The organism is Bartonella sp. AC62GZZY (genome assembly GCF_042196525.1).
GTDB lineage: Bacteria > Pseudomonadota > Alphaproteobacteria > Rhizobiales > Rhizobiaceae > Bartonella.
The window spans coordinates 230,686-283,040 of sequence record NZ_JBHIQN010000002.1; the positions used below are offsets into that span (position 1 = coordinate 230,686).

The 52,355-nt window shown below is 38.4% G+C and carries 37 protein-coding genes and 4 pseudogenes (1 of these 41 running past the window's edge); 21 read left to right on the forward strand and 20 right to left on the reverse strand.

Annotated features, from left to right (window positions below; genetic code table 11):
- Together ACFIML_RS02460 and pncB are read left to right on the forward strand one after the other, a co-directional pair.
- A pseudogene (locus ACFIML_RS02460) lies at positions 1-4,413 on the forward strand (GH36-type glycosyl hydrolase domain-containing protein) (it extends 4,157 nt beyond the left edge of the window).
- A 132-nt stretch (positions 4,414-4,545) separates the two neighbouring features.
- Positions 4,546-5,850 (forward strand): nicotinate phosphoribosyltransferase, encoded by a 1,305-nt coding sequence (gene pncB, locus ACFIML_RS02465; protein WP_375614910.1) that lies wholly within the window; start codon positions 4,546-4,548, stop codon positions 5,848-5,850.
- Positions 5,851-7,333: 1,483 nt separating this feature from the next.
- On the opposite strand, the gene ACFIML_RS02470 is transcribed toward pncB, so the two are convergent.
- The 10 genes from ACFIML_RS02470 to nth form a co-directional block, all read right to left on the reverse strand.
- A complete protein-coding gene (locus tag ACFIML_RS02470) occupies positions 7,334-7,720 on the reverse strand; it encodes a YbaN family protein (RefSeq protein ID WP_375606163.1) in 387 nt (128 codons plus the stop codon).
- 403 nt (positions 7,721-8,123) lie between these two features.
- A complete protein-coding gene (locus ACFIML_RS02475) occupies positions 8,124-9,029 on the reverse strand; it encodes a metal ABC transporter permease (RefSeq protein ID WP_375610018.1) in 906 nt (301 codons plus the stop codon).
- Entirely contained in the window at positions 9,026-9,892 is an 867-nt protein-coding gene (locus ACFIML_RS02480; protein WP_375606165.1) for a metal ABC transporter permease, read from the reverse strand. Before ACFIML_RS02480 ends, ACFIML_RS02475 begins: the two co-directional genes overlap by 4 nt.
- Positions 9,889-10,719, reverse strand: a complete 831-nt coding sequence (locus tag ACFIML_RS02485; RefSeq protein ID WP_375607867.1) for a manganese/iron ABC transporter ATP-binding protein — start codon at positions 10,717-10,719, stop codon at positions 9,889-9,891. Before ACFIML_RS02485 ends, ACFIML_RS02480 begins: the two co-directional genes overlap by 4 nt.
- Positions 10,716-11,624 carry a metal ABC transporter substrate-binding protein gene (locus ACFIML_RS02490; RefSeq protein ID WP_375687295.1) on the reverse strand — a complete coding sequence of 303 codons (909 nt, stop codon included), beginning with the start codon at positions 11,622-11,624 and terminating at the stop codon, positions 10,716-10,718. Before ACFIML_RS02490 ends, ACFIML_RS02485 begins: the two co-directional genes overlap by 4 nt.
- A 289-nt stretch (positions 11,625-11,913) precedes the next feature.
- Positions 11,914-14,328, reverse strand: a complete 2,415-nt coding sequence (pheT, locus tag ACFIML_RS02495) for a phenylalanine--tRNA ligase subunit beta (RefSeq protein WP_375687297.1) — start codon at positions 14,326-14,328, stop codon at positions 11,914-11,916.
- A gap of 32 nt (positions 14,329-14,360) precedes the next feature.
- Positions 14,361-15,443: a phenylalanine--tRNA ligase subunit alpha gene (gene pheS, locus ACFIML_RS02500; RefSeq protein ID WP_375606169.1), complete on the reverse strand. Its 1,083-nt coding sequence runs from the start codon at positions 15,441-15,443 to the stop codon at positions 14,361-14,363.
- Positions 15,444-15,537: 94 nt separating this feature from the next.
- Positions 15,538-15,939: a 50S ribosomal protein L20 gene (gene rplT, locus ACFIML_RS02505; RefSeq protein WP_012754515.1), complete on the reverse strand. Its 402-nt coding sequence runs from the start codon at positions 15,937-15,939 to the stop codon at positions 15,538-15,540.
- A 33-nt stretch (positions 15,940-15,972) separates the two neighbouring features.
- Entirely contained in the window at positions 15,973-16,176 is a 204-nt protein-coding gene (gene rpmI / locus ACFIML_RS02510; RefSeq protein WP_183193590.1) for a 50S ribosomal protein L35, read from the reverse strand.
- A 154-nt stretch (positions 16,177-16,330) separates the two neighbouring features.
- Complete coding sequence (gene nth / locus ACFIML_RS02515) at positions 16,331-17,071, reverse strand: endonuclease III (protein WP_375606170.1); 741 nt, start codon at positions 17,069-17,071, stop codon at positions 16,331-16,333.
- Positions 17,072-17,193: 122 nt separating this feature from the next.
- Between nth and ACFIML_RS02520 the strand changes: the two genes are divergently transcribed.
- The 3 genes from ACFIML_RS02520 (at position 17,194) to ilvD (ending at position 20,709) form a co-directional block, all read left to right on the forward strand.
- Complete coding sequence (locus ACFIML_RS02520; RefSeq protein WP_375606171.1) at positions 17,194-17,625, forward strand: Hsp20 family protein; 432 nt, start codon at positions 17,194-17,196, stop codon at positions 17,623-17,625.
- Between the two features lie 26 nt (positions 17,626-17,651).
- Positions 17,652-17,903 carry a DUF1150 family protein gene (locus ACFIML_RS02525; RefSeq protein ID WP_375687300.1) on the forward strand — a complete coding sequence of 84 codons (252 nt, stop codon included), beginning with the start codon at positions 17,652-17,654 and terminating at the stop codon, positions 17,901-17,903.
- A 967-nt stretch (positions 17,904-18,870) separates the two neighbouring features.
- Positions 18,871-20,709: a dihydroxy-acid dehydratase gene (gene ilvD / locus ACFIML_RS02530; RefSeq protein ID WP_375607865.1), complete on the forward strand. Its 1,839-nt coding sequence runs from the start codon at positions 18,871-18,873 to the stop codon at positions 20,707-20,709.
- 21 nt (positions 20,710-20,730) lie between these two features.
- Here ilvD and ACFIML_RS02535 read toward each other — a convergent pair.
- A pseudogene (locus ACFIML_RS02535) lies at positions 20,731-20,853 on the reverse strand (integrase); the annotation flags it as partial.
- A gap of 1,256 nt (positions 20,854-22,109) precedes the next feature.
- Complete coding sequence (gene mutS, locus ACFIML_RS02540; RefSeq protein ID WP_375608955.1) at positions 22,110-24,854, reverse strand: DNA mismatch repair protein MutS; 2,745 nt, start codon at positions 24,852-24,854, stop codon at positions 22,110-22,112.
- Positions 24,855-25,049: 195 nt separating this feature from the next.
- Between mutS and ACFIML_RS02545 the strand changes: the two genes are divergently transcribed.
- A complete protein-coding gene (locus tag ACFIML_RS02545) occupies positions 25,050-27,350 on the forward strand; it encodes an NADP-dependent malic enzyme (protein WP_375608954.1) in 2,301 nt (766 codons plus the stop codon).
- A 69-nt stretch (positions 27,351-27,419) separates the two neighbouring features.
- On the opposite strand, the gene secB is transcribed toward ACFIML_RS02545, so the two are convergent.
- The gene (secB, locus tag ACFIML_RS02550; RefSeq protein WP_375606176.1) at positions 27,420-27,896 is read right to left on the reverse strand and encodes a protein-export chaperone SecB; all 477 of its coding nucleotides are present in this window, start codon (positions 27,894-27,896) and stop codon (positions 27,420-27,422) included.
- A gap of 142 nt (positions 27,897-28,038) precedes the next feature.
- On the reverse strand, positions 28,039-28,533 hold the full coding sequence (locus ACFIML_RS02555; protein WP_375608953.1) for an FxsA family protein: 495 nt from the start codon (positions 28,531-28,533) through the stop codon (positions 28,039-28,041).
- A gap of 174 nt (positions 28,534-28,707) precedes the next feature.
- Here ACFIML_RS02555 and ACFIML_RS02560 point away from each other — a divergent pair, with 174 nt between their 5' ends.
- Positions 28,708-29,400, forward strand: a complete 693-nt coding sequence (locus ACFIML_RS02560; protein WP_375606178.1) for a Tim44/TimA family putative adaptor protein — start codon at positions 28,708-28,710, stop codon at positions 29,398-29,400.
- A 52-nt stretch (positions 29,401-29,452) separates the two neighbouring features.
- Positions 29,453-30,043 carry a Smr/MutS family protein gene (locus ACFIML_RS02565; RefSeq protein WP_375687303.1) on the forward strand — a complete coding sequence of 197 codons (591 nt, stop codon included), beginning with the start codon at positions 29,453-29,455 and terminating at the stop codon, positions 30,041-30,043.
- A gap of 1,001 nt (positions 30,044-31,044) precedes the next feature.
- Here the strand turns inward: ACFIML_RS02565 and ACFIML_RS02570 are convergent.
- Positions 31,045-31,581 (reverse strand): GcrA family cell cycle regulator, encoded by a 537-nt coding sequence (locus ACFIML_RS02570; protein WP_375606180.1) that lies wholly within the window; start codon positions 31,579-31,581, stop codon positions 31,045-31,047.
- A 484-nt stretch (positions 31,582-32,065) separates the two neighbouring features.
- Here ACFIML_RS02570 and ACFIML_RS02575 point away from each other — a divergent pair, with 484 nt between their 5' ends.
- From ACFIML_RS02575 to ACFIML_RS02585, 3 genes are read left to right on the forward strand one after another with little or no spacing between them, the layout of a single operon-like run.
- Positions 32,066-33,280 (forward strand): aspartate aminotransferase family protein, encoded by a 1,215-nt coding sequence (locus ACFIML_RS02575; protein ID WP_375606227.1) that lies wholly within the window; start codon positions 32,066-32,068, stop codon positions 33,278-33,280.
- Positions 33,277-34,212 (forward strand): ornithine carbamoyltransferase, encoded by a 936-nt coding sequence (gene argF, locus ACFIML_RS02580; RefSeq protein ID WP_375606181.1) that lies wholly within the window; start codon positions 33,277-33,279, stop codon positions 34,210-34,212. Before ACFIML_RS02575 ends, argF begins: the two co-directional genes overlap by 4 nt.
- 36 nt (positions 34,213-34,248) lie before the next feature.
- On the forward strand, positions 34,249-35,250 hold the full coding sequence (locus ACFIML_RS02585) for an Hsp33 family molecular chaperone (RefSeq protein WP_375687305.1): 1,002 nt from the start codon (positions 34,249-34,251) through the stop codon (positions 35,248-35,250).
- Positions 35,251-36,162: 912 nt separating this feature from the next.
- On the opposite strand, the gene ACFIML_RS02590 is transcribed toward ACFIML_RS02585, so the two are convergent.
- From ACFIML_RS02590 to ccmA, 5 genes and pseudogenes are all read right to left on the reverse strand, one after another.
- Positions 36,163-36,756 carry a DsbE family thiol:disulfide interchange protein gene (locus ACFIML_RS02590; protein WP_375606183.1) on the reverse strand — a complete coding sequence of 198 codons (594 nt, stop codon included), beginning with the start codon at positions 36,754-36,756 and terminating at the stop codon, positions 36,163-36,165.
- Positions 36,731-36,983 (reverse strand): annotated as a pseudogene (locus ACFIML_RS02595) (hypothetical protein). The gene ACFIML_RS02590 and the pseudogene ACFIML_RS02595 overlap by 26 nt, the downstream one beginning before the upstream one ends.
- Positions 36,971-37,749, reverse strand: a pseudogene (locus ACFIML_RS02600) (heme ABC transporter permease). Before ACFIML_RS02600 ends, ACFIML_RS02595 begins: the two co-directional pseudogenes overlap by 13 nt.
- Positions 37,750-37,795: 46 nt before the next feature.
- On the reverse strand, positions 37,796-38,461 hold the full coding sequence (gene ccmB, locus ACFIML_RS02605; RefSeq protein WP_375606184.1) for a heme exporter protein CcmB: 666 nt from the start codon (positions 38,459-38,461) through the stop codon (positions 37,796-37,798).
- Positions 38,462-38,481: 20 nt separating this feature from the next.
- Positions 38,482-39,093 (reverse strand): heme ABC exporter ATP-binding protein CcmA, encoded by a 612-nt coding sequence (gene ccmA / locus ACFIML_RS02610; protein WP_375606185.1) that lies wholly within the window; start codon positions 39,091-39,093, stop codon positions 38,482-38,484.
- 297 nt (positions 39,094-39,390) lie between these two features.
- On the opposite strand from ccmA, the gene acnA reads away from it, so the two are divergent.
- From acnA to cyoD, 10 genes are all read left to right on the forward strand, one after another.
- Entirely contained in the window at positions 39,391-42,078 is a 2,688-nt protein-coding gene (gene acnA, locus ACFIML_RS02615) for an aconitate hydratase AcnA (protein ID WP_375614900.1), read from the forward strand.
- 237 nt (positions 42,079-42,315) lie between these two features.
- The gene (rpsT, locus tag ACFIML_RS02620; RefSeq protein WP_273790272.1) at positions 42,316-42,582 is read left to right on the forward strand and encodes a 30S ribosomal protein S20; all 267 of its coding nucleotides are present in this window, start codon (positions 42,316-42,318) and stop codon (positions 42,580-42,582) included.
- Positions 42,583-43,283: 701 nt separating this feature from the next.
- Positions 43,284-44,855, forward strand: coding sequence for a chromosomal replication initiator protein DnaA (gene dnaA, locus ACFIML_RS02625; protein ID WP_375614899.1), 1,572 nt, complete (start codon positions 43,284-43,286; stop codon positions 44,853-44,855).
- 186 nt (positions 44,856-45,041) lie between these two features.
- Positions 45,042-46,163 carry a DNA polymerase III subunit beta gene (dnaN, locus tag ACFIML_RS02630; RefSeq protein ID WP_375606188.1) on the forward strand — a complete coding sequence of 374 codons (1,122 nt, stop codon included), beginning with the start codon at positions 45,042-45,044 and terminating at the stop codon, positions 46,161-46,163.
- Between the two features lie 20 nt (positions 46,164-46,183).
- Complete coding sequence (gene recF, locus ACFIML_RS02635; protein WP_375687308.1) at positions 46,184-47,317, forward strand: DNA replication/repair protein RecF; 1,134 nt, start codon at positions 46,184-46,186, stop codon at positions 47,315-47,317.
- Positions 47,318-47,372: 55 nt separating this feature from the next.
- Complete coding sequence (aroQ, locus tag ACFIML_RS02640) at positions 47,373-47,825, forward strand: type II 3-dehydroquinate dehydratase (RefSeq protein ID WP_375606189.1); 453 nt, start codon at positions 47,373-47,375, stop codon at positions 47,823-47,825.
- Between the two features lie 131 nt (positions 47,826-47,956).
- Positions 47,957-48,928, forward strand: coding sequence for a ubiquinol oxidase subunit II (cyoA, locus tag ACFIML_RS02645; RefSeq protein WP_375606229.1), 972 nt, complete (start codon positions 47,957-47,959; stop codon positions 48,926-48,928).
- 84 nt (positions 48,929-49,012) lie between these two features.
- Positions 49,013-51,031, forward strand: a complete 2,019-nt coding sequence (gene cyoB, locus ACFIML_RS02650) for a cytochrome o ubiquinol oxidase subunit I (RefSeq protein WP_375607850.1) — start codon at positions 49,013-49,015, stop codon at positions 51,029-51,031.
- Positions 51,028-51,696, forward strand: coding sequence for a cytochrome (ubi)quinol oxidase subunit III (locus tag ACFIML_RS02655; protein WP_375606191.1), 669 nt, complete (start codon positions 51,028-51,030; stop codon positions 51,694-51,696). The genes cyoB and ACFIML_RS02655 overlap by 4 nt, the downstream gene beginning before the upstream one ends.
- Positions 51,696-52,355: cytochrome o ubiquinol oxidase subunit IV (gene cyoD, locus ACFIML_RS02660; protein WP_375687310.1), on the forward strand; the 660-nt coding region annotated here is incomplete at its 3' end. The genes ACFIML_RS02655 and cyoD, both read left to right, overlap by 1 nt.

A 52,355-nucleotide genomic window follows, 5' to 3' on the forward strand; every position in this document is an offset into this window, starting at 1 on the left:
AATGCTCGCGATCATTTAATGAACTATCAATATGCTCATTTTGGTGTTCCAAGTCTCGGCCTCCAACGTGGACTCTCACGCAATGCTGTCATTGCTCCCTATGCCAGTCTTCTAGCGGCACAATATGCACCTTCTTGCGCTGTCGCTAATTTAAAACGACTCCGTGATCTTGGAGCTTTAGGGACATATGGTTATTATGACTCTATTGATTTTACTCCTTCACGCGTGAAGATAGGGGAAAAATACGCCATTGTACGCAATTATTATGCGCACCATCATGGCATGTCTATCCTTGCTCTTAACAATGTTATTTTTCAAGGGCGAATGCGTGATCGTTTTCACAGAGATCCCGTTATTGAAGCAACACAATTGCTCTTACAGGAAAGAGCGCCTCATCTCATTCCTATTATTCATACCAAAGCTGTTAATCGTATGCGCAATAAGTCTCAAGCATTTGACGCTGCCCTTTTGCGTATTATTAAAAATCCGTTGCTCAAACCACGAGCAACTTTGCTTTTGTCTAATGGCTCTTATTCTACCATGTTAACAGCTAATGGTTCTGGTTACAGCCGTTGGCACGATTATGCGATTACGCGCTTTATTCCTGATGCAACAGAAGATCAACAAGGTACTTTATTATTTCTACGTGATACGCATAGTGGACGCTGGTGGTCTGTTACTGGTGAACCAACACGCGTTATTGAAGAAGAAGCTGTCAGCATTTTTACAGATGAAAAGGCTGAATATACAAAAATAGTTGATGGTATTAAATCAACACTTGAATGTCTTATTACATCTGAAGGATGTGGCGAAGGGAGACGTCTTCAACTGATGAATACGACACATAAAGATTGTCTTATTGAAGTTACTTCTTATGGTGAACTGGCACTCGCAACAATGGACGTAGATAGTGCTCATCCTGTTTTTTCTCGTATGTTTATAGAGACAGAAACTGCTGAGGAAGGCAAAACAATTTTTGCCAAAAGGCGTAAACGCTCACCTAGCGACCCTGATATTCATATTGCTCATTTTGTTTCTAGTACAACAGATACTCTCCAAGAGACAGAAGCTGAAACAGATCGCTCTCTGTTTATTGGTCGGGGGCGATCTATTCATCGTCCCGCTGCATTTGACCAAAATACTCGTTTTAGTAACAGTCAAGGTTGTGTTCTAGATCCTATTATGTCATTGCGCTGCTGTGTACAAATTCCAGCCCATGGCAAAGCAGAACTTATTTTTTGGACTTTCGCTGCTCATACAAAAGAAGCGCTAAATAATCATATTAAACATTATCGACAACCTGATATGTTTCAAAAAGAACTTTCAATGGCATGGACGCGCTCACAAGTTGCACTGTATCAGAGTGGAACTCAGCTTAAAGAAGCTATTGTTTATCAAAAATATGCAACACCGCTTATCTATCCAGACCGCACATGGCGTCTTCCTTCTGAAATATTAGCAAAAATGCTTGGAAAACAGTCTGATCTTTGGCCCATGTCCATTTCAGGAGACAATCCACTCTGTCTTCTTAGATTAAATAACGAGGGAAATATAACTGTACTGCGTGAGCTTCTTAAAGCACACGAATATTGGCGTATGCGCGGTCTTATTGTTGATTTGGTCATTCTCAATGAACAAGCATTTTCCTATATACAAAATACACAACGTGCTCTTGAATGGGTCTGTGAATCTTATCGTCGCCACACGCAAGAAGCAGATGGATGCCAACATATTTTCATGCTTCGACGCGATCAAATGAGTGAACAGAGTTTTAAAACGCTTCTTGCATCAGCGCGTATCGTTCTTGATGCCCAAAATGGCTCTTTATCTGAACAACTTAAACGGCTTGATGAGAATGATTTTAATCTCACAATTCATAAAAATTATCAAGAATCTTATGATCAATTAGACTTGCCAAGATATAACGAAGGACAGCAATTTACAACACAAACTGAACAAAATCTTTTTTCTTCCATTGGTCTTATTAGCCAACAAGAACCATCCTCTTTTCTCCCAAATGGAGAAGATCTAAGATATTGGAATGGTTACGGTGGTTTTAATCAGCATAATCATTATGTAATACGTCTTCATGGACGTACCAATACACCGCATCCGTGGATTAATGTCATTGCTAATCACAGGTTTGGTTTTCATGTCTCTGCTGAAGGTGCAATTTTTACTTGGGCTAACAATAGCCGCGATTATCAACTAACTCCTTGGGCGAATGATCCAACGTCTAACCGACCAGGAGAAGCACTTTATTTGGTTGATCGCCAGTCTTTAAAACGTTTCTCACCCGTTTCTACTGTTGAATGTGACGAAAATATTGTCTATGAGGCGTGTCATGGGTTTGGATTCTCAACTTTTAAATCAACACATTCAGAAATCGCATTAGAACTGACCCATACACTTGATCCTGAAAAACCTATTCGCTTTTCACGTCTTATCCTTACGAATGAAGGGAAAAAACCACGCAGTTTACGCCTTTATAATTATGTTGAATGGGTTTTGGGAAATGTCCGTACAAAATATGCTCCCTTTATTGTTTCCTCTTATGAGGCTAGATGGGGGGCGCATTTTATTCAAAATCCCTATCACATCGAGAAATCTCAACAAGTTACATTTTTATCAGCCTCCGAAATGCCAACCAGTACGACCACCAATCGCGCTGAATTTATCGGTGCAACGGGAACCGTAACACATCCAAATGCGATCCATAAAGCTGGTGCTCTTTCGAATACCATTGCAGCAGGATGTGATCCTTGTTCAGCATTTGCCTATGATATTGATCTTTTGCCAGGGCAAACAAAAGAAATCATCTTCTATCTTGGCAGTGCTGAAAATAGGCAAGAAGCTGAAAAACTACTTGATCAAGCACGTGCAAGCGATTTTGAAATTCTGCTCACAAAACAAAAACAACAATGGAGTGATTTTGTTTCTCCTTTCCAAGTCAAAACACCTGACTCTTCTTTTAATCTTATGGTCAACCACTGGCTTCCCTATCAAATTTATGCATGCCGCATCATGGCACGCGCAGGCTTTTACCAAGCGAGTGGTGCATTTGGCTTTCGTGATCAGCTACAAGATAGCTTGTCTTTGTTATTGCTGGAACCACAATTGGCTCATGACCAATTGTTAAATGCTGCAGCGCACCAATTTCTTGAAGGGGATGTGCAACATTGGTGGTTGCCTGATACAAATGCTGGTGTTCGTACGCGGATTTCTGATGATATCGTTTGGCTTGCATATGCAACAGCTTTTTATGTCAATACCACTGGCGATGATGCCTTTCTTGATACGCTCATTCCTTTTATTGAAGGTGATGTTCTCAAAAGTGGGCAACAGGATGCTTATTTTCAACCCACCCAATCCTCAAAGGTTGCAACAGTTTATGAACATTGTGCTTTAGCTTTAGACCTTGCCATTAAACGCTGCGGACCACATGGTCTCCCTCTTATGTTAGGTGGGGATTGGAATGATGGCATGAATTTGGTGGGTGTGGAAGGAAAAGGCGAAAGCATTTGGTTAGGATGGTTTCTTGGGTACACATTACAAGCATTTATCTCTTTAGCAAAGAAACGTGGTGACAACAGCCATATGCAAATATGGAGTACGTATCTTGAACGTTTAACAAAATCCCTAGAGAAAAACGGTTGGGATGGTGCTTGGTATCGACGTGGTTATTTTGATGATGGAACACCTCTTGGCTCTAAAATCAATGATGAATGTCAAATTGATACCATTGCTCAATCTTGGGCTGTCATTTCTCAAATGGCATCGCCTGAACGTCAAAAACAAGCGATGAAATCAATGTTGGAGCATCTCTATGATAAAAAAGGCGGATTCATTCGCCTTTTTTGGCCGCCTTTTGATAAAAGTACACTCGAGCCTGGTTATATAAAAGGTTATCCTCCAGGAATTCGAGAAAATGGTGGTCAATACACGCATGGTGCCATTTGGAGTATTTTAGCATTGGCTGAAATGGGACAAAACGATGAAGCTTATGCTTTATTTTCCGCGATTAACCCTATTAATCATGGACAAGATCCTGAAACTTATCGTGTTGAACCTTATGTGATGGCGGCAGATATTTATGCTGTTGAACCACGATGTGGTCAAGGCGGTTGGACTTGGTATACAGGTTCAGCTGGTTGGTTTTATCGTGCCGCAACACAAGCGATTCTTGGAATACAGCGTCAGGGAGACCTATTGTTTTTGCAGCCACATTTACCCTCTATTTGGCCAAAATATGAAGCAACAATGAAGTTTTATGATGCCGTTTATAGCATTAAAGTAAAATGGGGACCTAAAAATATGCTCTATGTTAATAGCAAAGAATATACCGAATTTCATACAGGGATAAAGTTACAAAAAACAGGTCAGCATGAAATTATACGTATTGTCAAATCTTAAAGATGAAAGATGAAAAAAGAGAGCAGACTTTTTATTCTTGTTCAAAACTGTAGAGTTGTTATATTGCACCGCCTATATTAGCCGTGTTGGTGCATAATGTTTTAGATTTTATGAAAATGAAAGAAAAAGGTTATGAATCATCCGGATATTGCTAGACGTGTTTACAATCACACTTGGAAACTTGATCCCATTATTCGGTCACTTCTTGATACGGATTTTTATAAGCTTCTAATGGTGCAGATGATTTGGGGGTTATATCCTAATGTTAATGTTACTTTTTCCCTCATAAATCGCTCTAAAACAATACGTCTTGCCGATGATATTGATGAGAGTGAATTGCGTGCCCAACTTGATCATGCTCTTAGTTTGCGCTTTACAAAAAAAGAAATGATTTGGCTTTCTGGTAATACATTTTATGGACGCAAACAAATTTTTGAACCGGATTTTCTTCAGTGGCTTGAGAATTTTCAACTTCCAGAATATGAACTCACCCGCAAAGATGGCCAATATATCCTTCATTTTCATGGACCCTGGGCCCATAGTTCCATGTGGGAAATTCCTGCCCTTGCTATTATTAGTGAATTACGTTCACGTGCTGCTCTCAAAAAACTAGATCGTTTTGCTCTTGATGTACTTTATGCGCGTGCTAAAGCAAAAATGTGGAGTAAAGTTGAACGTCTCAAAAAATTGCCTGATATTAAAATATCTGACTTTGGGACAAGGCGCCGCCATTCTTTTTTATGGCAGCGCTGGTGTGTGGAAGCATTAAAAGAAGGCATTGGTAATTCTTTTACTGGAACGTCTAATGTCCTTCTCGCCATGGATACAGATTTAGAAGCTCTTGGAACCAATGCTCACGAATTGCCCATGGTTATTGCTGCTCTTAGCAACAACGATGATGAATTACGCAGAGCTCCGTATCAAGTTTTGCAAGATTGGAACCGTTATTATGGTGGAAATCTTCTCATTGTTTTACCAGATACCTTTGGTACAGAAGCATTTTTACGCGATGCTCCAGATTGGGTAGCAGATTGGACGGGGTTTAGACCTGATAGTGCACCCCCTATTGAAGGTGGCGAACGTATTATTCAATGGTGGAAAGAAAAAGGAAAAGATCCACGCGAAAAACTTTTAATTTTTTCTGATGCTCTTGATGTCAATACAATCGAAAAAACCTATCATCACTTTCATGGAAGAGTGCGCATGAGTTTTGGATGGGGAACTGATCTTACCAACGACTTTGCGGGTTGTGCACCTCAAGAAATTGCAACACTTGATGCTCTTTCCCTTGTTTGTAAGGTGACCTATGCCAATGGTCGACCAGCCGTAAAACTTTCAGATAATCCTAAAAAAACGATCGGTGATTCAAAAGAAGTACAACGTTATCTCAATTTTTTTGGTAATAAAAAGCGAATTGCTGGACCTATAAAGACATAGTTTCCGGTTCTTTAAAACAAGTATATTGACTCATCATATTGTTTATAAGATTGATTTTTGTCCTCCCCTAAGGATGAGGATTCTTAACCTTTGCTGGTCTGTAAACAGTTCGGCTGTTTTTGAGCAGATTCTACTTGGCCTACCACGCATACGCTTCACTTACATAAGGCGCGATAGATAAGACTTAAAAGTATTTACGACGCATTAAAAAAATACTTAACGTGCCAAGGAAGTTTAGCCAAGGAGATTTTCTCATTTTAACCCTGTTAAATCAAGCACACTCATCTCCTTGCATGTATGAAGGTTTTCAAGTTCTAAGGGTTATTGTTGTAGTTTGACAGTAGGTTTTATACTAAGTGGGAAGAGGTTGGATTAAGTAGGAATACGTGGTAATTTGTTGTTTTTATGTACAATTTTAGACATTAAATGCGCGTTTTATCAAAATAGATTTTGACACCTAAAATTGCAAAAATGACCGAAAATCAGAAAAAAGTGCGTTTCCATAAGTAAAAATAAGAAAAGACTTTCAAAACCCTTTGAGAACACCTTTAAACTCTTTGAAAAAAATAAATTGGTACAAAATCTAGTGCCAAAATATACAAAACCAGATGACAAGCTATAATTGTAGCATTAGGAATTACTAAGGCAACATTGGAGGATGACAAATAGCATGGTGACTATTGGTGTGCATTTTGAAAGGCAAGGATGATGGTGCTCAAATAGATTTTATACACTTTACAGGAGATTTTACTTTATCCATGTATGGTCTGCTATTATGAAATGAGTAAAGCGTTGAGAGATGTTTCATTAAAATAAATGTGTAAATAACATGATTTGGGAGACCTTTTGTTTTACGTGATGGGCATGACTTCATTAAAAAACAGAGAATGCAATAATATTTTTATTTCGAATAAGCTTTATACAAAGACAGAGAAATTATTTATTCGCATATTATAATAAGAATGCGTGTATGTATAAAACAATTTGAAAAGCTCTGTTGTTTCTTATGAATTATTCTTCAGTTAATAACAGATGTAACATTAAAGATTGATATAATGGACCGGCTTCTTAACTGTATAAGTATAAAATGATGGTGTTTAGTAAGCTTTGTATTATATCCTCATTAAGAGATATGAAAAAAAACGAAATGTCTTTTAGAAAGAAATGACTATCATATCAATGACTTTTCAATGATGTATATGTAGAGATTCATACAAACATGCTTTACAAAAATAATGACTCTCTTCCATGAATGTGATTTATCATTGTTTACCAAGTAAGAACATTTTGAGTATTCATAAACAACTTTCTTTGTTCATAAAAATTATTTCGCAGACATATTATTAATTAATTGCGTTCAAAAAGCTTGCTATTTCATATGCATTTTGGGAATGGAGAGCTTATATTCAAAACTTAAAAGTTCTCATAGTTTTTACAAATAAGTCGAAGCTAAAAAGAGTATCCCATAAAGTCTTTTTTATCATTAATAAGATGGACGTGTTACAATATAAATGGCAATCAGCAATAATATAACCGCAACAAGTAAAGAAATCCATAAAGGAGGGTGTAGCATTACAAAAAAGGATAAAAATCCTCCTGTCATACTCATCATTGCAAAAACTTTAACGAATGGAGAGATTGCTTTTTTTTCTTCCCATCGCTTAATAGGGGGACCAAAAATACGATGATTATTCAACCATTGATGAAAACGTGGAGAAGAACGCGTAAAACACCATGAGGAAACCAATAAAAAAGGCACAGTTGGCATAATAGGTAATACGACACCGATAATACCTAATATAACCATCGCCCACCCTGCTATATAATAGCAGATACGTAAAGGGTGCGATATCTTCAAATCTTTTTTCATTTTCTCGTACTATTTTCCTCTACGCAAAACCCTATACAAAAACATTGTATCTGTTTTTTTCTGTTTACATGTCTGAGTGTACAATTACGCTCTATCCCTTCATGCGTAAGTGTCTTTGCTGTTATAAGTTCCTTGAAAATACCGAATAGCTTACACAATATTATAATCATTTTAAATGATTTCAAGAAATGAGAAAAAGTTTCAGAAAAAAATAAAAAGGCTGCAGAATAAATCAATGCAGCCTCTTAATTAAAATGCAGTCTTGGGGGGGGGAGAATATACACTGCATTCAGTTGCTAGGCATTAGGAGGAAAAATAACCTAACAACCCAATCTCTAACTAAAATAGGCACGAGAAACAATACATAAAAATGCATGGCTGATATGCATGAATTTTAACACTTTCAAGTCTCTTGAACTGTGCTTCGACGAAAGAAAATCATCATGAAAGTAGCCATAAAAATCAACGTCAAGATCAACACAATTGTAGAAGCAGAGTCAGAGCCGATAAATAAGCTGAGATAAATCCCTAAAAAACCAGAAAAAGCTGCAACAAGTATTGCGATCATTAACATAAAAGAAAACCGCTTTGTGACAAGATAGGCAATTGCTCCTGGTGCTATCAGTAAAGAAATAACGAGCACGATACCTACAGCTTTCAAGGCCGCAACAATTGTAAGAGAAATCATTGTTAGAAGGGTATAGTGGAGTAGAGATATTGGTAAACCCATTGCACGTCCTTGAACTGTATCAAAAATATACAGCATAAAGTCGCGCCATTTTGCTGCTAAAATAAAAGTGACAATAGCAGAAATGATTGCTGTCTGCGTAATATCAAGCCAGTTAACACCCAAGAGATTACCAAATAGAATATGATTTAAATCTAAGCTACTATAAATAGATGTGGCTAAAACAAGCCCCAAACCAAACATTGAAGAAAAGACCACACCCATCACCGTGTCCTGTTTGATACGGCTATTGCTTCCTAAAAAACCCGTTAATAGTGCACACACCATTCCTGCAACAAAAGCACCGCAAGTAATCAAAGTCATTGTAATATTCTCGGGACGCATATGCTGAATCCAAGCAAATGGCAAAGAAGTTAAAAATGCAATTACCCATGGTGTTGTCATATAACCAACAACAACACCGGGAAAAACTGCATGGGAAATGGCATCGCCTAACAGTGCCCATCCTTTTAAGATAAGAAAGCAGGAAAGCATTGCCATTGGAACAGAAAGAATCATGACAATAAACATACCCTTAAGCATAAAAGAAAATTGAAACGGAAGCAGTAATTGATCAATCATGATAATATCACACCCTTTTTTGCCGCATTTATACGTAAGCGTGCAGCAATAAACCCGTGTTTAGGAGCAAAAATAAAAGCCAAAATAAATAAAAATGCTTGAAAAAGTACTACAACCCCACCTGTTTGCGCATTCAAAAAATAACTTACATAAACACCCAAGACACTTGTGAATGTTCCAATTATAACTGCAATAATCAAGACATTTACGAAACGATCACTTAAAAGATAGGCTGTTGCCCCAGGTGTCACAACAAGACAAATGACTAAGAACGCTCCAACGGTTTGCATGGCAGCAACCGTACAAGCGGCCAGCAATGTGAAAAAGAGAATCTTTAAAAACTTTACGTTTAATCCAATGGCGTGCGCATGCGTTTCATCAAATAATGAAACAAGAAGATCTTTCCATTTCAAAAGCAATATAAGCAAAGAAAAAAAGCCGATAAAAGCCAATTGTAGAATATCTGTTGAACTAACTGCTAAAATATTTCCCAAAACAATCGTATCAATATTAACAGCCATTGGTTTTAATGATTTGAGAAATAACCCAAAGGCAAAAAAGGAAGAAAAAATGAGCCCAATAATGGTATCTTCTTTAAGTTTTGTTCGATGGTTAAAAAAGAGCATTGCTGCTGCTGCAAGACCACCAGAAAAAAAAGCGCCGAGTGAAAAAGGTAACCCTAAAAGGTAAGCTCCTGCTACACCAGGAACAATCGAATGGGAAAGTGCATCACCAATCAATGACCAACCTTTTAACATCAAAAAAGCCGAAAGAAAGGCACAAACACACCCAACTAACCCAGAAACCCACATTGCATTCACCATATATTGATAGCTCAGTGGCTCAAGCAACCAAGAAATCATGCAACGTGCTCCACTCTTTCAATATCTTCACAAACTGCAGACTGCTTTCTTCCCATGAAAACATCATTTTTTTTTGTGCTTTGAAGATCAAAAATATGGTGGTGCAAAGACCCTCCAAAAGTTTTTTCCAGATTTTGCTTTGTAAAGATTTTTTCAGTTAATCCGGAAGCTAACACTGTTCCTTTTATTAAAACCGTATGATCACAAAATTCACGAACAGAGCCCAAATTGTGAGTTGAAACCAAGATCACAGCTCCTTCTTTACGAAGATCTTGTAACAAAGCAATGATTTTATCTTCTGTTGTAACGTCAACCCCTGTAAACGGCTCATCTAATAAAATAGCTTTTGCTTTTTGTGCAAGAGCGCGTGCTAGAAAAACACGCTTTTTCTGTCCACCAGAAAGTTCTCCAATTTGGCGCTTAGCAAAAGCCAGCATATCAACACGTTCTAAAGCAATACGAACGGCTTCATAATCTTGTGTACGGGCATAGCGAAAGAAATTCATATGACCGTACCGCCCCATCAATACAACATCTTCAACCAAGACAGGAAAATTCCAATCGACATCTTCACTTTGAGGAACATAAGCAATAAGATTTTTTTTCAAAGCTACATCAACGGGCAAATCAAACATGCGAATTTTTCCCTTTGAGGGGCGTACAAACCCCATAATCGCTTTAAATAACGTTGACTTACCGGATCCATTAACACCAACCAATGCCGTAATAGAACCCTTTGGACTTTCAAAATTCACTTCGCGTAAAGCTGTATGTCCATTACGATAAGTTACCGTTACCCCTTGGGCAAATATTCCACATTCCGTCATTGGCTTTTTACTCCCTCTGCTAGAGCCTTGCTAATACGCCCACTAGTGACACGTAATAAATCAATATAAGTGGGGACCTCACCATTTTTCTCACTCAGAGAATCAACATAGAGAACACCACCGTATTTAGCCCCTGTTTCTCTGGCAACCTGCTTAGCAGGCGCAGGGGAAATAGTGCTTTCAGAAAAAACTGCATGAATATTGTATTTGCGAACCATATCAATAACATGCTTGACCTGCTGTGGTGTTCCTTGTTGGTCAGCATTGATGGGCCATAAATAAAGTTCTTTTAGATCAAAATCACGCGCCAAATAGCTAAAAGCCCCCTCACTGGTCACAAGCCAACGCTTATCTTGCGGTACGGCTTCTAATTCAGCCCTAATTGGATCAATCGTTGCACGAATTTTCTGTTTATAAATTTCAGCATTCTCTTTATAAATTTCAGCATGTTCAGGGTCATATTTTACAAAAGCATCGCGAATATTATCAACGTAAATCAAAGCAGAGGTCGGTGACATCCACGCATGAGGATTGGGTTTACCGCTAAAAGGGCCCTCACCAATTTTAATGGGTACAATACCTTTTGAAACAACAACACTTGGAACATCCTTGATATTTTGAAAAAACTTTTCAAACCAAAGCTCTAACTCTAAACCATTCCACAATACAAGGTTAGCTCCTTGAGCACGCATAAGATCGCGTGGGGTAGGTTGATATTCATGAATTTCTGCACCTGGTTTTGTAATGGATTCAACATCAGCGGCATCACCTGCTACATTGCGCGCCATATCAGCAATGATAGTAAATGTCGTAACAGCTTTAAATTTACCAGCACACAAAGCAAAATTGGGTGTAAAAAAAATAACACTTCCCAAAACTATGGTGAAAAATGTTCTTATGTTCATTGATGCTCTCTTTCCTTTATATGCCTTCTTTTATTGCAAATAATTTGCATTATCATTTAGCAATAGCAGTTATCTTTTACATTTGCAATGAATGATTAAGAGAAAAAATAACTTTTCAAGATGTTTAAAAACAGTTTTTTTATATTGAAAAAACTGATGATTTAAGCAGCTTGTTTTGGTAATAAGATCCCCTTTCAAGAAGCTCTATAGCTCTTGAGTGCTAAACAAAAAGGGAGTACTCAAACAAGCTCCCACTTCATGTAAAATATCTCATAAAAAATGAGAATACTCAGTAGCGCAAATATGCACCTGTCATTTTGGTAACATTATCCACGATTTTTGAGGCAAGCTTTTCTAAATCTTCATCTGTTAGAGTCCGTTCTATGGGCTGAATAGTTACTTCAATTGCGACAGATTTTTTATCTTCACCAAAGCTTAAATCTTCAAAAATATCAAAAACCTGCACTGAATGAATAAGTTTTTTATCAGCTCCACCTGCCGCACGAATAATAAGAGAAGAGGCAACAGTTTTATCCGCTATAAAGGCAAAATCACGCCGCACCATTTGAAAAGGTGAGAGTTTCAAAGGAGGACGGCTTTTAGTCGTTTTTTTCTTTGATTCTGGAATTCGATCTAGAAAAATTTCAAAGCCGCATAAAGGACCACTGACATCTAACGTTTCTAATGTAGCAGGATGAAGAACACCAAAAAAACCAAGAATAATCTTTGATCCAAGTTTTATGACTCCTGAACGACCTGGATGATACCAATCAGGTGCCCCAACTTCAATCTGCACTTTCCCAACATCTATATCGCATGCTTCTAAAACAGCCAAAGCATCTGCTTTGGCATCAAAAACATCAACGACTGTTGCATTTCCATTCCAAAAACGCCCAGCCCCTTTAAATTGCTCTGTTCCGCGACGAATTCCGCTAACAACACTGTGTTGTTTATCAGGGGCGTCGCCTTCATAAATACTGGATATTTCAAACAAAGCAAGATCGGAAAAACCACGATCAGCATTTCTCTGTGCCGCCATAATCAAACCAGGTAAAAGGGAAGGACGCATTACTGACATATCAGCAGCAATAGGATTAACTAATTTAAGCTCTTCTTGACCTCCTCCAAAAGCAAGAGCTTGATTTTCAGAAATAAAAGACCATGTTACCGCTTCTTTCATACCACGTTGTACTAAAGCCAAACGTGTAGCACGTGAACGAATTTGTGCGCATGTTAAAATTTGATCTTTTCCTTCTGCAAAGTTTTCCAAAGGAATAGGTTTAATTTTATCTAACCCATAAATTCTCATGACCTCTTCCACCAAATCGGCTTTACCCATAATGTCAGGGCGCCATGATGGTACTTTTACCGTAACGACATCTCCTTTTCCTTCAACGAAAAATCCAAGTTTTGTTAAAATAGAGCTGACTTTTTCAGGTTCTATTTCCAAATTTGTTAAACGTTTAATTTCAGAAAAAGGAAAAGCGATCTGTTTGATTTCTTGTTGCTGATAGCCGATGATCCTCTTTTTAGATACTTCACCACCACAAAGACGTAAGACCAATTCTGTTGCAGTTTCAAGCCCTGTTTCTATAAAAGCCGGATCAACACCTCGTTCAAATCGATAACGTGCATCACTGATAAGACCTAATGCTCTTCCTGTTTGTGCAATGCTTTGCGCATCCCAAAGCGCCGATTCAATAATAACGCGATGTGTTGTTTCATCACAACTCGTTCTTTCACCGCCCATGATGCCGGCAATCGAAACAATTCCCTCGTCATCTGCAATGACACAATTCTTAGCGCTCAAATGATAGATTTTTCCATTCAGTGCTTGAAGCTGTTCTCCTTCACGCGCGCAACGTACACACAAATTACCTTTAATTTTATCTGCATCAAAAACATGGAGTGGACGACCAAGGTCAAAACTGATGTAATTGGTCATATCAACAAGCGCATTAATCGGTCTCAAACCAATTGCATTCAAACGTTGTTGCATCCACTGTGGTGATTCGCCATTTTGAACATTGCGTACTTCACGCCAAGCAAAGCCTAAGCATAACGATGAATCTTGCAAAAAATCTAAAGAAACATGAAGTGGTGTTTCAAAAGCAGTATCAAATTTTGGTAAAGACAATTCTTTTAATTTTCCAATTCCAACGGCAGCAAGATCACGGGCAATACCGCGAACACCTGTACAATCGGAACGATTGGGGGTCAAACCAATATCAATGATCGGATCATCTAAACCAGCATAAGCTGCAAATGAATCTCCAATAGGTGCATCTTCTGGAAGTTCGATAATCCCGTCATGCTCATTTGATAATTCAAGCTCTGCTTGCGAACACATCATCCCAAAACTTTCAACCCCGCGGATTTTTCCTACAGATAATGTCACATCGAGTCCTGGAATATAAGTGCCTGGTAATGCCAAAACACCAATAAGACCTGCACGTGCATTTGGTGCTCCACAGACAACTTGAACAGGTGTGGAAGTTCCTGTATCGACGGACAGAATCTGGAGTTTATCGGCATCAGGATGTTTTATTGCTGTTAAAACTTTTGCAATCACAAAACCTTTTAAAGAAGACCGATCATCAACGTGATCAACCTCAAGACCGATAGCGGTTAATTTTTCACAAATTTCATCCAAAGATGCATTTGTCTCTAAGTGATCTTTTAACCAGGACAATGTAAACTTCATTTTAAAACCTCACATGAAAGCGATGACTAAGATCACACATTTCTATTAGGAAAAAAAGCAGGCATATCAAAGCAACGAAAGCCATAATGGTCTAACCAACGCAGGTCAGCATCAAAAAAAGCCCGCAAATCAGGCATACCGTATTTCAACATGGCAATACGATCAATGCCCATTCCCCATGCAAAGCCTTGATATTCATCGGGATCTAAACCAACATTTTTCAACACATGAGGATGCACCATTCCGCATCCTAAAATTTCCAACCAACCCTGTCCTTCACCAAATTTTATTTCTGAACCAGAACGATCACATTGAATATCCACTTCCATAGATGGTTCGGTAAAAGGGAAAAAAGAGGGACGAAAACGCATTTTTACAGAGGGAACTTCAAAAAATTCTTTACAAAAGGTTTCATGTAGCCACATCATATGGGCAATGGTGGAGGTTTTATCAATGACAAGACCTTCTACCTGATGGAACATAGGAGAATGCGTTGCATCCGAATCCATGCGGTAAGTTTTTCCAGGAATAATGATCCGTATCGGTGCTTTTTGTTTTTCTAGTGTACGAATTTGTACGGGTGATGTATGGGTTCGCAATAATTTTCTCTCTCCCATTTTATCAACATCAAAAAAGAAGGTATCATGCATTTCACGCGCTGGATGCCCTTCAGGAAAATTCAATGCTGTAAAATTATAATAATCTGTTTCAATATCTGGACCTTCGGCAAGAGAAAAACCCAACTTCGTATAAATGGCAATAATTTCCTCAATCACTTGTGAAATAGGATGAATGCGTCCCCGTTCTATAGGTGAAGAGCGAACAGGCAAGGTAACATCAACTGTTTCACGAGAAAGACGGGCATCCAGTGCCTGTCTTTTCAGAAGATCACGCTTTTGTGCCCATAATTCTAAAATGCGATTTTTTAATCCATTAAGAACAGGTCCAACTTTATGGCGCTCGCCAGCATCCATTTTTCCTAATTCTTTTAATTTTTCAGAGATACTACCTTTTTTACCCAATGCTGAAATACGCACTGTTTCAAGTGCTTGTTCATCACCTGCTGCCTCTAAGGCTAAACAAATTTCTTGTTCCAGACGCTCAATATCATTCATATTTTTGCCTATTTTCTAATAAAGAAAAACCCGCACTCGCAATAGCCAGCACGGGACCTCGAATAAATAAATGCTTTAAGAGAACACGACTGGCTTACTTGACAGCGCCTTCAAAAGCATTAGGTGTTGTGTCTTTTAAATATTCTAAAGCTTTTTTTGCTGAAGCGACTAGAGCAGAAAATGCTTCCGCCTCGTGGATTGCTATGTCTGAAAGAACCTTACGATCAACTTCAATACCAGCTTTTGATAAGCCATCAATAAAACGTCCATAAGTTAAACCTTCTGCACGAACAGCCGCATTAATTCTCTGAATCCACAAAGCACGGAAAGTACGCTTTCTATTTTTGCGGTCACGATAAGCATACTGCTTTGAACGATCAACTGCTGCTTTAGCAGCACGAATGGTATTTTTACGTCGACCATAAAAGCCTTCAGCTTGTTTAAGAACTTTTTTGTGCTTAGCGTGTGCTGTCACACCTCTTTTCACACGAGCCATATTATAATCTCCTCAAAATCAAAAGCGTAAGGTTTAAATACCATTCGGCAAATAATGCTGAATGACTTTTTTAGCATCTTGTTCACACAAAACCATTGTTCCACGTGCATCGCGAATAAATTTATTCGAACGCTTAATCATGCCGTGGCGCTTACCAGCAGCTGCTACTTTAATTTTGCCTGACGCAGTGATTTTAAACCGCTTTTTAGCGGATGATTTGGTCTTCATCTTGGGCATTTTGCTACTCCATACATTAATTGATTCAATCAAACATTTTATTTGATCAAGCGGACCAACGCTTGAACAAGCATTTAAACAGCCACGGCATGCCCTGCCGGGCGGTTTCAAAAATGTTCTCATAAGCTAGTATACACAAAATAGCAAGACCGTATTATAAAAAAATGGGCGCTCCATTGCCTTGAATTTCAACCAGAGGTGCCGGAATAGCATTTGTTTTGCTTGCGGCTTTACATAAATCGGCAATAATGCATTGCGCACATTTTGCTTGACGTGCTTGACAAATATAGCGTCCATGTAAAATTAGCCAATGATGCGCATGACGAAGATAATAGATCGGTATAATCTTTAATAATTTTTTTTCGACAATCTCTGGTGTTTTGCCAGGCGCTAAACCAAGACGATTGCTTAAGCGAAAAATATGTGTATCTACTGCCAATGTAGGTTGACCAAAAGCAACATTCAAAACAACATTAGCCGTTTTTCGTCCCACTCCAGGGAGGGACATAAGTGCTTCACGCGTATCAGGGACTTGACCGCCATATTGATTAATTAAACAGTTGCAAAGTGCATAAATATTGCGTGCTTTTGCTCGCCAAAGACCGATTGAACGGATATGAAGTGCTATTTCTTCTTCCCCTAATGCAACCATTTTTTCCGGTTGATCAGCAAGGCGAAATAATTCTTTTGTCGCTTTATTAACGCTTACATCTGTCGCTTGAGCTGAAAGTACAACTGCCACCAAAAGCGTAAAAATATTTGTATAGATAAGATCACTCTTAGGCGCTGGGCGTTGCACAGAAAAACGGCGAAATATTTCTGCAACTTCATCTTTATTATATAATATACTAGATAAATTTCGCGCTTTTGATAATTTTATGGTACGTTGAGTCATTGAACTCTCTTAATTTTCTCTCTTGAAGTTATCATTTACGCTCGCCATATGAGAGGAATGCAGCGAACACTTTGTATAGAGTTTGGTCAAGTAACGCCGCTTTTCAAAGAGGATACTCATGAATGACACATGTGACGCCTTTCTCCAATCCTTTTCTTTTAGGATTTGAAACCGTAGAAAAAACATTGCAACGTATCGGTAAAGCTGATGAAGCTTACCCAGCCTATAACATTGAACGTTTACATAAAAACGATGATGCAAATCATATCCGGATAACTTTGGCTGTTGCTGGATTTAAGATTAATCATCTTAATATTTTGCTCGATGATAATCAATTGGTTATTCATGGTAAACAAACAGACAACCAAAATCATCAATATTTATATCGCGGTATAGCTGCGCGACAATTCCAGCGAATCTTTATTCTTGCGGAAGGGATGCATGTCACAAATGCGGAGTTGAAAAATGGTCTTTTATCAATTAATCTGTATCAACCAAGATTAAAAAAAGAAATAAAACAGATTCCAATTAAAGTCAGTAGTGGTGAGTCATAAAAGTTAAGGCGTAAAGGAACCGTGAAATGGGAGAACATAAACAAAACTTATCGTTTCAGAACACAGTCTACTCTGATGCGGGACAAATTGCCTATTTAAAAAAAGTTTGTACAGATGACTTGGCTAAAAACTTTCCAGATCTTCCACCAATGACCCCAGGCATTACCATATGGGCTCTCTTTGGTGAAACAGGTTATCCTATCATTTTATCCGATGAACGCTCTATCGCTCTTGCTGGAGCCAATGAGCATGAACTACAAATTGTAACTCTGCACTAGATTTCCTTACGAGAAAAACGGAGTTCTTTATAAATTCTATTCGTTTTTCTCATAAAGGGTATAATGATATAAGACATTGATTTATATTCATAATTAATTTTTTTACAACTGGAATGAGAGTCCCGAATATCATAAGGTTCTCTCATTTGAGATCTTCTTATGTTAAAACAATTAAAGTCACTTGCTTGATGTCATAAGCAAGGAGAGCCATGTGGATAAAAACACTTGAAGAAAGGAATAAAAATCTCTCTTTTTAATTGTCTTAATTGCCAAGGACTTCGCAACATTGGGGATGAGTAAAATGTATGATGGTGTTTGTTTTCTTCTTCATAAGTGGTGAGGATGCTTCTCATAAGTTTATATTATTCACGAGGGCCGTTATACCTTTATGGGCGCTGTCATGAACTGAGTTCGAGCGCAGTGAGAAATGTTTCTTTAAAACGAATGCGTAAATTGGCAATACAAGTGTATTTTGTTTGGTGTGTTTTGTTCTTCCTAAGGGGGTAACTCCATTGAAGAGTGTGAAAAACAAAAGTATGAGACAGCGCCTCATCATTATTTAAAAGATATTACTATGGAAGCTTTTGAAAGGTGTAAAGCTGAATTGTAAGGAGATGATAGATTTTTACCACGATGCCTTTATATTCTTTCCAATTTCAGAAATTACGCAAATAGATATACGCAATATAGCCATCAAATCTGGCATACAAAAATCTAGAACAGTTCATACTGCACTGAATCGTCTTGACATTTTTCTCAAACATAGAGTTACGCAGAGATGAGATGTTGATTGATAAGGAATAGAAAAAACAAAAGCTTTATGAGGAAGTTGATGCAAATCTTTTAATTTTGTGCTTCAAATGTCTCAGTCCAAGGTATTTTTCTCTTTTGAATACTAAAGCTCTTGTTTTTATAATGAAGTTACAGCACAACAAGAAAAATGGAATTATTTGAGGGGAAAAAAATAATGCCTTCTTACCGTTCAAGAATATCGACTCACGGGCGTAATATGGCAGGAGCCCGCGGTCTTTGGCGTGCAACAGGGATGAAAGATGCAGATTTTGGTAAACCCATTATTGCGATTGCGAATTCTTTTACACAATTTGTACCAGGACATGTCCATTTAAAGGATCTTGGGCAATTGGTTGCACAACAGATAGCCGTTGCTGGTGGTGTTGCGAAAGAGTTTAACACTATTGCTGTAGATGATGGAATTGCGATGGGGCATGATGGAATGCTTTATTCTTTGCCTTCACGCGAAATTATTGCTGATTCTGTAGAGTATATGGTTAATGCACATTGTGCGGATGCACTTGTCTGTATTTCTAATTGTGACAAAATTACGCCTGGTATGTTAATGGCTGCTTTACGGTTGAATATTCCAACAATCTTTGTTTCAGGCGGTCCTATGGAAGCAGGTAAGATTAAATGGAAAGATCAAGATCTAATGGTTGATTTGGTTGATGCCATGGTCGCAGCAGCTTCAGAACAGAATTCAGAAGAAGAAGTTGCTGAAATGGAGCGCGCTGCTTGTCCTACATGTGGTTCTTGTTCAGGAATGTTTACGGCCAACTCTATGAATTGTTTAACGGAAGCATTGGGGCTTTCGCTTCCCGGAAATGGATCAATGCTAGCAACACATGCAGATCGACGGATGCTTTTTGAAGAAGCTGGAAAACAGATTGTTACATTGGTCAAGCGTTATTATGAAGAAGATGATGAAACAGTTTTGCCACGCTCTATTGCTTCACGCAAGGCTTTTGAAAATGCAATGACCGTTGATATTGCCATGGGAGGATCAACCAATACAGTACTGCATCTTTTAGCAGCGGCGCAAGAAGGTGAGGTGGATTTTACCATGACGGATATTGATCATCTTTCACGTCGTGTTCCTGTTTTATGCAAGGTTGCTCCTTCTGTTGCGAATGTGCATATGGAAGATGTTCATCGTGCCGGTGGTATTATGGGGCTTTTAGGCGAATTGGATGCGGCGGGACTCATTGATACGTCAACTTATACGGTTCACGCAAAAACGATGAAAGAAGCTTTGTACCGTTGGGATGTAAAACAAACCAATGAACCAACAGTTCGTGCATTTTATCGTGCTGCTCCAGGTGGCATTCCAACCCAAACCGCTTTTAGCCAATCTAGTCGCTATGAGACTCTTGATCTTGATCGTGAAAAAGGTGTGATTCGCGATAGGAAACATGCTTATTCACAAGATGGAGGATTGGCAGTTCTTTATGGAAATCTTGCAAAAGATGGCTGTATTGTAAAGACAGCAGGTGTTGATCAGTCAATTTTAACCTTTAAAGGTCCAGCAAGAATTTTTGAAAGCCAAGATTCAGCTGTTTCAGCTATATTAACGGATAAGATTAAAACAGGTGAAATTGTTTTAATCCGTTATGAAGGTCCTCGTGGTGGACCTGGAATGCAAGAAATGCTCTATCCAACGAGTTATCTCAAATCTAAAGGATTGGGCAAGGTTTGTGCACTTGTTACGGATGGACGTTTTTCAGGGGGGAGCTCAGGGCTCTCGATAGGACATATTTCACCAGAAGCTGCTGAAGGAGGAGAAATTGCGTTGGTAGAAGAGGGGGATATCATAGAAATTGATATTCCAAATCGTAGCATTCATATATTGGTTGATGACATTGAAATGAGGCAGCGTCGTGCTAAGATGGAAGCAAAAGGAAAAGGTGCTTGGCAACCGGTTGAGAAGCGTCAGCGTAAAATTTCAAAGGCTCTCAAAGCTTATGCAGCGATGACCACATCTGCTTCAAAGGGTGCAGTTCGTAATATTTGATGAGATAAAGGATGCGTTTTAAGAGACATCTCTCAATGCTCCCAAGCGCATTTTGCGACGGTACCTATGAATGGTATAACGATAAATCCATTGAACAGCCCCATCTTTACGCTTGAGAAGAAGCAAGCCGGCACCATCACACACTTTGCCAGCTCATGGATGTTGCTACAATCCTTGGGGTTCATAAGAGGCATTTGTATTATAGTTTTTCCCACACACTCATCCCGCTTGTGATGTGCAAGCAAGTGATTTTGATTGGTTTAAGATAAACAGGCTTGAAATGAAAGAATCTTACGATATTTGGGGGGGCTAATTCAAGTTCAATAACGCTAAACTTTAATTATAAATCAATGTATTGACTTATAAAAGAAAGATAGTCCTCTAAGAGATTTTTTGGTATCTTTTGCACGATATTCTAAGCGGATAAGTTTATGAGCTTATCAGGATATTTTGAGTTATCGTAAGTATGATTAAAAGGCGATGCATAAAATTTATAAAAGCTGCTGCGGATTTTTTTTAGTAGTTGTGTAAGACAGGTGAGGTCGTATCAAGCGCTTTTCATATCATATTCTAGTTTTATGCAAGGTTATGATCTCTTATTACTCATCTTATGAAAGATATTTATTGTACTGGTGATATTATTTTGTTGGGCTATAAAACACTGTCATTGAGACGTGGGATATAAGAAAGCTTTCAACATTTAAGTGTTTTTAACGTGAGTTGTGAATATTCTTAGGCTTGTTTGTCAAGTCCTTGTGTAAGTTAATTACATGAGTGGGAAGCTTAAGAGGAAGCCGCTAGAATTGGGACTGTTTACAGATCAAATTCGAGTGGAAATCTTCGTCGTTTAAGGTTGGGAAGGATTTCAAAAGCTTTTTTTAGGAAAATAAAATGCAATTAGAATATCATTGATATACTTAATTATATGATTCATGTGGAAACAGTAAAAGAGTTCTTTATCATTTGAAATATAAAGAAAAAGCGTAATCTATTGCACGTGAATTTATCATGCAAAATGGGGTAGTATGATACACACAGACAGCTTTAAACCAACGCTGTTGCTATGAGTAAGATAATATTGAGCGTAAAAAAGCGTAATTCATTAAACATGCATGTTGGCAAGGTGGAGGAGAATTCAAGATAATCGTTGCAAAAAATGATTGTCTTGTAAAAAGAATCGATGTGGATCAATTTTTTTGTATAAACGTCAAGATTGATCTAAGGAAATATGAAATATAATGCATAGGATTTTTCCTCTAGATGCATTCTACTTATCAAAATATATTGCGTAGAAAAGCAATAGGAATAAGGTAAACAAATATTTGTACCAAAACATATCAAAAAAGGACACTTTATTTCCTATTAAGAAAGCTTATTTAATAAAAAGTAACATCTGTTTTCTATAGGGGGGTACTCTCTTCAAGCTGTTTGAGGTGGTAAATTGTTTCTAAAGCTTGCTTAGGAGAGAGTTCATCAGGATGGATATTTTTTAAAGCTTCGTGAAGAACACAATGTTTGTTTCTTTCTTCATTGACAGGAGATGTTGCTTTAAGAGAAAAGAGGGGTAAATCATCAATGAGTTTATGCCCTTTTCCAGCCATTTCACCTTGTTCTAGTTGATGGAGGACATCTGTCGCTCGTGTAATAACGGCTGGGGGAAGTCCAGCAAGCTTTGCAACTTGTACACCATAGGAACGGTCAGCAGCTCCTGGTATGACCTCATGAAGGAAAACCACATCACCATCCCAATTTTTGACTTTCATGGTTACATTATGCAGTCTATCAAGTTTTTCGGTAAGCGCAGTCATTTCATGAAAATGGGTAGCAAGAATAGCACGACAATGGTTAACTTCATGGAGATATTCAACGGCTGCCCAAGCAATAGATAGTCCATCAAAGGTTGATGTTCCACGTCCTATTTCATCAAGAATAACAAGGGAGTGGTGACTTGCATGGTTGAGAATCGTTGCTGTTTCCACCATTTCCATCATAAAGGTTGAGCGCCCTCGTGCAAGATCATCGGAAGCACCAACACGGCTAAACAGGCGATCAACGACGCCAATATGCGCTGAAGTTGCTGGAACAAATGACCCCATTTGTGCCATAATAGCAATGAGAGCATTTTGCCGCAAAAAAGTTGATTTTCCTCCCATATTAGGTCCAGTTAAAAGCCAGATTGCTGCATACTGTTGATTTTTTTGTACAGAGAGATCACAATTATTGGCAATAAAGGGTTCTGCGGCTTGTTTGCGGAGTGCTTGCTCGACGACAGGGTGGCGTCCTGCTGTAATATGAAAGGTCAGTGAATGATCAATTTTAGGGCGGCAATATCCTTGTTCTTCAGCAAGATGTGCTAGAGCGACAGAGACATCTAAAATTGCAAGTGCTTCAGAGGCTTTACGAATAAAGTCAACTTGTTCGGTAATTTCCTGAACGAGAATATCAAAGATTTCTAATTCAAGCGTCAATGCATGGTTGGCAGCATGGGCAATACGGCTTTCAAGGTCAGCAAGCTCTGTTGTCGTAAAACGCATAGCATTTGCCATTGTTTGGCGATGAATAAAACGTGCTTTAGCCTGTGGATTATTTGTGAGAGCAGATGCTTGTGTACTGGTTACTTCAATGAAATAGCCTAGAATATTATTATGCTTTATTTTAAGCGTCTTAATATCTGTTTCTTGGGCATATTTCGCTTGAAGTTCAGCGATAACGCGGCGAGATTCGTCACGTAAAGCCCGCATTTCATCGAGTTCTTTATGATAATTGGAGCGAATAAATCCCCCATCACGTTTAAGCAGTGGGAGATCATCAGCTAATGCTTGCTCTAAATGAATGTATAAAGCTGTGGGTAAGTTTGAGAATATCTGCTGTACATCACTTATTTCTTGAGATAGGAGCTCATTATTAAGGAGTTGATGCAGTTCACGAATGATTTCAAAACCGCGTTGGATTGTCGCCATATCACGGGGGCCTCCTCGTCCAAGAGCCAAACGTGAAACGGCGCGGGGCATATCTGGTCCCCCTTTTAAAATAAGCTTTATCGCTTCTGCAAGAGAAGGATTACGTAGAAAAAAATCGATAGAATCCAAACGCGTATCAATCGCTGAAGGAGTGGTGAGGGGAGCAATAAGGCGGTCAATAAGAAGGCGTGACCCTCCTCCTGTTACAGTGCGATCAATCGCTTTTAATAAACTTCCATCCCGTTGACCTGATGTCGTACGAATAAGTTCAAGGCTTAATCTGGTTGCAGCATCAATAAAAAGAGTCGCACTTTCATTTTGGCGCTCAGGCTGCATGAGGGGAGGACGATGCGTGATTTGTGTTTTTTCGATATAACGAATAGCCGCCACAATTGCAGAGAGTTCGGAACGTGAATAATCGGCAACACCCTCAAGAGTTGAGAGTTTAAAATAATTGCAAATATCGCGTTCAGCGGTGAGTGCATCAAAGAGACAAGCAGGTTGAGGTGAAACGATACGATCAAGAACATTAAAAAGCGATTTGTGAGATTTATCATGAAAAAAGGAATCAGCAACAATGATTTCTTGTGGATCCACACGCATAATATCTGCCAAAAGTTTTTCTTGGCGGCTTTCTGTTACACGAAATATGCCTGTTGAGATATCAATCCAAGAAAGAGCAAACTCTTCTCCATCACTGGTTTTTATACGGGAAAGCGTCATCAAATAATTTGCACGCGTTGGATCAAGGAGTTTTTCTTCTGTTATTGTTCCAGGTGTTACAAGACGAACAACATCACGCCGAACAACAGATTTTGAGCCACGTTTTTTCGCTTCAGCAGGATCTTCTATTTGTTCACAAACAGCAACGCGATAACCACAAGCAATGAGTTTTTGCAAATAATCATCTGCCGCATGAACGGGAACACCACACATAGGAATATCTTGTCCTAAATGTTTTCCGCGTGCTGTGAGTGTGATTCCTAAAGCCTGAGCCGCTTCAATTGCATCATTAAAAAATAATTCATAGAAATCCCCCATCCTGTAAAAGAGAAGGGAATCATGATTGATGGCTTTGATTTCTATGTACTGCTCCATCATAGGTGTAAGACGTTCTTGAGAGGAAGCAGATGAGGAGGCAGGCTGTGGAATTAAATTATTTTTATGATTGTTTTTTTTATCCATTTGTACGAGGCCTGTTTCCTTTAAGTGAAGTTTTTACTCTTTTTTGTTTACTTCGATATTTATTTATCTCTAAATTGCAACGTATCATCAGATTTGCTAAGGCAAGAATAGCGATTTCTAACATATGAATCAAATTTAATAACTATACGCATTATCAAGCAAAATTTACACTGTTTTTGGAGAAAATAAAGTGAGATGAAAAAGAGCGAGCAGGATCAGAAAATGTCTCAAACTGTTTACAGTGCGAGCGAAAGAGAAGCTCTAGATTTTCATAGTCGTGGTCGACCAGGAAAGCTTGAGATTGTTGCAACAAAGTCTATGGCAACACAGCATGATTTAGCACTTGCTTATTCACCAGGTGTTGCAGTTCCAGTTAAGGCAATTGCTCAAAATCCAGCACTCGCTTACGATTATACAGCAAAAGGCAATCTTGTTGCTGTTATTTCAAATGGTACAGCTATTTTAGGGTTAGGCAATTTAGGTGCCCTTGCCTCTAAGCCGGTCATGGAAGGCAAAGCAGTGCTGTTTAAGCGTTTTGCGGATATTGATTCCATTGATTTAGAAATTGATATAAATGATACGGAAAGTTTTATCAATTTGGTGCGTCATTTAGAACCTTCTTTTGGTGGAATCAATCTTGAAGACATTAAGGCACCTGAGTGCTTTATGATTGAAAGCCGCCTACGCGAGGTGATGAATATTCCTGTTTTTCACGATGATCAACATGGTACAGCGATTATTGTTGCTGCGGGTGTTCTCAATGCTTTGACTTTAACAGGGCGCGATATGCAAAACACGCGGTTAGTCTGTAATGGTGCTGGTTCTGCTGGGATTGCTTGTATTGAACTGATTAAAGCAATGGGCTTTCGTTCTGAAAATATCATATTATGTGATACAAAGGGCGTGGTCTATGAAGGTCGTAAAGAGGGAATGAATCAGTGGAAATCTGCGCATGCTATTCGAACGGATAAACGTACGCTTATGGAAGCAATGGAAGGAGCAGATATATTTTTCGGGGTTTCTGCTAAAGGTGCTCTTACCCCTGAAATGGTAAAATCCATGGCGCCGCAGCCGATCGTTTTTGCTATGGCCAATCCCGATCCAGAAATTACGCCGGAAGAGGTTATGCAAGTGCGTCATGATGCTATTGTTGCAACAGGGCGTTCCGATTATCCAAATCAGATTAATAATGTTCTCTGTTTTCCTTATATATTTCGTGGTGCGCTTGATGTGCGTGCAACAGTTATTAATGAAGACATGAAGATTGCTGCGGCAAGAGCTCTTGCTGATTTAGCGCATGAGGAAGTACCTGACAGCGTTGCAGAAGCTTATCGTGGAAAGCGATTAAAATTTGGTCCTAATTATATCATTCCCGTTCCTTTTGATCCGCGTTTGTTCACAGTTGTTTCAATAGCGGTAGCAAAAGCAGCAATGGAAAGCGGTGTTGCACAAAAGAACATAGATGATTTAGAGGCCTATGAGCGTGATTTAAATGCGAGGCGTGATCCTACTTCTTCGATAATGCGTGGGGTTTATAACCACGTTCGTCAAGCGCCAAAACAAATTGTTTTTGCAGAAGGTGAAGAAGAACAAGTTATGCGGGCAGCCGTTTCTTATGTTCATCAAAAATTAGGACAAGCGATTTTGGTTGGTCGGGAAGAGCAAATAAGAGAAGCAGCTGTTATCGCTGGAATTGATTTGGAGCGTGAAGGTATTTCTATTATAAATGCCAAGCTTTCTTGCCGTACAGATGCTTATGCGAATTATCTTTATAAAAAGATGCAGCGTCAAGGCTGGCTGTTGCGTGACTGTCATCGTCGTATCAATAATGATCGCAATTATTTTGCTGCGTGTATGGTGGCACTAGGAGATGCTGATGCAATGGTTACAGGGGTGACACGCAATTATGAAACAGCGTTGATCGATATACGTCGGGCAATTGATGAAAAACCAAAAGAACGATTGATTGGTATTTCAATGGCCATTTGCCGTGGCCGAACTGTGTTTATTGCCGATACAGCTGTTTATGAAAATCCTAATGCTGAAGAATTTGCTGATATAGCGGAACAAACAGCTTCGTTTGTGCGTGGATTTGGATATCAACCACGGGTAGCATTTTTAGCATTTTCTACGTTTGGCTACATGAAAGGGCAGACGACGCAGCAAATTCAGGATGCAATTAATATTTTGCACGAACGCAAGGTTGATTTTGAGTTTGATGGAGAAATAAGCGCTGATGTGGCGCTCAATTCCAAATTGATGCAGCAATACCCATTTATGGGATTAACAGAGACTGCTAATATTTTAGTTATGCCTGGATATCACGCGTCTTCCATTGCCAGCAAAATGTTACAAGAACTTGGTGAAGCAACCATCATTGGTCCTATTTTAATTGGATTGGAAAAATCTGTCCAAATTGTACCATTTAGTGGAAGCGATACAGATGTTGTCAATATTGCAATGCTTGCGGCTTATCATGCCGAAAAAGTCATCTAAAGGAAAAAAAGCCCCTAATATACCAATAATATATCAAGGGGCTTTTTGATAGCAAAAAAAATAAATTTTTTAAGAGGGCTGTATTTGACTGTCCTTTTGTTCTTCAGAAAGACGCTTTTGGAAGAGTGCTGCAAAATCAATAGGGTCAATCCACAAAGGTGGAAAACCACCACTTTGAGTAGCATCAGATATAATTTGGCGAGCAAATGGAAATAAAAGACGGGGACATTCAATAAAGACCAGTGGCATAACATGTTCTTGTGGAATGTTTTTAAGGTGGAAAACACCACCGTAAATCAGTTCTACATGAAATAAGGTTTCAGTGTCATCATTGGCTTTAACGGAGAGAGACAAAACGACATCATAATTATCATCACCAATTGGGTTAGCATTGACGTTAATATTGATATCAATTTGTGGTGACTTTTCACGTGCACGCAATGAACGAGGAGCACCAGGGTTTTCGAATGATAAATCTTTTAAATATTGAGTTAATACAGCAAAAACCGGCTCTCCACCACTGTTATTCATTTCACCTTCGGCCATACGACGAACCTCTCTCATTATAATATGTATATTTATTTTAGATCTAAAGACCAGATTGGTTATCACGCCTTGCAAAAGGTTGCAAGAAATGCGCTCTTTATCTTGAATATTTTTTTAGTTTGTTACAGATTTTTTAGGCATTTCAATGGTTATCATCATTTTTGCGCCATGGAGATTCTGTCGTATCATGAATTGTGTAATCTTCTGCGTTAAGGTCAATTATTTTTTCAGAGTCATTTTTTCTTTTAGTATTTTGATTCATTTTGTTTTTTAATGATGAAAAGAAATGCCAAACAACAGAGCGAATTGGTTTAATAAGAAGTAATATTCCCAAGAGATCACTTACAAAGCCGGGAAGAATAAGTAAAATCGCACTAAACATGATGAAAGCATCATTAATAATATTATTCTCTAATGTGCGTCCTTGGATAAGTTCAGTTTGTATATTTTTTAAAAGGCTAATCCCTTGAATTCGCAATAAAACAACCCCAACTATGGTTGTGAGAATAACCAGACTCAAGGTTGCCAAAATACCAATTTCTTGACCAACAAAGATAAAACCAGCAATCTCGATTAAAAGAATGCAAAGAAAGATAACAACAAAAAAACGAGGATTTATAGAATAAAGTTTTATCACATGAAAATTTCCTTCTGGATGAGTAGGGGGAGAAATTCTTAAGAGAACTCCGTTTAAATACAAAATCTATAAAAATATTTGAATGATAAGATTCCTTATTTTACATATTTATTGATAAATGGTATTGACTGCAATGTTTATTAGAGACTTAATCTTTGGAGATTGACAGCGCCTATGGAATTTGACGTTATACTTGTCATCGCTCTTGTTATTATGGTTGTTATTTTTGTGCAACTCCGTAATGTATTAGGGAAACGAATTGGGTTTGAAAAGCCACCCTTTGATCCTTATTCACGACGTTCTAAAAAACAAGATGAGACAGAAACGACAGATAATATTGTTTCGTTCCCTCATCAGAAAAATTCAGAAAAAGGCAATTTTAGTGAAATTGATGAAATTGCACCAGAGGGAAGTATTTTGAATAAAAATTTGCGAGCACTGCGTAAAATTGACCCGCATTTTTCTCCTCAATTTTTTATAAAAGGTGCACAAATTGCTTATGAAATGATTGTAACAGCTTTTGCCAAAGGTGATCGCAGTCAACTAAAAAGCTTGCTTTGTCAGAATGTTTTTGAAAACTTTTGTACAGCGATTGAACAACGAGAAAAAAACAAAGAAAGAATAGAGTTTACTTTTGTTGGAATTAATAAGATCGAGTTTGTCTCGGCGGCAATACAAGAAAAAGACGAACTTTTAACGATACGTATTGTCAGTGAGATGATTTCTGTTACTTATAATGAACAGGGCGAGCGTATAGACGGTGATCCTGATGCTATTGTAGAAATCAGGGATATTTGGACTTTTGTTCGCAATAGTTTATCGTCAGATCCCAACTGGAAGCTTTTTGCTACAGAAAATGAAAATTAAAATACTTTTTGTTTTTCTTCCATAAGCATTCAATGATTTATGAGAAATTAAAATGTCCTCAAATAAATGGAGACAAAAAAGAGATTTATTGGCTTCACAAGATCGCCTTTTATGGGAGATGGTTTGTCGTACGATAACACCGCTTCACGGTAAGATGCTCTCTTCTACTTCAGAAACTATTGCAAATATTAATGATAAAAAACAGCCTGTAACTCAAATCTCCTTATTGTCTCAGGAAAATCAACAACCCTCGACAATTATTAAAAGAGAAAAGAGGGCAGTTACACAAGCACAAAAGGTTCATTTCTTTGATCATGTTGCACATCGTAAAATTTCCCAAGGTCGTTATCCTCTTGAGGCGCGTCTTGATCTCCACGGTTATATGCAGGAAGAAGCTTATTTTTTCTTAAAAAAATTTCTACAATCCTCTCAGCAGAGAGGATTGCGTTATGTTCTTGTGATTACAGGAAAAGGACGATCCGTTGGGAGCGATGGAGCTTTGTATAGATTTGTTCCGTATTGGTTATCAACACCAGCTTTTCGATATTATGTCCATGCGTTTGAAAAAGCAGCGCGTCAACATGGCGGAGAAGGTGCGCTTTATGTTTGGTTGCGCCGTTTCGTATCGGGAAAAGAAATGTGATGTTATTGAGGTCGTTTCAGGTTCAATATTGATTTTATAAGATCTCGTATATTACAGGTTGTAGAAAGGATGTGATAATATACTGATTAATAACGATAATTAATTATTTCCCATATATTGCGCAAAAACCTTAAATACAATATTCCCTTATTTTTTAATTTTCTTATAAAGGCTTATAAAGACCATTGTTTTACACTCTCTCATTGCCTCATGCTTTTGTTTTTACAGATTTAATGTGATAACAGCACTCACGAAAAACAGAATGTTTCAGGCAGAACATACTTATACTACATATTCACATGCTTATTAAAAAAATATCTCCTAATATTTTCAAATTCATTTTATGGAAGGGCGTGTAAAAAGTAATCTCCATGAGGTGTACAAAATTCATTGTACACCACCATCTTTACACTTACATATAAAGTGCAAGGTTGGATATTCTAACGTGATTTACCACTTCCCAATATGGCGATAGCCCTTGAATTTCCCCTTAGTACTTGAGAAAGTTTATAAGCGGTGTGTCTTTCTTTAAGTGTTTTTACTCTACACGGCTCTCGTCTCGTTTGTGATGTGCAAACGAAAGATTTTTATTAATTCAATATAAGAAGACTTAAAATGAGAGAGTCTTATCATATTTGCGGATCTAATTCAGGATGTAAAATGATAAATTGTTTTATAAATCAATGCATTAATCTATTAAGTATATGAAAAATAAAAACATGAGAAATTAAGAAACTACGTTCTTCAAAAGATATTGCTACTATGGATAGTTTTAAAAACTGTATAACTGAATTAAAGAGAATCGTGAAAATAAACAACAATAGACATTTTACAACACGTAGCCACACACTCGCATCAAAAGATACAATTTACGATGAATGCTTTCATGAAGAAATTTTTTCATTCATTAAAGAACAAATTTCTTTCTCATAATAATTCAATAATTAAAATTTAATAACGAAGCGCAGAAGGCGTAGAATACGAGATTCAATCGGAGGATATTACACTCTTATCCGACGTCTTTCAGATATTGGTTGAAATGCTAGCTTAGCGTGAAAGGCACAATAAGGGCTATTTTCATCAGAATCTGCACCACAAAAATGAAAATCTGCTGATAATGGATCGCCAACCGGCCATCTACATGTATTTTCACTCAATTGTAGAAGATTAAGTTGACGTGATATAGGCACAACTACATTGGATTTTGTGGACATATCAACTTCTTTTACATCTTCCACTACAAATTCTGTCTTTAAAGCGGTTTCTTCAATACTTACAGCTGATGTGTTTATTGGCGATACCGTGGATGTGTTGCGACGCACACGTGGAGATGATGGGCTGCTGCTTCCCACGGGAGTTTTTTGCGCACGCGTACTTCCTTGTGCTGTCTTACCACGTCCTGGTAACTTTAATCGATGTACTTTGCCGATGACTGCATTTCTGCTGACCCCACCTAATTGAGCAGCAATTTGACTTGCACTTAATCCTTCACTCCAAAGCTTTTTAAGAAGCTCAACGCGTTCACATGTCCAACCCATACCAGCACTCCATTCCGATTACGTCACTAAGATGCTCTCCCCCGTTGCATCTTCAAATGTTTAAATAATGTTTTCATTACGCTGAATGAAAGAACTTTACACTCTACGTGAGCATAAAAAAATCATCCAACCTGTGGATTTACAAATCAAAACACATCATCTTGCTTATTATATTGTAAATTACAATATGCACTCACTCTATGACAAGAGTCTTTACCTCTTGAAGAGTTTATTTAGAATGTTTTCCCCAACTTGCAAATCAATCATAGGTTAAACTTTCACTTTTGTTTAAGGTTTTTTCCAAAATGCTTATTTGTAGAACCTTCATTGACTTTTTTTCAATTGGTGTAATGATCTATTCCATAGGTGTAATCATTAATCGCAATGAAAGTTGAAAGCACCGTAACGAAATGTACCATGTTGTTTTATTTATAGTGTTGCTTTGTATATATATTGAAAAGGTTAAAATATAAAGGAAATTATGATGGACACCATCTCTGTACAACCACTTTATGAATGCTTCGCACGACGAAATTTGCATTTTGAACAAGGGCATGGTGTATGGCTTATTTCCGATAAAGGAGAACATTATCTTGATTTCACATCTGGCATTGCTGTTAATGCATTAGGGTATTCACATCCAAAATTGGTTGATACACTCAAAATACAAGCTGAAAAGCTTTGGCATGTTTCCAATCTTTTTCAATCTCCTGAACAAGCAGCTCTTGCTACGCGGCTTTGTGCAAATAGTTTTGCAGATAAGGTTTTTTTCTGCAATTCAGGCACTGAAGCATTAGAATGCGCATTTAAAACAGCGCGTCATTATTACTATGCCGCTGGTCATTCAACACGCATTGAAATAATTACTTTTGAAGGGGCATTTCATGGACGTACACTTGCAGCACTTGCTGCGACTGGGCATGAAAAATATCTTGAAGGCTTTGGACCTAAAGCTGGTGGATTTATTCAAGTCCCTTTTTGTGATGAAACCGCTTTGCGTAACGTTATTAATAAAAATACCGCCGCTATTCTTATTGAACCTATTCAAGGAGAAGGAGGAATACGAACGGTCCCTCATGAATATTTAAGATTTTTGCGCAAAATATGCGATGATAATGGTCTGTTATTGATTTTAGATGAAGTCCAAACGGGTGTAGGACGAACAGGAAAGCTTTTTGCCTATGAATGGAGTGATGTCACGCCTGATATTCTTACCCTTGCAAAAGGACTAGGAGGTGGATTTCCATTAGGTGCTTGCCTTGCAACGGATAAAGTTGCAAAAAGTATGACACCTGGGACGCATGGATCAACCTTTGGAGGCAATTTGCTTGGAATGGCTGTAGGAAATAGTATTCTTGATATTTTGTTAGAGCCAAGTTTTCTCAACCATGTTCAGCGTATGGGGGATAAATTAAAAAATGGACTTTTGCACATTCTCAATATCTATCCTGATATTATCTGCGCTGTTCAGGGGATGGGGCTTATGATGGGCATTCAGTGTGTTGTGCCTTCAAATCTTGTTGTTAATGCCTTGGAAAGTGAATATCTCTTAAGTGTTGCTGCCAACAATAATGTTGTGCGCTTATTGCCTCCTCTTATTATCAAGGAAGAAGAAATAGATGAAAGTTTGCGTCGTATTGAAAAAGCAATTTCTTATCTTTCGAAAATAAATAAGGACAGACAAATATCACACACATGACAAATGCTCTTCGTCATTTCACGGATTTATCCATTTTAACGCCAGCAATGGCACGTGCATTAATCGATTATGCAAAAATCCTTAAAGCATCTTTTAAAGCAGGAAAAGGTTCAAAACCTTTTATAGGTAAAACGCTCGCGATGATTTTTGAAAAACCATCCACACGAACCCGTATTTCATTCGATATCAGTATGCGCCAGCTTGGGGGAGATACAATCATGCTCACGGGCTCAGAGATGCAGCTTGGTCACAGTGAAACTATAGCTGACACGGCTCGAGTTTTATCCCGTTTTGTGGATATCGTGATATTACGAACAACAAAACATCAACGTATGCTCGAATTGGCACAATATGCACAAATTCCTGTCATTAATGCCCTTACAGATGATACACATCCTTGCCAAATTTTAGCAGATATCTTAACCTATGAGGAACATAGAGGGTCAATTGCTGGCAAAATATTTGCATGGATGGGAGATGGTAATAATGTGCTCCATTCCTTAATTGAAGCTGCAGCTCTTTTTGGTTTTCATTTGCGTGTTGCCACACCAAAGGGCAGTGAACCACAAGAACAATTTGTACATTGGGCACGTGAGCGGGGAGCGCATCTTATGCTAACCCATAATCCCCAAGAAGCGGCTCAAGATGCTGATTGTATTATGACCGATACATGGGTCTCCATGGGACAAGAGTTTCGTGCTCGCAGTCATTCTATTTTTCAGCCTTATCAAGTAAATGAAGCTCTCATGAAATTAGCAAAACCGGATGCTCTTTTTATGCATTGTCTTCCTGCTCATCGTGGTGAAGAAGTGGTTGATTCTGTGATTGATGGACCGCACTCCGTTGTCTTCGATGAGGCTGAAAATCGTCTTCATGCTCAAAAAGCAATTCTTTCTTGGTGTTTACAAGATGCATTTTTCTCTCCACAATAGCCTCCCTACAACAAATTATATAAAAAAGGTAAAGCTATGAGTGAACAAGCTAAGGATGAAGCCTCTCTCAACAACAACTTCTTGCATGAAGATGATAGTGTTATTCCCTTTCAAGTTGAAGAACTTGATATCCGTGGACGTGCCGTACAACTTGGGGAAACTTTAAATTCTATTCTCACAAGACATCAATACCCTGAACCGGTTTCTTATCTTCTAGCAGAAGCTTTACTTTTAACGGTTCTGATTGGAACTTCTCTAAAACTTACGGGAAAATTTATTCTACAAACCCATTCCGATGGACCGGTTAATATGTTGGTGTGCGATTTTTCGCCTCCTTCCAGTTTACGTGGATATGCTCGTTTTGATAAGGAACAGCTTAAACAAGCCATAGACAATGGTCAAACCTCTTCAGAAATACTTTTAGGAAAAGGCACTTTAGCTTTCACAATTGATCAAGGTCCCCACATGCAACCCTATCAAGGGATAGTTGCATTAGAGGGATCAAATTTACAAGAAGCTTCTCGTATTTATTTTGATCAATCAGAGCAAATTCCTACTGATATTCGTTTGGCTGTTGCCATATTAATTAATCGTGATCAACAAGGAAAATCGCAGAAAAGCTGGCGAGCTGGAGGTATTTTGACCCAACTTTTACCCCAAGAATCGTCTCATCATAAAATAGATGCTCCTCATCAAAAGCGAGAAGAAACGAAAACTCATACCCAATTGGATAACCAATGGCAGGAAGCTAAAATACTCATGAAAACGATTGAAAGTTCAGAATTAACAGATCCCCAAGTGGGTAGTAAACAGTTATTGTTTCGTCTTTTTCATGAACAAGGTGTTAGAGTTTTTAATTCTTTTTCTCTTGTCGATCAATGTTCTTGTTCATGCGAAAAAATTAAAGGAATCCTAGAAGGATTTCCTATTGATGAACGCAATAAAATGGTTAAAGATAACTATATTTCAGTCACATGTGAATTTTGCTCAAAAACGTATCGTTTTACACCGCAAGAATTTCTAGAAGAAAAAACATAATCAAATATTTTTCATAAAAAATGATGATTGCAACAAAAGCCTATTTTATTTGCGTCATAAAAGTTTACGCATAAGCTCATATGAACTTCTAGAATATTTCTTGTTTTAGAGTTTTTTTAGTGTATACGAGTGATCTTTCTGTTGAAATCAGTAATTACGTCATAGAGTGCTTAAAAAAGAGTTCTCTGTAAAATATATTTCCTCTTCTCGAAAAAGCTTCTTTTGTACTTTTTACATCTCAAAAGTTTATTTCTTACAATGAATTCTTTTATAATGTTCATTGATAAATTGATTATGTACTCATAACTTATCTTCTCTGTTAAATGAGACTTTTTGATTGTAGTCATATTTTCTTACTCGAATTTATCTTATTAAGACTCAATAAAGCTTATTAGTTATAATCATAAGGGAAATTATCGAGAGAATAAGAATGTATAGATTCAATATAGGCTTTATGGAGTCTATTACGAACAGATAAGTGTAATGGGAATAAATATAACAATGACGCTGCAAAAAAGCAGATTTATTATTTTATAAAGATGAGAATAGTGGTGAAGTCCCCTCATAACAATGTGTATTTCAGATAAAAAAGCGGAGAAAAAATACTATATGATTTTGAAAACAATAGTTTGTTGCTGTCATTAAGCTAACGATGGTTCTATAGCAATATTGTTTTGTCCAAATAATCAAAACTAAAGCTCCCAAACAGATATTTAATCGCTAAGGAAAAATGAAAACTACTTAAAATTTTTGTCATATTTTGGAGGTTTGTTCTACAGATATTTCTTTACATATGTTTTTGAATCAACAATGATAATACTCTTGTCAAATTTTTCTAAGAAGAATAAGTGGCCGTATAAATAAAATAGCAATACATAGCATGATAAAACGTTATGTTTTTACAAACCTGCATTATTTTTCTTCTGTCATAATCGCTTGTTCAATTTTTGGTAGAATTTTTTTTTGATAAATTTGCCATGTTAAGGGACCAACATGTTTGGCAATAATAATACTCTCTTTATTCAAGAGAAAGGTTTCTGGTGGTCCATACACCCCCCAGTCAATAGCTGTATATCCTGAATCATCAAAGCCAATAAATTTAAAAGGATTACCAAAACTGTTTAAAAAGCGCAGGGCATTTGCTTTGTTATCTTTATAATTAATGCCAATTAGATCAAAACGTTTATCTTGTGCAATTTTCATAAGAAGAGGATGCTCTTCGCGACAGGGTAAACACCAAGAACCCCAAAAATTGACCAATGTGACACGTCCTTTAAACTGTTTTGAATTGAGATAACTTTCTTTATCAAGAAGAGGAAGATAAATATTGGGAGCAGGTTTTTCAGCTAATGCGTTTGGGAGAAGAGAAGAATCTTGAAGGTGTTTTTTATCCATAAAGTTGAAAAAAAACATCATGAGAAGAAGAAAAAGCACAAATGGTCCAAAAAAAACAAGCAGAACAGGCAAAGATATATTTTTTTTAAGTTTTGGAGGGATGTTTTTCATTATACTTTATCTTTTTGTGACAGCTCTTTTTTGTTTAGCTGTTGGAGAATTTTTTTTTGGTAGAGAGCTTTGCAAAGAATATATCCAATAAGACATAAGAGGGATATTGCAGAAAGCACATAGCTTAAAACAACAATTTGCTCGTGTTTAAGGGTGCTCAGGAAAAAATCAATTTTCTGAGATAGATTTCCTAAAAGTCCGCCGTGGATGCCATTTAGGTCGAGCATAATGAAGCGCCTATTGTTGTGCACGACGGGATTTTTTTATCTGAAGTATTTGGATATAACGATGATTGATTTCATTTCGCATAGCCATCAAATAGAGCGTAATAAACATAAAGATGAAACAAAAGAGCATTGTTATAAGGGGCCATAACATAGCATTGTCGATTGTTGGTCCTCCAGTGCGTAACAATGATGCGGGTTGATGCAATGTATTCCACCAATTAACAGAAAATTTAATAATAGGGATATTAACAAATCCAACAAGTGTAAGAATTGCAGTAGCGCGCGCGGCTTTTATTGGGTTGTCGAAAGCTCGTCCAAGCAGGATAATAGCAAGATAGATAAAAAGTAGAATTAAAACTGATGTTAACCGAGCATCCCAGACCCACCATGTTCCCCATGTAGGTCTCCCCCAAAGTGCTCCTGTCATGAGAGCCAAGGCGGTAAAAATTGCTCCAATGGGCGCCCCACATTTGAGTGCCACATCAGCAAGATGATATTTCCAAATCAAATTTCCTAATGCCGCGGCACTCATCGTTATATAACAGAATGTAGACAACCACGCAAAGGGTACATGAAGGTACATAATCTTAACAGTAATCCCTTGTTGATAGTCATCAGGGGAATGCATCACAAGAATCAATCCAAAGATAAGAAAACACAATGTTATGCTGGCTAACCAAGGCAAAATCATTTTGCTTATTTTCATGAAATGGGTAAAACTTATAGGGAGTGATCTCATTTTATATGTGCGCATTATTTCATTCATAAAATTCATAATAGGCAGAGTTTTGCTATGCGGCAATCAACTTTTATTATTCTGATAAAAGTTTAAGCGTTATCGCAGCAACAAAAGAGCTAAAGAGACTCAAAAGAAGTGAAAAAGCGCTGAGAAGAGCTAGGGAAGTGAGAAAAGAGGTATTTGGGTTTATTGGGGCTGTAGCAGCGGAAACACCAAAAATCATAATTGGAATGATCCACGGCAAGATAATGATAAAAATAAGCAAAGTACTGTGCAACAATGAGGTTGCGAGTGCAGCGCCTATAGCACCAATAAAAATAATAGCTGGTGTTCCGCATAAAAGGGTAAGTATTGTTGTAAAAGTTATTACTACATCTAAATGAAGCATGAGGGCTAAAATAGGTGTAGCAAAAATAAGAGGAAGCATTGTTCCTACCCAATGGGCAAGACATTTGGTAAAGACAATTAGTGTAAAACTTTGTCTTTGTTCTGAAAGGATAAATTGGTCGAGATTACCATCATCGCGATCGATTTGGAAAAGTTTGTTCAGATTGAGGAGCCCTGCAAGAAGGGCTCCAAACCACAATATACCCGGTCCTATTTGTGCAAGAGTTTTGGGATCTGGTCCAATGGCAAAGGGGGTTATGACAACAACAGCGATGAAAAACAATAATCCTGTTAGTGAAGTAGCTTGTAGCGCTAATAATAGTTTAAGATCACGCCAGAACAGTGCTTTCATTTTATTCTCTTTATTCTCTCCTAGAGAGGTAAAAATTTTTCCAGAGCGATGGTATGGTTTTCTGGAATACCTAGGGAATTATGAGTCGCGGCGATAATCATACCACCTTGATTGAGATGACGCTGGAAAATACGGGCAAGGAGTTTCTGAGCATGGTTATCGAGACCAGATATTGGTTCATCCAAAATCCAAATAGGACGATAGGAGAGTAAAAGACGGGCAATAGCGACACGTCTTTGTTGTCCAGTTGACAGAGTGTTAAAGGGTAAATGTTCAAGATCAGAAAGACCAATATCGGCAAGGGCTTCATGCACAAAGCGTAAATGTTGACCATAAAATTCTGCCCAAAATTGCAAATTATCAATGACAGATAAGAGAGGTTTCATAGCGTTTTGAGGACCAAGGTAATGACAGGCAGTTGCAACAGGGTATGTTTGATTATGGTCTTTAAGGATTATATGACCTTCAGCAGCTTCAAGAAGACCGACAATGATTCGGAGTAATGTAGACTTTCCGATACCATTAGGACCGGTGATTGTCATAAGTTGCTGTGAAAATAAACAAAAAGAAAGACCTTGAAACAGAATTTCCTCGTTTCTGTAAGCAGCTAGATCTTTGCCTGATAACACCATGTGATTGCCTATTTTGTTTTTATTTTCATATTCTTTAGTGCATTATAGAATAAAAAACACATTTTTTATGCAATTGTACCTAGAATAGTTCTAGAAATAGTTCTATAAGGGGTACCTTACATCAATATCTGGTGTAAAATGGTTTCTGGCGCTGATTTCCGCATTTGCCTATGAGCGGGTGGAGGGGGAAATGGATAGCGGAGGTAATTGCGTCTGCGCTCAAGCTGCGACCTTGACTCGTAGTTTGTGTTGTTCATTCCTGGAAATTGGGTGGTTATAGTATGAGGGTGGACAGTCATGACTCAAATTGATAGCTTTAATTGTCGCAGAGTATTAAATGTTGGTGGCAAAGAATATACTTATTATAGCTTGATCGAAGCGGAGAAGAACGGACTTGAAGGTGTTTCTCGTTTACCGTTTTCGATGAAAGTTATTCTCGAAAATTTATTGCGATTTGAAGATGGTCGCACGGTTAAAAAAGAGGATATCCTCAATGTTGCTAAGTGGTTAAGTGACAAAGGAAGTGCCGGGGCAGAAATTGCCTACCGTCCTGCACGTGTTCTTATGCAGGATTTTACAGGTGTTCCAGCAGTTGTTGATCTTTCTGCAATGCGTGATGCTATGGTTAAACTTGGCGGTAACGCTGAAAAAATCAATCCTCTCATTCCCGTTGATCTCGTCATTGATCACTCAGTTATTGTTGATGCTTTTGGCAATTCCATGGCTTTTAAGGAAAACGTTGAGCATGAATATGATCGCAATGGTGAGCGCTATCGTTTCCTTAAATGGGGGCAGCAAGCTTTTCAAAATTTTCGTGTTGTTCCTCCAGGAACAGGGATTTGTCATCAGGTTAACCTAGAATATTTAGCACAATGCGTGTGGACGAAGAAGGAAGAGGGATGTGAGACAGTTTATCCTGACACCTGTGTGGGAACTGATTCGCATACGACTATGGTAAATGGTTTAGGGGTCTTAGGTTGGGGGGTTGGTGGTATTGAAGCAGAAGCAGCAATGTTAGGCCAACCTGTTTCTATGTTGTTACCTGAAGTGATTGGTTTTCGTCTAACAGGGAAACTTAAAGAAGGTGTAACCGCCACCGATCTCGTGTTGACGGTGACCCAAGTGTTACGCCAAAAGGGTGTTGTTGGTAAATTTGTTGAGTTTTTTGGTCCTGGTTTGGAGCATATGACGCTTGCTGATCGGGCAACGATTGGGAATATGGCTCCTGAATATGGAGCAACGTGTGGTTTTTTCCCAATTGATAAGGAGACAGTGCGTTATCTCAATATGACAGGGCGTGATGAAGATCGGATTGCCTTAGTGGAGGCTTATACCAAAGCACAAGGGATGTGGCATGATGAAATGGTGGCTCATCCCATTTTTAGTGATACAATTGAATTAGATATGGGAACCGTTGTCCCTTCTATGGCTGGTCCTAAACGTCCTGAAGGACGTATTGCATTGGAAAATGTTGGGCAGGGTTTTGAGAAGGCATTGGTCGAAGACTATAAAAAAACTTCTGGACAAGGTGAGCGCTATCAGGTCGAAGGTGAAGAATATACGCTGAGTCACGGTGATGTGGTGATTGCTGCGATTACTTCTTGTACGAATACATCAAATCCAAGTGTTCTCATTGCAGCAGGTCTTTTGGCACGAAATGCTGTAGCAAAAGGTCTCAAAAGTAAACCATGGGTAAAAACTTCTCTTGCACCTGGTTCACAAGTCGTTGAAGCCTACCTTCAAAATTCAGGTCTGCAAAAAGATTTAGATGCGTTAGGATTTAACTTAGTAGGATTTGGGTGCACAACATGTATTGGAAATTCTGGCCCTTTGCATCCAGCTATTTCCAAAACGATTAATGACAATGGTATCATTGCAGCTGCGGTTCTTTCAGGAAATCGTAATTTTGAAGGGCGCGTTTCTCCTGATGTGCAAGCGAATTATTTAGCTTCACCACCGTTAGTTGTTGCACATGCGCTCATTGGGACAGTGTGTAAAGATTTAACCAAGGAACCTCTTGGTGAAGATTCAGATGGTCAACCGATTTACTTAAGAGATATTTGGCCAACTTCTCAAGAAATACAGGAATTTATCGAAGAAAATGTTACGCGTAAAGTTTTTGCTGAAAAGTATGCAGATGTCTTTAAGGGAGATGAAAATTGGCAAAAAGTTCGGATTCCTACAGGTTCTACCTATTCTTGGGATGAGCAATCCACCTATGTACGCAATCCACCTTATTTCGATGCTATGCAGAAAGCTCCTGATGTCTTACCAGATATTAAGGATGCACAGATTTTAGGTTTATTTGGTGATAAAATCACGACGGATCATATTTCTCCTGCTGGTTCTATTAAGGCAGCTTCTCCTGCTGGGAAATATTTAATGGATCATGGTGTTAAAGTGGCTGATTTTAATCAGTATGGAACGCGTCGTGGGAATCATGAAGTTATGGTGCGTGGGACCTTTGCCAATATTCGCATTCGTAATTTCATGTTAGGGGAAAATGGTCGAGAAGGAGGTTATACGGTTCATTATCCGTCAGCGGTAGAACAAACCATTTACGATGCAGCAATGGCGTATAAACAAGAAGGTGTTCCGCTCGTTGTTTTTGCAGGTATTGAATATGGCAATGGATCATCACGCGATTGGGCTGCCAAAGGGACCAATCTTCTTGGTGTCAAAGCAGTGATTGTGCAGTCTTTTGAAAGGATACATCGCTCTAATCTTGTTGGTATGGGCATTGTCCCTTTTGTCTTTGAGGAGGGGCTAAGTTGGAAATCTTTAGGCTTAAAGGGAGATGAAAAGGTGACAATTGAAGGGATTCATAACTTGAAACCTCGTCAAAAGACTGTAGCGAAAATTACTTTTTCTGATGGTACGGTAAAAACCGTTCCATTATTGTGCCGTGTTGATACTGAAGATGAGCTAGATTATTTGCATCATGGTGGAATTTTGCAATATGTCTTACGTAAGTTAGCCGTTTAAATTCTTTTGTTTGTTAAGAAATATCTATTATTAAGCTATAAAGTTGCGGATCAAAGAGTTTAGCTTCGTTTTTTTATGACTATCTTTGAAAATCTAATTGACGTTAGCTTTGGGATTGCGCTATAAGCCACACAGTTATAGGCAGCTTTATAGTTTTGCTTGGGTTGGATTTATTTATATTGGTAGAGTTGTTATTGGGACTCATTTTACCAAGGTGTTGAAAGAGAGAGTATATTTATGGCGAATACACCTTCTGCTCGAAAAGCGGTGCGCAAGGTTGCGGCGCGCACACAGGTTAATAAGGCCCGCCGTTCACGCGTTCGTACTTTTATACGTAAGTTTGATGATGCTTTAGCGGGTGGCGATAAAGCATCTGCAGAGATTGCATTTAAGAATTTTGAGCCTGAAATTATGCGTGCAGTTTCTAAAGGGGTTTTTCATAAAAATGCTGCTGCGAGGAAAGTATCACGTTTAGCTAAACGTTTGAAGGCTCTCAGCGTTTAAGCTTTTTTTCCTTTAATTGAGAACAAAGCCAGTATCCATGAGGGTGCTGGCTTTTTGTTTATTATTTCAAAAAGTTTCTATTGAAAATAAGAATCGATAATGATTCTCCACTTGAAAAAGGAGAGAAAGTTTATAGGGGGAGGTATGGTTATCCACAAGCTTTGTGGATTTGTACAGAGTCTTTTTTGTCAAGCATTTTATTTTTTTTTTTAAATCTGAAGAGATTCTTTAATTATTGGTAAATTTAGAGAAAAAAAATGAATTGAATCAATATTTTTTTCAGTCCTCATTAATATAAGCATTTTTTTCGGGTTTTTTGATTTTATTTTGACCTCTTGCATTTTACCTCTGCTGTTTTGTATGGTTCTTATGAAGACTAAGAAGCATGAAGGGGTCACATCAGCGCATTATTCTGTATTTTGTTGAATACAAGATGTTTTGATTTAGGTTTTTCGAAACTTTTGTGTTGGAGAGGTTTCTGGCGGTTTTTTAGTTTTCTTAATGGATATGTTTACCATTTTAGAAGGGTGGGTCATATCATGAGTGCAAATAAATCTTATTGGTCATCTTTGTTAGTGGGGTTGTGATGAGGCTATCCTAGGGGAGGGTGAGTAATCTTATTTGGGGTAGGGCGTTTTGCCTTCGCTAGATTTATTTTAGTTGTTTGGCAGGACAAAATTTTATTTTTATCAGGATGGAAGATGGTGGATAAATTGAACTCTAAAGCTAGTTCCTTTAAAAGGGTTTCGGTAAATATCCTGTCGGCAGAGAACATAATAAAGAATAGGATGACGGAAAGTGATGAGAACGTTTGTAGAAATGCTTCTATAGGGCATTCTATTGTTTCAGAGGAGGAAAGTGCGGCGGCTTTTGTCCGTGTTATGGCGCAGTTAAAGGTGCAGGTTGGTGTTGAGGCTTATACCAGTTGGTTTGGACGTGTGAAGCTTGCTGAATATAGTCATACTCTTGTAAAGCTTTCTGTTCCTACTGCTTTTTTACGTTCATGGATTAATAATCACTATGGTTCTCTTTTGACTCATTTATGGAAACAAGAGAATTCAGCAATTATTCGTGTTGAAGTTATTGTTCGTGGTATGGAACGCGTTTCAAGAGATGTCGTTTGTAAAAGAAGTGTTCCTCCTGTTGTGCTAGAGGAGCAGGCGGCTTCATCTTTTGTTGAGAGTTGTGCAGAGCATTCAGTTAAGAATTCTCAAACGGGGGTTTTTGGATCTCCACTTGATTCTCGCTATACTTTTGAAAGTTTTGTTGAGGGGGCTTCTAATCGTGTTGCTTTAGCGGCTGCACGTTCAATTGCGGAGGGGCATAAAAGCGCTTTGCGTTTTAATCCTCTTTTTATTCACGCATCTGTTGGTTTGGGAAAAACACATTTGCTTCAAGCGATTGCGGCTTCTGCATTGAAGCGTTTAACATCTGCACGTGTTATTTATTTAACTGCTGAATATTTTATGTGGCGTTTTGCAACAGCTATTCGTGATAATGATGCTCTTTCTTTTAAAGAACAGCTTCGTGATATCGACCTTTTGATTATTGATGATATGCAGTTTTTGCAGGGAAAGTCGATACAACATGAGTTTTGCCATTTGCTTAATATGTTGCTTGATAGTGCAAAACAAGTTGTTGTCGCTGCAGATCGTCCACCAGCAGAATTAGAATCGCTTGATCTTCGCGTTCGATCTCGTCTTCAAGGAGGAGTCGCACTTGAAATTGAAGCACCAGATTATGAAATGCGTTTACAAATGTTGCGTCAGCGGTTAAAGGTGGCACAACAAGATGATGGCATGATATCAATCTCTGATGATATCTTGGAATATATTGCCAAAACGGTTTTAGGGTCGGGACGTGATATTGAAGGAGCATTTAATCAGTTGTTATTTCGTCAATCTTTTGAGTCTAATTTATCTTTAGAACGGATTGATGAGTTATTAGGTCACTTGACACGTCCTGGAGAACCTAAGCGAATTCGGATTGAAGAAATTCAGCGTACGGTAGCGCGCCATTATAATGTTTCTAAACAGGACTTGTTGTCTAATCGCCGAACACGTACGGTTGTGAAGCCACGGCAAGTTGCGATGTATTTAGCAAAAGTATTAACTCCTCGCTCATTACCAGAAATTGGACGCCGTTTTGGTGGGCGTGATCATACAACAGTTTTACACGCTGTGCGTAAAATTGAAGATTTGGTTTGTGGTGATCAGACCTTAGCTAAGGAACTTGAATTGCTTAAGCGGTTGATTGGAGAACAGGCTGTATAATGTTTATCGTTTCTTTCTTTGGAGAAACTTTAAAGGATTTAATAAAAGGATTTGTTTTTTCTTATGCAGTAGTGGCTTGTCATTTTAAGAGAGGTTTAATAAACTCTATTAGGCGATTCTCTAAAGGGATCTATTCTTTAATTCTAAGGAATTTTTATAGTTTTTAGTAAATCATACGGGGCTTTTATGCGTATTACAGTTGATCGCAGTCAATTTCTCAAGTCTCTTGGTCGGGTTCACCGTGTGGTAGAGCGCCGTAATACTGTTCCTATTTTATCGAATGTGTTGATTGATGCAGAAAATGGCCGTGTACAGTTAAAAGCAACAGACCTTGATTTAGAGGTTATGGAATCTTTTGCAGTTAATGTTAAACAAGCTGGAGCAACAACTGTTCCGGCACATTTGCTCTATGATATCATTCGAAAACTTCCTGATAGCAATGAAGTTGTATTATCCCTCGATGAGAATCAAGCAGGTACAATGTCCGTTGTTTCGGGTTGTGCACATTTTCAGCTTCAATGTCTTCCGAAGGCAGACTTTCCAGAGTCGCTTCCTGGGCAATTTGGTTATCGTTTTTCTCTATCGGCATCAGGCTTAAAACATTTACTTGATTGTACACAATTTGCTATTTCTACTGAAGAAACCCGTTATTATCTTAATGGTATTTATTTCCATATTATTAATGATGGTGTTTTGAAATTGCGTTTGGTTGCAACTGATGGTCATCGTTTGGCACAAGTTGAGATGGAAGCTCCTTCGGGAGTTGAGGGAATGCCTGGAGTTATTGTTCCCCGTAAAGCTGTAGGAGAATTGCAAAAACTTCTTTCAGAAGAAAATGATAGCGATGTATGTATAGAGCTTTCGGAGACAAAAATTCGTTTTTCTATAGGCTCTGTGATTTTTACATCAAAATTAATTGATGGAACATTTCCAGATTATCAACGTGTTATCCCTCTTGGAAATGATAAAGAATTAATTGTTAATAGGCAGGACTTTTCTTCTGCAGTTGATCGTGTTTCAACGATTTCAAGTGATCGGGGGCGTGCAGTTAAATTAACGATTGAGCATGGACAGTTAAGGCTTGTTGTTAATAGCCCAGATTCGGGCAGTGCAGAAGATCAGTTATCAGTAACTTATGCATCTGAACCGCTTGAGATAGGATTTAATTCACGTTATCTTTTGGATATTGCTGGGCAGCTTTCAAGTGATGAGATGGTTTTTATGTTGGCTGAGGCTGGAGCACCAGCTCTGATTCGTGATAATGATGATGCGGATGTGCTTTATGTACTGATGCCTATTCGCGTTTAGGGGCAATTGTTTTGCAATGCATGGCGAGTCGTGTGCACAAAGTGGCAGTGAGGCAGCTGAAGCTTTTACGTTATCGTAATTATTCTTTTTTTAATATTCATTTTTCGGGTCAGCATGTGGTTTTTACTGGCCATAACGGTGCTGGTAAGACGAATCTTTTAGAGGCGTTATCTTTTCTTTCTCCTGGTCGTGGTTTGCGACGTGCTGCTTATTCTGATGTTAGCTTTGTAGAGGGCGGAGGTGAAGGATTCGTTGTATTTGCACGTCTTGAATGTGCTCTTTATGGTGAAGTAAAGATTGGTACAGCTTTGGAGGTTAGCGATAACAGTCGAAAGGTCCATATTAATGGTGTGAGTGAACCAGGTGATTGCTTAACAGATTATTGTCATATTAGTGTCCTAACACCGTCTATGGATGGTCTTTTTACAGGTCCTTCACTTGAGCGCCGTAATTTTTTGGACCGTATGGTTTTGGCGATTGATCCGTTGCATAGGCGCCGCATAGCCGATTATGATAGAGCTATGCGCGCACGAAATCGTTTGTTTTTAGATGGAAATGAAGATTGTGCTTGGTTTGATGCTTTAGAAAAGCAAATGGCAGAATTGGCGACAGCTATTTCTGCGGCGCGTGTTGATGTTATTCGGCTTTTAAATGACATGTTTACACAAATGCCGTCTCATATACCTTTTCCACGAGCTTTTTTGCAAATTGATGGTTTTTTAGAAACAGCTCTTAATGAAATATCAGCAACTGAAGTTGAAGAACAATTTTGTGATCGATTACGGCATAATCGCGCAATGGATCGTGCTGCTGGTCGGACGTTAGAAGGACCACATCGTGCAGATTTGCAGGTTTTTTATTCTGATAAAAATAGAACAGCAACATCGTGTTCAACAGGTGAACAAAAAGCGCTGCTAACAGGTTTAGTTTTGTGTCATGCACGTCTAACAGGTATGATGTCGGAAAGATCTCCCATTCTTCTTCTTGATGAAATGGCTGCTCATCTTGATTCGCATCGACGTGCTGCTCTATTTGATATTCTTGATGATTTAGCTGTACAAACATTTATGACAGGAACAGATCGTGTTTTATTTGATGACTTAAAAGGACGCGCAGAATTTTTTGAGATTAAGAATGGAGCTTTATTGCTGTAAAAAACATGCTAAATATTTTTCTAATAAGTGATGACTCTGAAAGAAAAGGCTTGCTATGTCAGAGATAATAACGATTTTAAATGGTCCTAATTTAAATTTTCTAGGTCAACGTGAGCCAGGAATTTATGGAACTGAAACTCTAGAAGGTATTGAAAAAAGATGCAGAGAATGGGCAAAAAAAAATGATATCATAATAAATTTTTATCAAAGTAACTGTGAAGGGCAATTAGTAGCATGGATACAAGAAGCAATAGAGGCAAGTTCTGGATTGATCATTAACCCAGCGGCTTACAGTCATACATCTGTTGCACTTCTCGATGCCCTAAAAATGTTTTCAGGGCCGAAAGTAGAAGTTCATTTATCTCATATTTATCAGCGTGAAGCTTTTCGTCACCATTCTTATACATCTGCAGGTGTAGACGCTATCATAACTGGGTGTGGAGGTGATGGATATCGGTTTGCACTTGAGTATATTGCAAAACAATTAAGCAAAATAATTAATTTGTGATAGGTAAAGAGCAAACGTTGGATAAGAGTAGTATTGGCATTGAATTCACTTGATAATTATTTTCAAATCTGTACAATATTAAGGTGTTATATTATGACAATTTTTAGTGCGTATGACGGGGGTAAATGAAGATGAAAAGCTTTGTTAGACAATTAGAGATGCTTGTGATTTTAGGGGGAGCACTGCTTTTGTCTGGTTGTAAAATTGATGTTATACAGCCATCAGGTTATGTTGCACGTCAACAGTTAATTTTGATTGTTGTTTGTGTGGCTGTTATGCTTTGCGTTGTCATTCCAGTAATGGTGAGTGTGGTATTTTTAGCTATAAAATATCGTGCATCGAATGTGAAAGCGGACTATTCTCCTGATTGGGCGCATTCAAATAAAATTGAAGCGTTGATGTGGAGTATTCCCATTGTAATCATAATGGTTTTAGGTTCATTAACAACTTATTATACCTATAAGCTTGAGCCTACAAATCCCCTTCCAGTAGAGGTGGTGGGTGAAGGAAAGCCATTGCAGATTGATGCTGTAGCTCTTGATTGGAAGTGGCTTTTTATTTATCCTGAATATGGTGTTGCATCGATTAATGAAATTTACGCGCCTGAAGGACGTCAAGTTTTATTGCAATTGACGTCAGAGAATTCTGTCAATGCCTTTTGGGTTCCCAAATTGGGTACGGTTCTTTACGCTATGCCGCAGATGAATGCTAAGTTGCATTTGGTCGCTGAAGAACAAGGGGTATTCAAAGGGACCTCAGCAAATTACAGTGGTGATGGTTTTTCGGGTATGCGGTTTAAGTGGCATTCTGTGTCTTCGCGGGATTTTGAGGATTGGATTGTAAAAGCTCGGGCTAATGGTCGAGTACTTGATCGTACATCTTATCGTCAACTTTCTATTGCGCCTCGTATGGGTGATATTGCTGCGAAGGAAAAAGATGCTGAAGTTCGTTATTTTGCACCTGTTGAGAAGCGGCTTTACTATCGTGTTGTTAATCGATGTGTCGATGAAAATACGGTGTGTAATGAAGATTTAATGAAACGTGCTGCTGCTCAGACGCTATGGGGTGCACTGTGTTCAGTATTTGATCCTGATGTTATTTAAAGGGTCAATAGAGAAAGAGCCCTTTTAATATTTTTAATATAAGGTTTCTTTTAAACTTAAATTTCATTTGAAATGGGTTGAGAAATGTTTGGAAGACTTACAGATCCTACGGCAGGTGCTTTTCATGCGCTTGCACATGAACCGATCGTTTTGTATACATGTATTGCGATTGTTTTGGTTGGTTTAATTGCTGTCGTTGCTCTGACAGCGCTTGGGTGGTGGGGAATTTTATGGCGAAATTGGATTACAACTGTTGACCATAAGCGCATAGGCATAATGTATATAGTTCTTGGAATTATTATGCTTGTTCGCGGTTTTGCGGATGCACTTATGATGCGAACGCATCAAGCTTTAGCTCTTGGGAGTGAAACAGCAGGTTATTTACCTCCTGAGCATTTTGATCAAATTTTTTCGGCGCATGGTACGATCATGATTTTTTTCATGGCTACGCCTATTTTATTTGGTCTTTTTAATTATCTTATACCGCTTCAAATTGGTGCGCGTGATGTTGCTTTTCCCTTTGCAAATAATCTGGGTTTTTGGATTACGGCAGCTGGGGCGATTTTGATTAATATATCCCTAGGTGTTGGTAATTTTGGTCGTGGTGGTTGGTTGATGTATCCACCTTTTACAGAATTACAAACGAGTCCAGATACAGGGGTAGATTATTATTTATGGTCTCTTCAGCTTTCTGGTATTGCAACAACAATGGGATCAGTGAATTTTATTGCAACGATGATTAAAATGCGTGCTCCTGGAATGACAATGATGAAAATGCCTATTTTTTGTTGGAGCGCTTTTGTCAGCAATGTTCTTATTGTAGTTATTTATCCTGTCTTAACTGTTGCTTTTGCGCTCTTGGCATGTGATCGTTATTTGAACATGAATTTCTTTACTAACGTTGGTGGTGGAAATCCAATGGTGTGGATTAATTATGTTTGGGTTTTTGGTCACCCTGAAGTGTATGTTTTGGTTGTTCCTGCTTTTGGCATTGTGTCTGAAGTTGTCTCAACTTTTTCTTCAAAACGCCTCTTTGGTTATACTTCCATGATATGGGCCATGGTGGTTATTTTGATTCTTTCGCTTCTTGTTTGGGGACATCATTTCTTTACAATGGGTGGTGGTGAAGCTGTAAATACCTTCTTTAGTATTGCTACGATGATCATCGCAGTTCCAACAGGTGTAAAAGTCTTTAATTGGCTGCTCACGATGTATAAAGGTCGGATTCGCTTTGAGCCTCCAATGCTTTGGTGCATGGGAATGATCTTTACGTTTGTTGGTGGTGGGTTAACTGGTGTTTTATTATCTATTGTTCCTGCAGATTGGCAGTTTCATAATTCGCTCTTTTTGATAGCGCATTTCCATCATACAATTATTGGAGGTGTGGTTTTCGCTTATTTAGCAGGGCTTGCTTTTTGGTTTCCAAAAGCTTTTGGTTATAAACCAAATCGCATACTAGGTATTGCATCTTTCTGGTGTTGGTTTATTGGTTTTTACCTTGCGTTTTTCCCTGTTTATGCGCTTGGTTTAATGGGTGCAACACGTCGTCTCCAGCATTACATGGAACCTAGTTGGCAGCCGATGTTTATTATTGCTGCTCTAGGTGCTTTTATTATCTTGCTTGGTATCCTTTGTTTTGTGTTACAGGTTGTTTTGGCGATTTGGTATGGTATTAAGCATAAAGGTCACCTACCGGTAACGTTGAATGATTCTTGGGGTGATGCACGTACACTTGAATGGTTTACCTCTTCACCGCCTCCTGCCTACAATTTTGCCCTCCTTCCAAAGATACAGTCTGATGATGCTTATTGGAATATGAAGAAAAGTGGTTATCAACGTCCGACAAGTGGATTCACAAAAATTCATATGCCGTCGAATACATCGGCTGGAATTATTGCGGGATTCTTCTTATTAGTTGTTGGTTTTGCACTTGTTTGGCATATTTGGTGGCTTGCTGCTGTTGGACTGATTGGTTTTATTGCAACGCTTGTGTGTCATTCATTAACAGGTGATCATCATGGTTACTATATTCCAGCTGAAGAAGTGCAAAAAACTGAAGATGCCTTTACGGCTGTTCTTAAAGAACAAGGAGTGACAGTATGAGTGCTGTAACAATGAATAACGCGAGTACTATAGATGAACTTCACCACGATAGTAGCTCGGTAATGACGTTTGGTTTTTGGGTCTATATTCTTTCAGACTTAATCCTGTTTTCGACACTGTTTTCAAGTTTTGCTGTTTTTTCTGCTTCTTATGGTGGTGGTAAAGCGGGCAGTGAGTTTATAGATTTAAAGTTTGTTTTGGTTGAGACTGCTTTCTTGTTGTTTTCATCCGTCACTTATGGCTTTGCAATGGTACAAGCACATAAAAATAACATCAGTGGTGTGCGTTTATGGATGGCTATTACCTTTGTATTGGGGTGTTGCTTCATTGGTATGGAACTTTACGAATTTCATGAACTTTTGAGTGAGGTTTTTTATTTCGATCCAAATGCTTATGCGGGTATTGATCCTGCAACAGGTTTACAGCTTTTTGGACGGGAGATACTTTCTGCTTATTGGTCAGCATTTTTTGCTTTGGTTGGCACCCATGGTCTTCACGTGAGTGTTGGTCTTCTTTGGATGGTCGTGATGTTTTGTCATCTTCGTCGTAATGGTTTGGATCAGGATAATAAAACACGTTTAGCGTGTCTTTCCATTTTTTGGCATTTACTTGATATTGTATGGGTTGGTGTTTTCACCATGGTTTATCTATTAGGAGCGTTGTGATGAGCATGCAAAATGAAACACATGGTCCCAGTACTGGTTCCTATTTGGTCGGTTTTATTCTGGCTGTATTTTTCACCTTGGGTTCTTTTATTCCTGTGATGTATGGAATGATGGAAAGTTGGGCAGTCAGTACAAAAGTTGCATATCTTATTGGGATGGCGATTATTCAGATTGTAGTACAAATTGTTTTCTTTTTACACTTGAGTTCTGGTCCAGATGCCAAGTGGAATTTAAATGCGTTATGGTTTGCTGCTATTTGTGTTTTTATTATTATTGGGGGTACATGGTGGGCTATTTCTCATTTGAATTATAATATGATGGGTGGCTCAGGACGTGTTATTGAACCGGAAATATCAAGTAGAGATGGTTCTTCAGTATCTGAGCCGTTATCAAACAAAGATATATCCGTAAGAAAACAGCCAGAAAAGATACAGGGCTCAGAGGTTTCGATGGAGCAAGGTGTAAGTACGCAAACTCCTGTAGATCAAGCACCTGGTTCAGAAATGCCCATGGGGCAGGGTCTAAGTACGCAAACTCCTGTAGATCAAGCACCTGGTTCAGAAATGCCCATGGGGCAGGGTCTAAGTACGCAAACTCCTGTAGATCAAGCACCTGGTTCAGAAATGCCCATGGGGCAGGGTCTAAGTACGCAAACTCCT

Excerpts from the sequence above, each read along its gene's own strand:
- pncB (WP_375614910.1), top strand. The coding sequence starts at position 4,546 with ATGAATCATCCGGATATTGCTAGACGTGTTTACAATCACACTTGGAAA.
- ACFIML_RS02470 (WP_375606163.1), bottom strand. The coding sequence starts at position 7,720 with ATGAAAAAAGATTTGAAGATATCGCACCCTTTACGTATCTGCTATTAT.
- ACFIML_RS02475 (WP_375610018.1), bottom strand. The coding sequence starts at position 9,029 with ATGATTGATCAATTACTGCTTCCGTTTCAATTTTCTTTTATGCTTAAG.
- ACFIML_RS02480 (WP_375606165.1), bottom strand. The coding sequence starts at position 9,892 with ATGATTTCTTGGTTGCTTGAGCCACTGAGCTATCAATATATGGTGAAT.
- ACFIML_RS02485 (WP_375607867.1), bottom strand. The coding sequence starts at position 10,719 with ATGACGGAATGTGGAATATTTGCCCAAGGGGTAACGGTAACTTATCGT.
- ACFIML_RS02490 (WP_375687295.1), bottom strand. The coding sequence starts at position 11,624 with ATGAACATAAGAACATTTTTCACCATAGTTTTGGGAAGTGTTATTTTT.
- pheT (WP_375687297.1), bottom strand. The coding sequence starts at position 14,328 with ATGAAGTTTACATTGTCCTGGTTAAAAGATCACTTAGAGACAAATGCA.
- pheS (WP_375606169.1), bottom strand. The coding sequence starts at position 15,443 with ATGAATGATATTGAGCGTCTGGAACAAGAAATTTGTTTAGCCTTAGAG.
- rplT (WP_012754515.1), bottom strand. The coding sequence starts at position 15,939 with ATGGCTCGTGTGAAAAGAGGTGTGACAGCACACGCTAAGCACAAAAAA.
- rpmI (WP_183193590.1), bottom strand. The coding sequence starts at position 16,176 with ATGCCCAAGATGAAGACCAAATCATCCGCTAAAAAGCGGTTTAAAATC.
- nth (WP_375606170.1), bottom strand. The coding sequence starts at position 17,071 with ATGACTCAACGTACCATAAAATTATCAAAAGCGCGAAATTTATCTAGT.
- ACFIML_RS02520 (WP_375606171.1), top strand. The coding sequence starts at position 17,194 with ATGACACATGTGACGCCTTTCTCCAATCCTTTTCTTTTAGGATTTGAA.
- ACFIML_RS02525 (WP_375687300.1), top strand. The coding sequence starts at position 17,652 with ATGGGAGAACATAAACAAAACTTATCGTTTCAGAACACAGTCTACTCT.
- ilvD (WP_375607865.1), top strand. The coding sequence starts at position 18,871 with ATGCCTTCTTACCGTTCAAGAATATCGACTCACGGGCGTAATATGGCA.
- mutS (WP_375608955.1), bottom strand. The coding sequence starts at position 24,854 with ATGGATAAAAAAAACAATCATAAAAATAATTTAATTCCACAGCCTGCC.
- ACFIML_RS02545 (WP_375608954.1), top strand. The coding sequence starts at position 25,050 with ATGAAAAAGAGCGAGCAGGATCAGAAAATGTCTCAAACTGTTTACAGT.
- secB (WP_375606176.1), bottom strand. The coding sequence starts at position 27,896 with ATGGCCGAAGGTGAAATGAATAACAGTGGTGGAGAGCCGGTTTTTGCT.
- ACFIML_RS02560 (WP_375606178.1), top strand. The coding sequence starts at position 28,708 with ATGGAATTTGACGTTATACTTGTCATCGCTCTTGTTATTATGGTTGTT.
- ACFIML_RS02565 (WP_375687303.1), top strand. The coding sequence starts at position 29,453 with ATGTCCTCAAATAAATGGAGACAAAAAAGAGATTTATTGGCTTCACAA.
- ACFIML_RS02570 (WP_375606180.1), bottom strand. The coding sequence starts at position 31,581 with ATGGGTTGGACATGTGAACGCGTTGAGCTTCTTAAAAAGCTTTGGAGT.
- ACFIML_RS02575 (WP_375606227.1), top strand. The coding sequence starts at position 32,066 with ATGGACACCATCTCTGTACAACCACTTTATGAATGCTTCGCACGACGA.
- argF (WP_375606181.1), top strand. The coding sequence starts at position 33,277 with ATGACAAATGCTCTTCGTCATTTCACGGATTTATCCATTTTAACGCCA.
- ACFIML_RS02585 (WP_375687305.1), top strand. The coding sequence starts at position 34,249 with ATGAGTGAACAAGCTAAGGATGAAGCCTCTCTCAACAACAACTTCTTG.
- ACFIML_RS02590 (WP_375606183.1), bottom strand. The coding sequence starts at position 36,756 with ATGAAAAACATCCCTCCAAAACTTAAAAAAAATATATCTTTGCCTGTT.
- ccmB (WP_375606184.1), bottom strand. The coding sequence starts at position 38,461 with ATGAAAGCACTGTTCTGGCGTGATCTTAAACTATTATTAGCGCTACAA.
- ccmA (WP_375606185.1), bottom strand. The coding sequence starts at position 39,093 with ATGGTGTTATCAGGCAAAGATCTAGCTGCTTACAGAAACGAGGAAATT.
- acnA (WP_375614900.1), top strand. The coding sequence starts at position 39,391 with ATGACTCAAATTGATAGCTTTAATTGTCGCAGAGTATTAAATGTTGGT.
- rpsT (WP_273790272.1), top strand. The coding sequence starts at position 42,316 with ATGGCGAATACACCTTCTGCTCGAAAAGCGGTGCGCAAGGTTGCGGCG.
- dnaA (WP_375614899.1), top strand. The coding sequence starts at position 43,284 with ATGGTGGATAAATTGAACTCTAAAGCTAGTTCCTTTAAAAGGGTTTCG.
- dnaN (WP_375606188.1), top strand. The coding sequence starts at position 45,042 with ATGCGTATTACAGTTGATCGCAGTCAATTTCTCAAGTCTCTTGGTCGG.
- recF (WP_375687308.1), top strand. The coding sequence starts at position 46,184 with ATGGCGAGTCGTGTGCACAAAGTGGCAGTGAGGCAGCTGAAGCTTTTA.
- aroQ (WP_375606189.1), top strand. The coding sequence starts at position 47,373 with ATGTCAGAGATAATAACGATTTTAAATGGTCCTAATTTAAATTTTCTA.
- cyoA (WP_375606229.1), top strand. The coding sequence starts at position 47,957 with ATGAAAAGCTTTGTTAGACAATTAGAGATGCTTGTGATTTTAGGGGGA.
- cyoB (WP_375607850.1), top strand. The coding sequence starts at position 49,013 with ATGTTTGGAAGACTTACAGATCCTACGGCAGGTGCTTTTCATGCGCTT.
- ACFIML_RS02655 (WP_375606191.1), top strand. The coding sequence starts at position 51,028 with ATGAGTGCTGTAACAATGAATAACGCGAGTACTATAGATGAACTTCAC.